The sequence below is a fragment of the Vibrio sp. D431a genome (assembly GCF_030248655.1).
In the GTDB taxonomy this organism is placed as follows: Bacteria; Pseudomonadota; Gammaproteobacteria; order Enterobacterales; family Vibrionaceae; genus Vibrio; species Vibrio alginolyticus.
In genome coordinates this window covers 1-57671 of record NZ_JAHGAP010000053.1, presented here as the reverse complement: position 1 = coordinate 57671, position 57671 = coordinate 1, and the positions used below count along the sequence as shown (strand labels likewise).

At 44.9% G+C, this 57671-nt stretch carries 59 protein-coding genes and 1 pseudogene (1 of these 60 running past the window's edge); 39 read left to right on the top strand and 21 right to left on the bottom strand.

What is annotated here, in order from left to right; all coding sequences use genetic code 11:
• The 20 genes from tsf to KJB35_RS26975 all read left to right on the top strand — a co-directional run.
• Positions 1-482: the 3' portion of a translation elongation factor Ts gene (tsf, locus tag KJB35_RS27070; protein ID WP_005380328.1), read on the top strand. The gene continues 364 nt to the left of window position 1, outside the view; 482 of the gene's 846 nt are visible here — the last part of the coding sequence; its start codon lies off the left edge, out of view; the stop codon is at positions 480-482.
• 147 nt (positions 483-629) lie between these two features.
• On the top strand, positions 630-1355 hold the full coding sequence (gene pyrH, locus KJB35_RS27065; RefSeq protein WP_005380329.1) for a UMP kinase: 726 nt from the start codon (positions 630-632) through the stop codon (positions 1353-1355).
• A 100-nt stretch (positions 1356-1455) separates the two neighbouring features.
• Positions 1456-2013 (top strand): ribosome recycling factor, encoded by a 558-nt coding sequence (frr, locus tag KJB35_RS27060; RefSeq protein WP_005380330.1) that lies wholly within the window; start codon positions 1456-1458, stop codon positions 2011-2013.
• 96 nt (positions 2014-2109) lie between these two features.
• Positions 2110-2865: an isoprenyl transferase gene (locus KJB35_RS27055; protein WP_005380331.1), complete on the top strand. Its 756-nt coding sequence runs from the start codon at positions 2110-2112 to the stop codon at positions 2863-2865.
• Positions 2866-2877: 12 nt separating this feature from the next.
• Complete coding sequence (locus tag KJB35_RS27050; protein WP_005385351.1) at positions 2878-3720, top strand: phosphatidate cytidylyltransferase; 843 nt, start codon at positions 2878-2880, stop codon at positions 3718-3720.
• A 50-nt stretch (positions 3721-3770) separates the two neighbouring features.
• Positions 3771-4976, top strand: coding sequence for a 1-deoxy-D-xylulose-5-phosphate reductoisomerase (ispC, locus tag KJB35_RS27045; protein WP_054577587.1), 1206 nt, complete (start codon positions 3771-3773; stop codon positions 4974-4976).
• Positions 4976-6334, top strand: coding sequence for a sigma E protease regulator RseP (rseP, locus tag KJB35_RS27040; RefSeq protein ID WP_213908251.1), 1359 nt, complete (start codon positions 4976-4978; stop codon positions 6332-6334). Before ispC ends, rseP begins: the two co-directional genes overlap by 1 nt.
• 44 nt (positions 6335-6378) lie before the next feature.
• Positions 6379-8793, top strand: a complete 2415-nt coding sequence (gene bamA / locus KJB35_RS27035) for an outer membrane protein assembly factor BamA (RefSeq protein ID WP_005380335.1) — start codon at positions 6379-6381, stop codon at positions 8791-8793.
• A 13-nt stretch (positions 8794-8806) separates the two neighbouring features.
• Entirely contained in the window at positions 8807-9316 is a 510-nt protein-coding gene (locus KJB35_RS27030) for an OmpH family outer membrane protein (RefSeq protein ID WP_005391804.1), read from the top strand.
• A gap of 6 nt (positions 9317-9322) precedes the next feature.
• Positions 9323-10354, top strand: coding sequence for a UDP-3-O-(3-hydroxymyristoyl)glucosamine N-acyltransferase (lpxD, locus tag KJB35_RS27025; protein ID WP_042521415.1), 1032 nt, complete (start codon positions 9323-9325; stop codon positions 10352-10354).
• A 232-nt stretch (positions 10355-10586) separates the two neighbouring features.
• Complete coding sequence (fabZ, locus tag KJB35_RS27020) at positions 10587-11039, top strand: 3-hydroxyacyl-ACP dehydratase FabZ (RefSeq protein ID WP_005380349.1); 453 nt, start codon at positions 10587-10589, stop codon at positions 11037-11039.
• 1 nt (position 11040) lies between these two features.
• Positions 11041-11829 (top strand): acyl-ACP--UDP-N-acetylglucosamine O-acyltransferase, encoded by a 789-nt coding sequence (gene lpxA / locus KJB35_RS27015; RefSeq protein ID WP_005380357.1) that lies wholly within the window; start codon positions 11041-11043, stop codon positions 11827-11829.
• 119 nt (positions 11830-11948) lie between these two features.
• Entirely contained in the window at positions 11949-13088 is a 1140-nt protein-coding gene (gene lpxB / locus KJB35_RS27010) for a lipid-A-disaccharide synthase (protein ID WP_017636041.1), read from the top strand.
• Between the two features lie 9 nt (positions 13089-13097).
• Positions 13098-13733 (top strand): ribonuclease HII, encoded by a 636-nt coding sequence (rnhB, locus tag KJB35_RS27005; protein ID WP_025768249.1) that lies wholly within the window; start codon positions 13098-13100, stop codon positions 13731-13733.
• 81 nt (positions 13734-13814) lie between these two features.
• Positions 13815-17294 carry a DNA polymerase III subunit alpha gene (gene dnaE / locus KJB35_RS27000; protein ID WP_285357258.1) on the top strand — a complete coding sequence of 1160 codons (3480 nt, stop codon included), beginning with the start codon at positions 13815-13817 and terminating at the stop codon, positions 17292-17294.
• Between the two features lie 46 nt (positions 17295-17340).
• A complete protein-coding gene (gene accA, locus KJB35_RS26995; RefSeq protein WP_005380365.1) occupies positions 17341-18300 on the top strand; it encodes an acetyl-CoA carboxylase carboxyl transferase subunit alpha in 960 nt (319 codons plus the stop codon).
• A 107-nt stretch (positions 18301-18407) separates the two neighbouring features.
• Entirely contained in the window at positions 18408-19718 is a 1311-nt protein-coding gene (gene tilS, locus KJB35_RS26990; protein WP_042521419.1) for a tRNA lysidine(34) synthetase TilS, read from the top strand.
• A gap of 70 nt (positions 19719-19788) precedes the next feature.
• Positions 19789-20103, top strand: coding sequence for a cytochrome c (locus KJB35_RS26985; RefSeq protein WP_017636043.1), 315 nt, complete (start codon positions 19789-19791; stop codon positions 20101-20103).
• 186 nt (positions 20104-20289) lie between these two features.
• A complete protein-coding gene (glnB, locus tag KJB35_RS26980; protein ID WP_005380372.1) occupies positions 20290-20628 on the top strand; it encodes a nitrogen regulatory protein P-II in 339 nt (112 codons plus the stop codon).
• A 140-nt stretch (positions 20629-20768) separates the two neighbouring features.
• Positions 20769-21614, top strand: a complete 846-nt coding sequence (locus KJB35_RS26975) for an endonuclease/exonuclease/phosphatase family protein (protein ID WP_213908253.1) — start codon at positions 20769-20771, stop codon at positions 21612-21614.
• 1 nt (position 21615) lies between these two features.
• Here KJB35_RS26975 and KJB35_RS26970 read toward each other — a convergent pair whose 3' ends face one another.
• From KJB35_RS26970 to gloB, 3 genes are all read right to left on the bottom strand, one after another.
• Complete coding sequence (locus KJB35_RS26970; protein ID WP_005380375.1) at positions 21616-22302, bottom strand: YIP1 family protein; 687 nt, start codon at positions 22300-22302, stop codon at positions 21616-21618.
• Positions 22299-23882, bottom strand: coding sequence for a LysM peptidoglycan-binding domain-containing protein (locus KJB35_RS26965; protein ID WP_017820746.1), 1584 nt, complete (start codon positions 23880-23882; stop codon positions 22299-22301). Before KJB35_RS26965 ends, KJB35_RS26970 begins: the two co-directional genes overlap by 4 nt.
• A gap of 254 nt (positions 23883-24136) precedes the next feature.
• Positions 24137-24895 (bottom strand): hydroxyacylglutathione hydrolase, encoded by a 759-nt coding sequence (gene gloB / locus KJB35_RS26960; RefSeq protein ID WP_005380380.1) that lies wholly within the window; start codon positions 24893-24895, stop codon positions 24137-24139.
• 37 nt (positions 24896-24932) lie between these two features.
• On the opposite strand from gloB, the gene KJB35_RS26955 reads away from it, so the two are divergent.
• On the top strand, positions 24933-25679 hold the full coding sequence (locus KJB35_RS26955; RefSeq protein ID WP_017636046.1) for a class I SAM-dependent methyltransferase: 747 nt from the start codon (positions 24933-24935) through the stop codon (positions 25677-25679).
• Here KJB35_RS26955 and rnhA read toward each other — a convergent pair.
• A complete protein-coding gene (rnhA, locus tag KJB35_RS26950; protein ID WP_005380384.1) occupies positions 25676-26140 on the bottom strand; it encodes a ribonuclease HI in 465 nt (154 codons plus the stop codon). The two genes, KJB35_RS26955 and rnhA, sit on opposite strands and share 4 nt — an antisense overlap.
• 58 nt (positions 26141-26198) lie before the next feature.
• Here rnhA and dnaQ point away from each other — a divergent pair, with 58 nt between their 5' ends.
• The 5 genes from dnaQ (at position 26199) to KJB35_RS26925 (ending at position 30012) form a co-directional block, all read left to right on the top strand.
• Entirely contained in the window at positions 26199-26921 is a 723-nt protein-coding gene (gene dnaQ / locus KJB35_RS26945) for a DNA polymerase III subunit epsilon (RefSeq protein WP_005380385.1), read from the top strand.
• A gap of 8 nt (positions 26922-26929) precedes the next feature.
• Positions 26930-28180, top strand: coding sequence for a TIGR03503 family protein (locus tag KJB35_RS26940; RefSeq protein WP_213908254.1), 1251 nt, complete (start codon positions 26930-26932; stop codon positions 28178-28180).
• Between the two features lie 222 nt (positions 28181-28402).
• The gene (locus tag KJB35_RS26935) at positions 28403-28933 is read left to right on the top strand and encodes a hypothetical protein (protein ID WP_285357260.1); all 531 of its coding nucleotides are present in this window, start codon (positions 28403-28405) and stop codon (positions 28931-28933) included.
• 191 nt (positions 28934-29124) lie between these two features.
• The gene (locus KJB35_RS26930) at positions 29125-29517 is read left to right on the top strand and encodes a DUF1353 domain-containing protein (protein ID WP_042521425.1); all 393 of its coding nucleotides are present in this window, start codon (positions 29125-29127) and stop codon (positions 29515-29517) included.
• An 84-nt stretch (positions 29518-29601) separates the two neighbouring features.
• Positions 29602-30012, top strand: coding sequence for a GNAT family N-acetyltransferase (locus tag KJB35_RS26925; protein ID WP_005391824.1), 411 nt, complete (start codon positions 29602-29604; stop codon positions 30010-30012).
• Positions 30013-30085: 73 nt separating this feature from the next.
• Here KJB35_RS26925 and KJB35_RS26920 read toward each other — a convergent pair whose 3' ends face one another.
• Positions 30086-31861 (bottom strand): SulP family inorganic anion transporter, encoded by a 1776-nt coding sequence (locus KJB35_RS26920; RefSeq protein ID WP_042521426.1) that lies wholly within the window; start codon positions 31859-31861, stop codon positions 30086-30088.
• A gap of 205 nt (positions 31862-32066) precedes the next feature.
• On the bottom strand, positions 32067-34511 hold the full coding sequence (gene fadE / locus KJB35_RS26915) for an acyl-CoA dehydrogenase FadE (protein ID WP_064368712.1): 2445 nt from the start codon (positions 34509-34511) through the stop codon (positions 32067-32069).
• Between the two features lie 376 nt (positions 34512-34887).
• Between fadE and lpcA the strand changes: the two genes are divergently transcribed.
• Positions 34888-35463, top strand: a complete 576-nt coding sequence (lpcA, locus tag KJB35_RS26910; RefSeq protein ID WP_005380392.1) for a D-sedoheptulose 7-phosphate isomerase — start codon at positions 34888-34890, stop codon at positions 35461-35463.
• Between the two features lie 50 nt (positions 35464-35513).
• Entirely contained in the window at positions 35514-36359 is an 846-nt protein-coding gene (locus tag KJB35_RS26905; RefSeq protein ID WP_053304068.1) for a class II glutamine amidotransferase, read from the top strand.
• A 389-nt stretch (positions 36360-36748) separates the two neighbouring features.
• Here the strand turns inward: KJB35_RS26905 and purN are convergent, their stop codons facing one another.
• A complete protein-coding gene (purN, locus tag KJB35_RS26900; RefSeq protein ID WP_025768256.1) occupies positions 36749-37405 on the bottom strand; it encodes a phosphoribosylglycinamide formyltransferase in 657 nt (218 codons plus the stop codon).
• A 151-nt stretch (positions 37406-37556) separates the two neighbouring features.
• Positions 37557-38597, bottom strand: coding sequence for a phosphoribosylformylglycinamidine cyclo-ligase (purM, locus tag KJB35_RS26895; protein ID WP_005389861.1), 1041 nt, complete (start codon positions 38595-38597; stop codon positions 37557-37559).
• A gap of 179 nt (positions 38598-38776) precedes the next feature.
• Here purM and upp point away from each other — a divergent pair, with 179 nt between their 5' ends.
• Positions 38777-39403: a uracil phosphoribosyltransferase gene (upp, locus tag KJB35_RS26890; RefSeq protein WP_005380401.1), complete on the top strand. Its 627-nt coding sequence runs from the start codon at positions 38777-38779 to the stop codon at positions 39401-39403.
• A 116-nt stretch (positions 39404-39519) separates the two neighbouring features.
• Here the strand turns inward: upp and KJB35_RS26885 are convergent, their stop codons facing one another.
• Positions 39520-40773 carry a uracil-xanthine permease family protein gene (locus KJB35_RS26885; RefSeq protein WP_005389855.1) on the bottom strand — a complete coding sequence of 418 codons (1254 nt, stop codon included), beginning with the start codon at positions 40771-40773 and terminating at the stop codon, positions 39520-39522.
• A gap of 365 nt (positions 40774-41138) precedes the next feature.
• On the opposite strand from KJB35_RS26885, the gene KJB35_RS26880 reads away from it, so the two are divergent.
• Complete coding sequence (locus KJB35_RS26880; protein ID WP_064354235.1) at positions 41139-42347, top strand: DUF2066 domain-containing protein; 1209 nt, start codon at positions 41139-41141, stop codon at positions 42345-42347.
• A gap of 140 nt (positions 42348-42487) precedes the next feature.
• Here the strand turns inward: KJB35_RS26880 and KJB35_RS26875 are convergent, their stop codons facing one another.
• From KJB35_RS26875 to KJB35_RS26860, 4 genes are read right to left on the bottom strand one after another with little or no spacing between them, the layout of a single operon-like run.
• Entirely contained in the window at positions 42488-42928 is a 441-nt protein-coding gene (locus tag KJB35_RS26875; RefSeq protein ID WP_005380407.1) for a DUF2069 domain-containing protein, read from the bottom strand.
• Positions 42929-42950: 22 nt separating this feature from the next.
• The gene (wrbA, locus tag KJB35_RS26870) at positions 42951-43520 is read right to left on the bottom strand and encodes an NAD(P)H:quinone oxidoreductase (RefSeq protein ID WP_005380409.1); all 570 of its coding nucleotides are present in this window, start codon (positions 43518-43520) and stop codon (positions 42951-42953) included.
• Positions 43521-43871, bottom strand: a complete 351-nt coding sequence (gene arsC, locus KJB35_RS26865; RefSeq protein WP_064368710.1) for an arsenate reductase (glutaredoxin) — start codon at positions 43869-43871, stop codon at positions 43521-43523.
• Between the two features lie 16 nt (positions 43872-43887).
• A complete protein-coding gene (locus KJB35_RS26860; RefSeq protein ID WP_005394337.1) occupies positions 43888-45339 on the bottom strand; it encodes a M48 family metallopeptidase in 1452 nt (483 codons plus the stop codon).
• Positions 45340-45596: 257 nt separating this feature from the next.
• Here KJB35_RS26860 and KJB35_RS26855 point away from each other — a divergent pair, with 257 nt between their 5' ends.
• Positions 45597-45833: a sulfurtransferase TusA family protein gene (locus KJB35_RS26855; RefSeq protein ID WP_005380414.1), complete on the top strand. Its 237-nt coding sequence runs from the start codon at positions 45597-45599 to the stop codon at positions 45831-45833.
• Position 45834: 1 nt separating this feature from the next.
• A complete protein-coding gene (locus tag KJB35_RS26850; protein ID WP_005389843.1) occupies positions 45835-46908 on the top strand; it encodes an AI-2E family transporter in 1074 nt (357 codons plus the stop codon).
• Between the two features lie 77 nt (positions 46909-46985).
• On the opposite strand, the gene bcp is transcribed toward KJB35_RS26850, so the two are convergent.
• Together bcp and KJB35_RS26840 are read right to left on the bottom strand one after the other, a co-directional pair.
• Positions 46986-47456 carry a thioredoxin-dependent thiol peroxidase gene (bcp, locus tag KJB35_RS26845; RefSeq protein ID WP_005380418.1) on the bottom strand — a complete coding sequence of 157 codons (471 nt, stop codon included), beginning with the start codon at positions 47454-47456 and terminating at the stop codon, positions 46986-46988.
• Positions 47457-47472: 16 nt separating this feature from the next.
• Positions 47473-48015 carry a glycine cleavage system protein R gene (locus KJB35_RS26840; RefSeq protein WP_005380420.1) on the bottom strand — a complete coding sequence of 181 codons (543 nt, stop codon included), beginning with the start codon at positions 48013-48015 and terminating at the stop codon, positions 47473-47475.
• Between the two features lie 476 nt (positions 48016-48491).
• Here KJB35_RS26840 and dapA point away from each other — a divergent pair, with 476 nt between their 5' ends.
• Both dapA and bamC read left to right on the top strand, forming a co-directional pair.
• Positions 48492-49370, top strand: coding sequence for a 4-hydroxy-tetrahydrodipicolinate synthase (gene dapA / locus KJB35_RS26835; protein WP_005380422.1), 879 nt, complete (start codon positions 48492-48494; stop codon positions 49368-49370).
• Between the two features lie 80 nt (positions 49371-49450).
• Complete coding sequence (gene bamC / locus KJB35_RS26830; protein ID WP_238843106.1) at positions 49451-50470, top strand: outer membrane protein assembly factor BamC; 1020 nt, start codon at positions 49451-49453, stop codon at positions 50468-50470.
• A 106-nt stretch (positions 50471-50576) separates the two neighbouring features.
• Here the strand turns inward: bamC and KJB35_RS26825 are convergent, their stop codons facing one another.
• Genes KJB35_RS26825 through KJB35_RS26810 form a run of 4 tightly spaced genes read right to left on the bottom strand, consistent with a single transcriptional unit; the run spans position 50577 to position 52995 of the window.
• The gene (locus tag KJB35_RS26825; RefSeq protein WP_005380425.1) at positions 50577-50780 is read right to left on the bottom strand and encodes a DUF2897 family protein; all 204 of its coding nucleotides are present in this window, start codon (positions 50778-50780) and stop codon (positions 50577-50579) included.
• Positions 50777-51475 carry a M15 family metallopeptidase gene (locus KJB35_RS26820; protein WP_042521432.1) on the bottom strand — a complete coding sequence of 233 codons (699 nt, stop codon included), beginning with the start codon at positions 51473-51475 and terminating at the stop codon, positions 50777-50779. Before KJB35_RS26820 ends, KJB35_RS26825 begins: the two co-directional genes overlap by 4 nt.
• Before the next feature lie 14 nt (positions 51476-51489).
• The gene (gene dapE, locus KJB35_RS26815; RefSeq protein WP_005380429.1) at positions 51490-52626 is read right to left on the bottom strand and encodes a succinyl-diaminopimelate desuccinylase; all 1137 of its coding nucleotides are present in this window, start codon (positions 52624-52626) and stop codon (positions 51490-51492) included.
• An 18-nt stretch (positions 52627-52644) separates the two neighbouring features.
• Positions 52645-52995, bottom strand: coding sequence for an ArsC family reductase (locus KJB35_RS26810; protein WP_085570095.1), 351 nt, complete (start codon positions 52993-52995; stop codon positions 52645-52647).
• Between the two features lie 291 nt (positions 52996-53286).
• Here KJB35_RS26810 and KJB35_RS26805 point away from each other — a divergent pair, with 291 nt between their 5' ends.
• A complete protein-coding gene (locus KJB35_RS26805; RefSeq protein WP_005380433.1) occupies positions 53287-53574 on the top strand; it encodes a helix-turn-helix domain-containing protein in 288 nt (95 codons plus the stop codon).
• Positions 53575-53608: 34 nt separating this feature from the next.
• Here KJB35_RS26805 and KJB35_RS26800 read toward each other — a convergent pair whose 3' ends face one another.
• Together KJB35_RS26800 and KJB35_RS26795 are read right to left on the bottom strand one after the other, a co-directional pair.
• Positions 53609-53941: a DUF4156 domain-containing protein gene (locus tag KJB35_RS26800; protein ID WP_005380435.1), complete on the bottom strand. Its 333-nt coding sequence runs from the start codon at positions 53939-53941 to the stop codon at positions 53609-53611.
• 3 nt (positions 53942-53944) lie between these two features.
• Positions 53945-54298, bottom strand: coding sequence for a DUF2956 domain-containing protein (locus KJB35_RS26795; protein ID WP_005380437.1), 354 nt, complete (start codon positions 54296-54298; stop codon positions 53945-53947).
• 144 nt (positions 54299-54442) lie between these two features.
• Between KJB35_RS26795 and KJB35_RS26790 the strand changes: the two genes are divergently transcribed.
• From KJB35_RS26790 to KJB35_RS26775, 4 genes and pseudogenes are all read left to right on the top strand, one after another.
• The gene (locus KJB35_RS26790) at positions 54443-54928 is read left to right on the top strand and encodes a DUF2919 domain-containing protein (RefSeq protein WP_025768263.1); all 486 of its coding nucleotides are present in this window, start codon (positions 54443-54445) and stop codon (positions 54926-54928) included.
• A gap of 46 nt (positions 54929-54974) precedes the next feature.
• On the top strand, positions 54975-55877 hold the full coding sequence (locus KJB35_RS26785; RefSeq protein ID WP_005387715.1) for a Dyp-type peroxidase: 903 nt from the start codon (positions 54975-54977) through the stop codon (positions 55875-55877).
• Positions 55878-56028: 151 nt separating this feature from the next.
• Positions 56029-57168: a flagellin gene (locus KJB35_RS26780; RefSeq protein WP_085570094.1), complete on the top strand. Its 1140-nt coding sequence runs from the start codon at positions 56029-56031 to the stop codon at positions 57166-57168.
• A 263-nt stretch (positions 57169-57431) separates the two neighbouring features.
• Positions 57432-57671: pseudogene (locus KJB35_RS26775) on the top strand (flagellin); the annotation flags it as partial.

Sequence of the window (57671 nt, the reverse complement as noted above, 5' to 3'; positions counted from 1 at the left end):
TAGCTAAAATCGGTGAAAACATCACTATCCGTCGCGTAGAATACGTTCAAGGCACTGCAATCGCTTCTTACCGTCACGGTGAGAAAATCGGTGTTGTTGTTGCTGGTGAAGGCGACGCAGAAACTCTTAAGCACGTTGCAATGCACGTTGCTGCTTCTAAGCCTGAGTTCGTTAACCCAGAAGACGTACCAGCTGACGTAGTAGAAAAAGAGAAAGCGGTTCAAGTTGAAATCGCAATGAACGAAGGCAAGCCTGCTGAAATCGCTGAGAAGATGGTTGTTGGCCGCATGAAGAAATTCACTGGCGAGATCTCTCTAACAGGTCAAGCTTTCATCATGGAGCCTAAGAAAACTGTAGGCGAAATGCTGAAAGAAAAAGGTGCTTCAGTTTCTACGTTCGTTCGCCTAGAAGTAGGTGAAGGTATCGAGAAGAAAGAAGAAATGAGCTTCGCTGAAGAAGTTGCAGCAGCTCAAAAAGGTTAATCCTTAGAGACTGTATAAAGATTAGACCGTAGCCAAGGCTGCGGTCTTTTTATGAGCAGTGAACGATTAGCCGTGATGAATAGCCATAACTGAAGTTGTGTCTATTCATGACTGTTAATCAACAACTCTCTTTGGAAGGTAAACTCCATGACTACGAACCCTAAACCAGCGTATCAACGTATTCTATTAAAACTGAGTGGTGAAGCTCTTCAAGGTGAAGACGGTTTTGGTATTGATCCTGCGGTCCTTGATCGTATGGCACAAGAAGTTAAAGAACTGGTTGAACTGGGTGTTCAGGTTGGTGTAGTTATCGGTGGCGGTAACTTGTTCCGTGGTGCAGGCCTAGCTGAAGCTGGTATGAACCGCGTAGTTGGTGACCACATGGGTATGCTTGCTACAGTAATGAATGGCCTAGCGATGCGCGATGCTCTTCACCGTGCATACGTGAATGCGCGCGTTATGTCTGCCATTCCTCTAAAAGGCGTATGTGACGACTATAATTGGGCTGATGCGATCCGTGAGCTTCGCCAAGGCCGTGTTGTCATCTTCTCTGCTGGTACGGGTAACCCGTTCTTTACAACGGATTCTGCTGCTTGCCTACGTGGTATCGAAATTGAAGCGGATGTCGTACTAAAAGCGACGAAAGTTGATGGTGTATTTACTGCTGACCCTGTAGCAAACCCAGACGCAGAGCTGTATGATAAGCTATCTTATGCAGAAGTTCTGGATAAAGAGCTGAAAGTTATGGACTTGGCGGCGTTTACGCTAGCTCGTGACCACAAAATGCCAATCCGCGTATTTAATATGAACAAGCCAGGCGCACTACGTCGCGTGGTTATGGGCGAAGCAGAAGGCACGCTCATCAACGAATAAGCTTGGCTTAAGGTGCCACTCCAAAGCGTTAGGGTGGTGCTTGCTTTGCTCAACCGTTTTAGGCTTTCTTCAGGAAAGATGACATTTTTAAGGTGAAACTGTGATTAACGAAATCAAAAAAGACGCGCAAGAGCGCATGGATAAAAGCGTTGAAGCGCTTAAGAACAACCTTTCTAAAATTCGTACAGGTCGTGCACACCCAAGCCTACTATCTGGTATTTCTGTAGAATACTACGGTGCAGCAACACCTCTAAACCAAGTAGCAAACGTTATTGCTGAAGATGCACGTACACTTGCAATCACGGTTTTTGATAAAGAGCTGACGCCGAAAGTAGAAAAAGCGATCATGACGTCTGACCTTGGTCTAAACCCTATGTCAGCTGGCACTATCATCCGCGTTCCACTTCCACCGCTAACGGAAGAACGTCGTAAAGACCTAGTTAAGATCGTCCGTGGTGAAGCTGAAGGTGGTCGTGTTGCTGTTCGTAACATCCGTCGTGACGCAAACAACGATCTTAAAGCGCTTCTAAAAGATAAAGAAATCTCTGAAGATGAAGACCGTAAAGCACAAGACGAAATTCAAAAGCTAACTGACGTTGCAGTTAAGAAGATCGATGAAGTTCTTGCTGCAAAAGAAAAAGAGTTGATGGAAGTTTAATACTCCCACACACATCACTGTTGGAAAACGCTGTGCTCACAGCTCAGCGTTTTTTTATGTTAGTCTATCCAACTGATGGAACTCAATTAACTCCCTATGCAAAATTCTCAAGCCTTCTCTGATTCCCTTCCTAAGCATATTGCCATCATTATGGACGGTAATGGCCGTTGGGCTAAGTCCAAAGGAAAACCTCGCGTATTTGGTCATAAAAAAGGCGTTAGTGCCGTTCGTAAGACCGTGGCTGCTGCTTCAAAACTAGGCATTAGAGCCATGACGCTGTTTGCTTTTAGTAGTGAAAACTGGCGTCGTCCGGAGGAAGAAGTGGGTCTTTTGATGGAACTGTTTATCACGGTCCTGTCTAGTGAAGTAAAAAAACTACACAAAAATAACTTACGGTTGCGCGTGATCGGTGATACCAGTCGATTTAGTGAGCGTCTACAAAAGAAAATTGTAGAAGCAGAAAACCTAACGGCAGATAACACGGGTATGGTGATCAACATTGCAGCCAACTATGGCGGTAAATGGGACATCACAGAAGCTGCTAAAACGTTAGCGCTAAAAGCACGTAACGGTGAAATTCGTGTAGAGGATATCAATGAGCAGCTAATCACTGAGCATTTGACCATGGCAGACCTACCGGAAGTGGATCTTTTAATTCGCACCAGTGGAGAGTGCCGCATCAGCAACTTTATGTTGTGGCAAATGGCTTATGCAGAAATGTACTTTACACCAGAGTACTGGCCAGAATTCGATGAAGACAGTTTGGTAGAAGCTGTAACTTGGTTTATCAACCGAGAACGTCGTTTTGGCTGTACAGGTGAACAAATAAAGGCATTGATGGCAGCTCAATAAGGACTAGTTAGTTTGAAACAGAGAATAATAACAGCACTAATTTTAGCTCCCCTGGTTATTTTAGGCATTTTTAAATTACCGCTAATGGGCTTTATTGCCGCTTTAACTGCAATAACGCTATTAGGTTTTTGGGAGTGGACTCAGTTTACAGGAAGCAACTCTCGCATTGCTGCCCTTGTGCCGGCAATCATTATTACCGGACTTAGTTTTCTATACATCTCGCCTGATGCATATAGCCTCAATCACTTAACGACACCTCATTATGTCGTCTTGGGTATTGGTTTTGTTTGGTGGATTATTGCTAGCTTAATGGCGATTACTTACCCCAAAACGACGAAATCTTGGCAAAGTAATTTTGTTTTACGTCATGTATTTGGTTTTCTGACATTAATCCCATTCCTTTGGAGTGTGATTATTCTCAGAGCGTATGACATCACTGTAGATCCATACCACGGCGCAAAGCTTGTGTTGTACGTTTGTTTCTTGGTATGGGCTGCAGATAGCGGCGCCTACTTTGCAGGCAAAAGCTTAGGCAAACGTAAGATGGCTCCTCATGTAAGCCCCAATAAAACCATTGAAGGGCTAATTGGTGGCATTATCACGGCATTAATCGTAGCGTGGGCATTTGCTGATTGGTTCGATATCCAGTTCACTAGCCCTGTCCATATGGTGCTGATTACGCTGGTTACTGTCGTTATTTCAGTGCTTGGTGATCTGGTTGAAAGTATGTTCAAACGTGTCTCAGGCATTAAAGACAGCAGTAACATTATCCCAGGGCACGGTGGTGTGCTAGATCGTATCGACAGCCTAACCGCAGCATTCCCAGTTTTTGCTCTTCTTTACTACGTATTCTAATTTATCAGGAGCGGCGTCGTCGCTCCTGAGCTTTCTAACGGTCTTACAACATGCAAAAGTTAACGATTCTTGGTGCTACTGGATCAATTGGTGCAAGCACGCTTAAAGTGGTCGAACAAAACCCAGATCTGTTTTCTGTCGTTGCCTTAGCGGCAAGCACTAACGTTGAAAAGATGATCGGTCTATGTCGTCAGTGGCAACCTAAATATGCGGTCATGGCAGATAAAGCTGCGGCGTCTAAACTTCAAGCTGAGCTACACTCGGTTTCGCCAGGTACCGAAGTGCTAGGTGGTACTGATGCGCTATGTCATATAGCTTCGCTGGACGAGGTCGACAGTGTAATGGCTGCTATTGTAGGAGCCGCTGGCTTATTGCCTACCATGGCTGCCGTGAAAGCAGGTAAGCGAGTCTTGTTGGCAAATAAAGAAGCACTTGTAATGTCAGGCCAGCTATTTATTGATGCTGTAGAAGAATTTGGCGCAGAGCTACTTCCCGTCGACAGTGAACACAACGCCATTTTCCAATGTTTACCACAGCAAGTACAAACCAATCTAGGTCGTTGCAATTTACAAGAACATGGCATTTCTCATATTTTGTTGACTGGATCTGGTGGTCCTTTCCGTTACACTGACATCGCAGAACTGGAGCAGGTGACACCCGCTCAGGCGATCGCTCATCCAAACTGGTCGATGGGGCCAAAAATTTCTGTTGATTCTGCCACGATGATGAATAAAGGCCTTGAGTATATAGAAGCTAAGTGGCTATTTAATGCTGCTCGCGAACAACTGAAGGTGGTTATTCATCCTCAATCTGTGATTCATTCTATGGTTCAGTATCGTGATGGTTCGGTCTTGGCACAAATGGGAGAAGCGGATATGGCGACGCCAATTGCGCTCACCATGTCATACCCGTCAAGAGTAGAAGCTGGGGTTAAGCCGCTAGACTTCACGAAAGTTGGTGAGCTGACGTTTTTGCAGCCTGACTTTGCTCGTTACCCATGTTTAAAACTCGCAATTGATGCTTGTTATGAAGGTCAACACGCAACAACGGCATTGAATGCAGCTAATGAAGTCGCTGTTGATGCATTTTTAAATAACAGACTAGGTTTTACCGATATTGCTCGCATCAATGAGTCTGTGTTGAATAAAATCAACGCAAGCTGCAAAGCTGAGAATGCGAATAGCTTGGAAAGCTTGCTCGAGCTAGATAGAATGGCACGAACTATTGCCCTAGAAACCATACGCGAGCGTAGCTGATGACTGGTATATTGTGGAATCTCATTTCTTTTATCGTCGCACTGGGCATTCTTGTTGCCGTGCACGAATTTGGGCATTTTTGGGTTGCTCGCCGTTGCGGCGTTAAAGTTGAAAAGTTTTCAATCGGTTTCGGCAAGTCTATTTGGAGTAAAGTAGGCAAAGACGGAACGGAGTACAGCATCTCAATGATCCCTCTCGGCGGCTATGTGAAAATGGTTGATAGCCGTGTCGATGAGGTGCCAGAACATGAGAAGCACCTAGCGTTTGATAAGAAGCCGTTATGGAAGCGAACCTCTATTGTTGCGGCTGGCCCCATCTTTAATTTTCTTTTCGCAATTTTTGCCTATTGGCTGGTATTTCTAATTGGTATCTCGGCTGTTAAGCCTGTAATTGGTGAAGTTACGCCCAATTCGATTGTTGCGGAAGCTGGAATTGAATCTGGAATGGAACTTAAATCGATATCTGGTATCAAAACTCCGGATTGGGAATCAGTAAATATGGGATTGATTTCTCATATTGGCGATGATTTGATGACGGTAACACTAACGTCAGCGAATGAAGTTGGTTCAGAAGTAACGAAAACGCTCGATTTACGTGAGTGGAAGTTCGACCCAGAAACTCAGTCAGCGATGCAGTCGTTAGGTTTTGCTCCGTATACACCGGAGGTGTATCGAGTTATCGAGCAGGTCTCGCAAGGTGGAGCGGCGGAAAAAGCCGGTGTGCTTCCAGGTGATGAGGTTGTCGCAATTGGTCAACAACGCGTAACCGAATGGAAGCAAGTGGTTGAAGCGGTTCGTTCTAATCCTGATACACCGCTTGAATTGACGGTGTTGCGTCAGGGTTATGAGCAAACATTGACGCTGACGCCCGGTAGCCGTGAGCTAGCTAACAAAGAAGTCGTTGGTTTTGCAGGTATTGCACCTAAAGTCGCAGAATGGCCAGAAAGTTATCGCTTCGATCTTCAGTTTGGTGTATTCGAGTCAATAGGTAAAGCAGTAGACAAAACTGGCCAAGTCATTGGTTTGACAATCAGCATGCTTAAGAAGCTGATTGTTGGAGACGTTGGTCTGAATAATCTGAGTGGACCAATATCAATAGCCAAAGGCGCAGGCGCGACAGCAGATTATGGTTTGGTCTACTTTTTAGGTTTTCTCGCTCTAATTAGTGTTAACCTAGGTATTATTAATCTCGTTCCTTTACCAATGTTGGATGGCGGTCATTTGTTGTTTTTTGCAATTGAAGCAGTCATTCGACGCCCTGTTCCTGAGAAAGTGCAGGAAATGGGCTTTAGAATTGGTGGTGCGATCATCTTCTCGCTCATGGCGTTAGCGCTATTTAATGATTTTACTCGTCTGTGATAGTTCAGAGACAAAAGCAGTAGCAAGGAATAATTAGAACAAGTATGGCGATTAAGCGAATTCTATTTGCAAGTTTACTGGCGACCAGTGTATCTGCAAATGGAGCAGAGAACTTCGTAGTTCAAGATATTGAAATCGATGGATTGCAGCGTGTAGCACTGGGTGCTGCATTGTTGAAAATGCCTGTACGTGTCGGTGATACCATTGGCCAAGGCGATGTTGCAGAAATTATCCGCGCCCTGTATGCATCTGGTAACTTTGAAGATGTGAAAGTGTTGCGTGACGGTGGTGTTCTGATGGTTCAAGTCAAAGAACGTCCTACCATTGCAAGCATCTCTTTTTCAGGTAACAAAGCAATCAAGGACGAGCAGCTACAAGAAAACCTGAACGCGTCTGGTGTTCGTGAAGGTGAAGCGCTTGACCGCACCACGCTAAGCAACATTGAAAAAGGCTTAGAAGACTTTTACTACAGCGTAGGTAAATACAACGCAACAGTAAAAGCGGTGGTTACTCCACTACCACGTAATCGTTCTGACCTTAAGTTTGTCTTTACTGAAGGTGTGTCGGCAAAAATTCAGCAAATCAACTTTATCGGTAATGAAGTGTTCAGTGATGAAGAGCTGCTTTCGCGCTTTAACTTAAATGTTGATGTGCCGTGGTGGAATTTCCTTTCTGATGAAAAGTATCAAAAGCAAGTCCTTGCAGGTGATATTGAAGCACTCAAATCATTCTACCTGGATCGTGGTTACTTAAAATTTAACGTTGATTCGACACAAGTTGCAATCTCTCCTGACAAGAAAGGGGTATACATTACTCTTGGTCTAGAAGAGGGCGAGGTTTACACCGTTAAGGACGTGAAGTTCCGTGGCGATTTGATTGGCGAGGAAGCGACGTTCGAAAGACTTGTGCCATTTGAAGACAATGAGACATACAACGGCTCGTTGGTTACTTCAATGGAAGAAGGAATTAAGCGTGTGCTTGGTGAGTCCGGCTATGCTTATCCTCAAGTGAATACCATTCCAGAGTTTGACGACGAGAATCAAGAAGTTTCTTTGGTCGTTAACGTAGACCCGGGTAACCGAATTTATGTTCGTGATATTCGCTTCACGGGTAATAACTCAACCAAAGATGAAGTCCTTCGTCGTGAAATGCGTCAGATGGAAGGCAGTTGGTTGAACTCGAAATCGATTGAAACGGGTAAAACTCGTCTAAATCGTTTGGGCTACTTTGAAAATGTTGAAGTACAGACGGTTCGAGTTCCTGGTAGTGATGATCAAGTTGACCTAGTTTACTCTGTCAAAGAAGCGAACTCTGGTAGCGTTAACTTCGGTGTTGGCTACGGTACAGAATCGGGTGTGAGCTTCCAGGTTGGCCTGCAACAAGATAACTTTATTGGTAGCGGTAACCGTGTTGGTATCAACGCGATGATGAATGACTACCAGAAAAACATCAGTCTTGATTACCGTGATCCGTACTGGAACTTAGACGGTGTAAGCTTAGGTGGTAAGGTTTTCTATAACGAATTTGAAGCTAAAGAAGCCAATATCGTTGACTATACCAACGAAAGCTATGGCGCGAGCTTAACGTGGGGCTTCCCATTCGACGAGTTGAACCGTTTTGAATTCGGTGTCGGTTATACGCACAACAAGATCGGTAACTTATCGCCTTACTTGCAGGTAGAGCAGTTCTTAGAAGCGCAAAAAGATAATATAGATTCAAGTGGGGCATTGAATACGAACGACTTCGACTTCAATATCTCTTGGACACGTAATAACTTAAACCGTGGCTATTTCCCTACGGCAGGTAACCATCAGCGTGCATTCTATAAAATGACCGTACCTGGCTCTGACGTTCAATACTTCAAAATGCAGTACGATGTTCGCCAGTATGTGCCATTGACTAAAAAGCACGAGTTTACCCTCTTGTTCCGTGGCCGCTTAGGTTACGGTAATGGTTACGGTCAAACGGATGGTAACGATAACTTGTTCCCATTCTACGAAAACTACTACGCCGGTGGCTTTACATCGCTTCGTGGCTTTGGCTCAAACTCTGTTGGCCCTAAAGCGGTTTACCGCGATACATCCGGCTCTAACAATGGTACAGATATTGCGACAGATGATTCAGTGGGTGGTAACGCAGTCGCATTAGCAAGTATTGAGTTGATCGTTCCAACGCCGTTCGCATCAGAGGAAGTACAAAACCAAATTCGTACCAGTATCTTCTTTGATATGGCAAGTGTTTGGGATACCGAGTTTGATTATCGAGAAAATAGCAACATTTCGGGTGCTAACTACTACTACGATTACTCAGATCCAACCAACTACCGCTCTTCTTACGGTGCGGCGTTGCAGTGGATGTCTCCAATGGGGCCACTAGTATTCTCACTAGCGAAACCAATTAAGAAATTTGATGGCGATGATGAAGAGTTCTTCACATTCACTATCGGTAGAACTTTCTAAAGAGGAAAATATTTTGAATAAAATGATCAAAGCGGCTGGGATTGGCCTTCTTGTACTGAGCTCTTCAATGTTTGCAAATGCGGCAGAAGCTGCACAAAAAATTGCTTATGTAAATACAGCTCAAGTTTTCCAAGCTCTTCCTCAACGTGAAGTTGTACTACAAAAAATGCAGAAAGACTTCAAAAGCAAAGCTGATGAACTGAAGTCAATCCAAGCACAAGCTAAAACAAAGATTGAGAAGCTACAACGTGACGGCGAGCTTTTGGGTCAAGACGAAGTTGAAAAGCTACGTATCGATATCGCGAAGCTAGACAGCGAGTACAAAGTGAAAGCACAAGCACTTGAAAAAGCAAGTGCGCGTCGTGAAGCTGAAGAAAAAGCGAAGCTTTTCAAAACGATTCAAGATGCAGTTAAGAAAGTCGCAGACAAAAATGGTTACGATCTTGTGATTGATATCTCTGCTTTGCAGTACGGCAAGCCAGAATACAATATCTCTGAAGACGTAATTAAAGCTCTAAAATAAGAAGTTATGAAGACATTAACATTAGCCGAATTGGCGACAATTACCGGGGGTGAACTGTTTGGTGACGAGTCTCTCGTTGTAAGCCGTGTTGCCCCAATGGATAAAGCACAAGAAGGTGATGTAACCTTCTTGTCTAACCCAAAATACGCAAAACACCTTTCTGAGTGCCAAGCTACCGTTGTTATGGTAAAGGCTGAGCATAAAGATCAATGCGTTGGAAATGCGTTAGTGGTTTCAGACCCTTATGTCGCATTTGCTCGTGTGGTTCAAGCGATGGATACCACACCAAAGCCGGCAAACGATATTGCACCAAGTGCTGTGATTGCCGCTGACGTTAAGATGGGTGAGAACGTTACAATCGGCGCTAACGCTGTGATTGAAACGGGCGTAGAACTCGGCGATAACGTAAGCGTTGGAGCTGGTTGTTTTATCGGTAAGAACGCCAAGCTAGGGAATAACACCAAGCTTTGGGCTAATGTCACTATCTATCATGAAGTGTCATTGGGTGATGACTGTCTCGTTCAATCGGGTACCGTCATTGGCTCTGATGGCTTCGGTTATGCGAATGACAAAGGCGAGTGGATCAAAATTCCTCAGCTTGGTTCAGTGCGTATCGGTAACCGCGTTGAGATTGGTGCTTGTACTACGATTGACCGCGGTGCACTCGAAGATACTATCATTGAAGACAATGTCATTCTGGATAACCAACTTCAAATCGCGCACAACGTGCAGATCGGATATGGTACCGTGATGCCTGGTGGTACTATTGTCGCGGGCAGTACAAAAATTGGTAAGTACTGCCAGATTGGCGGCGCGTCTGTTCTGAATGGCCATATCACTATCGCAGATGGTGTGGCTATTACAGGTATGGGCATGGTAATGCGCAGTATCGAAGAAAAAGGCCTTTACTCATCAGGTATCCCACTACAAACGAACAGAGAGTGGCGTAAGACCGCGACTCGAGTTCACCGTATTGATGAGATGAATAAGCGCCTAAAAGCGGTTGAAAAACAGCTGGAACAGAAAGAAGAAATTTAGAACAAGTTATCTTTCGCTCTGTATTTAACACGAAGGCTAACAAGCTCTAGTTCCATATTCTGTAAGAAGACTCGCGAAATGCGGGTCTTTTTCTTCTATAATGACGCGCTCTAAGTAGATTTAACTCCAAGATGGTGCGTATTTTGCTAGTATATTGCAAAGCGATTCGGCTTTACGACCTGTTGCCACGTTTGCCATCTTGGCGGCAAAAAATTGATATAGGAAGACGACTTTGACTACTGAAAAGAAAACGATGAACATCTCTGAAATTCAAGAGCTACTACCTCATCGCTACCCATTCTTATTGATCGACCGAGTGATAGACTTCCAAGAAGAGAAGTACCTTCACGCGATTAAAAACGTGTCGGTTAACGAACCTCAGTTCACAGGTCACTTTCCTCAACTACCAGTATTCCCAGGTGTTTTGATTTTAGAAGCAATGGCTCAGGCAACAGGCTTACTTGCATTTAAATCATTTGGTGCACCAACAGAAAATGAACTGTACTACTTTGCAAGCGTAGACGGCGCGAAATTCCGTAAACCAGTGGTTCCGGGCGACCAATTGGTTATTGAGGTAGAATTTCTGAAAGAACGTCGCGGCATTGCTGCATTTAGCGGTGTAGCAAAAGTTGACGGTGAAGTGGTATGTTCTGCAGAACTGAAGTGTGCTCGTCGAGAGTTTTAATATGATTCATGAAACCGCTAAAATCCACCCGGCAGCGGTGGTAGAAGAGGGCGCCAAAATTGGTGCTAACGTAACAGTAGGTCCTTTTACGTACATCACCTCTACGGTTGAAATTGGTGAAGGCACAGAAGTGATGTCTCACGTTGTGATCAAAGGTCACACAACTATTGGCAAAGATAACCGTATTTTCCCACATGCTGTCATTGGTGAAGAAAACCAAGACAAAAAATACGGTGGTGAAGACACAACTGTGGTTATCGGTGACCGTAACGTCATTCGTGAAGCGGTCCAAGTTCACCGCGGCACAGTGCAAGACAAAGCAACCACGATCATTGGTGATGACAACTTATTGTGTGTGAATGCACACGTTGCGCATGATGTTGTTATTGGTAACCACACTCATATCGGTAATAACTCGATTCTTGGTGGTCACGTTACTGTTGATGACTATGCCGGTGTGATGGCACTGTCTGCGATTCATCCGTTTTGTACAGTGGGCGCTTACGCATACATTGGCGGCTGTTCAGCTGTGGTGCAAGATGTCCCAGCTTATGTACTCGCGCAAGGTAACCACGCTACTCCATTCGGCTTGAACCTTGTTGGCTTGAAGCGTAATGGCTTTGAGAAACCAGAGATTCGTGCGCTACAAAAAGCGTATAAAGAAATCTACCGTTCAGGTAAGACGCTAGAAGAAGTGAAGCCTATTCTGGCTGAAATGGCTCAAGAGTGGCCGGCTGTGAAGCGTTTCTCAGATATTCTGGAAACGACGGAACGTGGCATTATTCGTTAATTGGCGAATGAACCAATAAATAAAAAGATCGTGACCAAATTTGAGGTTACGATCTTTTTGTGTTTTATGGATAAGGCAAACCGTTATCCATAGCGCACAGGAAAAATAGCGAAGTAGATATGGAAAGACCATTACGTATTGGCATCATTGCCGGAGAATTGTCTGGCGATACGCTAGGTGAAGGCTTTATCAAAGCAGTAAAGCAACAATATCCAGACGCAGAGTTCGTAGGCATTGGTGGTCCGAAAATGATAGCCCAAGGTTGCGAGTCTCTGTTTGATATGGAAGAGCTTGCGGTGATGGGATTAGTCGAGGTTTTAGGCCGCTTACCGAGACTTCTTAAAGTGAAAGCTGAGCTCGTTCAGTATTTTACTCAGAATCCGCCTGATGTTTTCATCGGGATCGATGCTCCTGACTTCAACTTACGCCTGGAGCTTGACCTCAAGCAAGCGGGCATTAAAACCGTTCATTACGTGAGTCCGTCTGTTTGGGCTTGGCGTCAGAAGCGCATCTTTAAAATAGAAGCGGCAACGAACTTGGTGCTAGCATTTCTTCCGTTTGAGAAAGCGTTCTACGACAAATTTAATGTACCTTGCGAGTTCATTGGTCATACCTTGGCTGATGCCATCCCACTAGAATCAGAACAAGCGCCTGCACGTGAGTTGCTTGGTTTAGAACAAGATAAAAAGTGGCTTGCTGTCCTGCCAGGCAGTCGTGGTAGCGAGTTAAAAATGCTCTCAGAGCCATTTATTGAAACCTGCAAGTTACTCCATAAAAAATTTCCAGAACTGGGGTTTGTTGTCGCGCTTGTTAATCAAAAACGCCGTGAGCAGTTTGAACAAGCATGGAAAGAGCTAGCGCCAGAGTTGGACTTCAAGTTAGTTGATGACACCGCACGCAACGTCATCACCGCATCCGATGCCGTGATGTTGGCCTCCGGTACCGTAGCGTTGGAGTGTATGCTTCTCAAGCGTCCAATGGTGGTGGGTTATCGTGTGAATGCATTTACTGCTTTCTTAGCTAAACGTCTATTGAAAACGAAGTATGTGTCATTGCCGAATATCTTGGCGGATGATGAGCTCGTCAAAGAATATCTACAAGATGAGTGCACACCAGACAATTTGTTTACTGAGGTTTCTCGCTTATTGGAAAGCGACAATAAACCGATGTTAGATAAATTTACGGAAATGCATCATTGGATTCGTAAAGATGCGGACCAACAAGCCGCAAACGCAGTTCTAAAACTGATTGAGAAATAGAGATTTATCATGGCTGTTAAACCAAAAGCGACCAAAACCAAAGTTGAACTCCCTCCGTTTGAATATCCGCAAGGTTATCAGCTTGTGGCCGGAGTCGACGAGGTCGGACGTGGCCCTTTGGTGGGAGACGTCGTCACCGCTGCGGTTATCCTTGATCCTCACAATCCTATTGAAGGGTTGAACGATTCGAAAAAATTGACCGAAAAGAAACGCATGGCGTTGCTTCCTGAAATCAAAGAAAAAGCATTGGCGTGGGCGGTCGGGCGTTGTTCTCCTGAAGAAATTGATCAACTGAATATTTTACAGGCGACTATGGTTGCGATGCAGCGTGCAGTGGCGGGGTTACAGGTTCAACCTGATTTGGTGTTGATTGATGGTAACCGTTGTCCGGAGCTGCCAATGGATGCTCAAGCTGTAGTAAAAGGCGATCTACGTGTTGCCGAAATCAGTGCGGCTTCCATTATTGCCAAAGTCGTGCGTGACCAAGAGATGGAAGAGTTGGATAAACTTCATCCACAATTTGGCTTCGCGAAGCACAAAGGTTACCCAACTAAAGCGCACTTTGAAGCGATTGAGCAACACGGAGTGATCAGTGAACACCGCAAGAGTTTCAAGCCAGTAAAAAAAGCGTTAAGCATAGAATAATCAAACGATCTAATTGGTGTTATAAACCCAACCTCTTTAGGTTAGAATCCCCAACAAAATAGAGTTACACGGTACCTGTTAATGTCAGATCCCAAATTCATCCACCTGCGTGTTCATAGTGACTTCTCGATGGTGGATGGCCTCAACAAAGTTCCGCCAATCGTAAAGAAAGTTGCTGAGCTCGGTATGCCCGCAATGGCGTTGACCGACTTTACCAACCTATGTGGTTTGGTGAAGTTTTACGGTACGGCGCATGGCAGTGGTGTTAAACCGATCATTGGTGCTGACTTTAAAATGCAGTCGGACGAGTTTGGTGAAGAGCTGACACAAGTGACTTTGCTTGCGGCGGATAATGTAGGTTATAAGAACCTGACGTTATTGATATCAAAAGCGTACTTACGTGGACATGTTCAACACCACCCAGTGATTGACAAAGCCTGGTTGGCTGAAATGTCTGAAGGCCTGATTGTATTATCCGGCGGTAAAAGCGGAGAAATTGGTCGCGGCCTTTTGAAAGGCAACCGTCAAATAGTGCAAGGGTGTGTTGATTTCTATAAACAGCATTTTCCAGATCGCTTTTATCTTGAGCTACTTCGTACCGGTCGTCCAGATGAAGAAACTTATCTTCACTTTGCGGTTGAATTGGCAGAGCAGCAAGACTTGCCAGTAGTGGCGACCAATGAAGTTGTATTCCTGAGTCCAGAGCTATTTGATGCTCATGAAATACGCGTAGCGATTCACGATGGTTACACATTAGAAGATCCGCGTAGGCCAAAAAACTACAGTCCGCAGCAATATCTTCGTACAGAAGAAGAAATGTGCGAGCTGTTTGCTGATATTCCTGAAGCGTTAGAAAACAGTGTCGAGATAGCGAAGCGTTGTAACGTGACTGTGCGCTTAGGGGAGTACTTCCTACCAGCTTTCCCAACCGAAGGGATGAAAGAGACTGAGTTCCTAGTCATGAAATCCCGAGAGGGGTTGGAAGAGCGTTTAGAGTTCCTATTTCCAGATGAAGAAGAGAGAAAACGTCGCCGCCCTGAATATGATGAACGTCTTCAGATAGAGCTAGATGTTATCAACCAAATGGGATTTCCTGGTTACTTCTTGATCGTAATGGAGTTCATCCAGTGGTCAAAAGATAATGGAATTCCTGTCGGTCCTGGACGTGGTTCCGGTGCTGGTTCTTTGGTGGCTTACGCACTAAAAATCACCGATCTGGATCCACTAGAATACGACTTGCTGTTCGAACGTTTCTTGAACCCAGAACGTGTTTCGATGCCCGATTTCGACGTCGATTTCTGTATGGATAAACGTGACCAGGTTATTGACCACGTTGCGGAAATGTACGGTCGTGACGCGGTGTCTCAGATCATCACGTTTGGTACCATGGCGGCAAAAGCGGTAATCCGTGACGTTGGCCGCGTATTGGGCCACCCATTTGGTTTTGTTGATCGTATTTCAAAGCTGATCCCGCCCGATCCAGGTATGACGCTAGATAAAGCGTTTAAAGCTGAACCTGCACTACCTGAATTGTATGAGGCCGATGAGGAAGTTAAAGAACTCATCGACATGTGTCATATTTTGGAAGGCTGTACGCGAAACGCCGGTAAACACGCTGGTGGTGTTGTAATATCACCTACAACAATTACCGATTTTGCGCCAATTTATGCAGACGCTGAAGGTCACTTTCCGGTTACTCAATTTGATAAAAACGATGTTGAGACCGCTGGCCTAGTTAAGTTTGACTTCTTGGGTTTACGTACCTTAACCATTATTGACTGGGCGTTAGGACTGATTAACCCACGCCTAGAGCGAGAAGGGAAAGAACCGGTTCAAATTGAATCCATACCGTTAGAAGACCCTGCCTCTTTCCGTTTGTTGCAAAACTCTGAAACGACAGCAGTATTCCAGCTTGAATCTCGAGGCATGAAAGAGCTGATTAAACGACTTCAGCCAGACTGTTTCGAAGACATCATCGCATTGGTAGCACTCTTCCGTCCGGGTCCTTTGCAATCGGGCATGGTAGATAACTTTATCGACCGTAAACATGGTCGAGAAGCGATCTCTTATCCAGATGAAAAGTGGCAACACGAGTCGCTAAAAGAGACGCTTGATCCAACCTACGGCATCATCCTGTATCAAGAGCAGGTAATGCAGATTGCGCAGATCTTAGCAGGTTACACGCTAGGTGGTGCGGACATGCTTCGTCGTGCAATGGGTAAGAAAAAGCCAGAAGAGATGGCAAAACAACGTGCTATCTTTGAAGAAGGTGCGATAAAGAACGGTATCGATGGCGAGTTGGCGATGAAAATCTTCGACTTGGTAGAGAAGTTCGCCGGTTATGGTTTTAACAAATCGCACTCTGCTGCTTATGCATTGGTTTCTTATCAAACTCTTTGGCTGAAAACACATTATCCTGCCGAATTTATGGCTGCGGTAATGACAGCCGATATGGATAACACGGAAAAAGTCGTTGGCTTGGTCGATGAGTGTTTCCGTATGAAGCTTACCGTGCTGCCACCAGACATCAACTCTGGCCTATATCGCTTTAATGTTGATGAAAATGGCGCAATTGTTTACGGTATTGGTGCGATAAAAGGGGTTGGTGAGGGCCCTATCGATGCGATTCTTGAGGCGAGAAATAAAGGTGGTCACTTTAAAGACCTATTTGATTTCTGTGCTCGAGTTGATCTAAAACGCGTCAATAAACGAGTGATAGAGAAGCTGATTTACGCGGGCGCGTTGGATCGACTAGGCCCACACCGTGCGGCGATGATGGCGTCACTCAATGATGCGGTAAAAGCAGCAAGTCAACATCACCAAGCTGAGGCGTTTGGTCAAACGGATATGTTTGGTGTGCTAACGGATGCACCTGAAGAAGTAGAGCATAAGTATACGCAGGTTCCGCCTTGGCCAGAAAAAGTGTGGTTAGAGGGCGAGCGTGATACCCTAGGTCTATATTTGACAGGGCACCCAATTAACGCCTACGTAAAGGAACTAAACAAATACACCAGTTGTCGACTAAAAGACGCAACGCCCACTCGCCGCGACCAATCTGTCACGGTGGCAGGTCTGGTTATTGCAGCTCGTGTAATGACGACTAAGCGTGGTACACGAATTGGCATTATGACACTGGATGACCGAAGTGGTCGCATGGAAGTGATGTTGTTCTCAGATGCACTGGATCGATACGCTGAACTTCTCGAAAAAGACAGAATTTTGGTCGTTTCTGGACAGGTCAGCTTTGATGACTTCAACGGTGGCCTTAAAATGTCGGCGCGTGAAGTTATGGATCTCGGCAGTGCGCGCGAGAAATACGCTCGTGGTTTGTCGGTATCGATAGATGCAACTCAGATCAACGATCAGTTTTTTGAGCAGTTCAGCCGTATTTTAGAACCGCACAAAGCCGGAACCGTACCCGTCAATGTATACTACCAGCGTGCCGACGCCAGAGCGCGGTTAACATTGGGCACCGAGTGGCGAGTAACGCCAAGTGATACATTACTCGACGATTTAAAACAGTTACTTGGCAAAAGCCAGGTAGAACTCGAATTTAACTAAAAATTCAGCGCAATATGTTAGACGCTGAGTAAACAAGGATTCATAGATGAGCCTAAACTTTCTTGAATTTGAAAAGCCAATTGCAGAACTAGAAGCGAAAATTGAAGCACTACGTGATGTCTCTCGTCACGGTGGTGATTCTGCGATTGACCTGGATAAAGAAATCGAACAGCTTGAGAAGAAAAGCTTAGAGCTGAAGAAAAAAACCTTCAGTGACCTAGGTGCATGGGAAACAGCTCAACTGGCTCGTCACCCACTACGTCCTTACACGCTGGATTACATCCAACACGCTTTTGAGGAGTTTGATGAATTAGCGGGTGACCGCGCGTTTGCAGACGACAAAGCGATTGTGGGTGGCATGGCTCGCCTTGAAGGCCGCCCTGTGATGATCATTGGTCACCAAAAAGGTCGTGAGACCAAAGAAAAGGTGAAACGTAACTTTGGTATGCCGAAACCAGAAGGCTACCGTAAGGCTCTACGCTTGATGGAAATGGCAGAGCGTTTCAACATGCCGATCATCACATTTATTGACACGGCTGGCGCGTATCCAGGTGTGGGCGCAGAAGAGCGTGGTCAATCTGAAGCTATCGCGAAAAACCTAAAAGTGATGTCTGGTCTTAAAGTGCCAGTAATCTGTAACGTTGTTGGTGAAGGCGGTTCTGGTGGTGCACTAGCAATCGGTGTAGGCGACTACGTGAACATGCTTCAGTACTCTACGTACTCAGTAATTTCTCCTGAGGGTTGTGCTTCAATCTTATGGCGTGATTCAGACAAAGCGCCACAAGCGGCAGAGGCAATGGGTCTAACTGCTCCGCGTCTTAAAGAGCTTGAACTGATCGACGAAATCATTGAAGAGCCACTAGGCGGCGCTCATCGCGATCATGTTCAAATGGCAGCGAATATGAAAGCGACACTACTTCGTCAGCTAGAAGATCTAGAACAATTGGATGAAGAGACGCTACGTGAGCGTCGTTACCAGCGTCTAATGAGCTACGGTTACTGTTAATTTCGGTGATTGCTATTAAGCGTTAGCTGATATCTCAAGTGATAACAGTTAAAATAGAAAGGGTTGGATGAGAGTCCAGCCCTTTTTTTGTACCTATCGGATCGCTTATGGAATCGCTTTACCCGCATTTTGCTCAAGTTCTCGGCCGCTACTATCAATTAGGCACTAAGGTTGTCTTGGCGTTTAGCGGAGGAGTGGATTCACGTCTTTTACTCGAATTACTCAGTCGCTACCAACAAGCGCATTCGATAGAGTGTCACGCTGTGTATGTGCACCATGGTTTAAGCTCGAATGCCGATAATTGGGCCGATAAATGCTTACTTTGGGCACAACAAGTGGGGATATCGTGCTCGATCGAGCGAGTGAGCTTAGACATCAGCAATGGTGAAAGTATTGAACTTCTTGCTCGTAAAGCTCGCTACCAAGCCTTAACTAAGTACATTCAAGAAGGTGATATACTGTTGACTGGTCAACATGCCGACGATCAAATAGAGACTTTTCTCCTTGCGCTTAAGCGCGGCAGCGGGCCTAAAGGGTTATCTTCGATGGCGGAGAGTATGCCGTTTTCTTGCGGATCTCTAGTTCGACCATTGCTTACTATCAAGCGGAAGACCATCGAAGAAGCCGCTACTAAATTAGGCTTGGAGTGGGTGGAAGACGAAAGCAATCAAGATACCCGTTATGATCGTAACTTTCTTCGTCATTGTGTTATTCCTGAATTGTCTGGTCGCTGGCCGAGTATCCATCAAGCGGTTCAGCGCAGTGCAAGTTTATGTGCTCAACAAGAAGCGCTATTGGATGAACTATTGAGCGCGGTGTTTGAACGCGCTTTACAAACGGATCTAAGTTTGAGTATTGAAGAACTGGCTAAGCACAGTGGATTAGCGCGTGCGCGCTTGATTCGTATGTGGCTGGCTAAGCTTAATACTAGTATGCCGACTCAGGTACAACTCAATCTTATCTGGAATGAAGTGGCATTAGCTCAGCAAGATGCCAACCCCAAACTACAACTTAAACAAGGTGAAGTGCGCCGTTTTCGAAATCGTCTCTATTGGGTAACGGAAACGGCTGATGTCACTAAGTGGCAAAGTACGATTCAAGTTGATGCGACTTTGTCGCTGCCTGAGGGACTCGGGGAGCTGACCTTAACGACGAGTTCTAGTAACGCAACGATTGCGCTACCGAGTCAGCCAGAATTGCTTCGCGTGACCTTCAATCCGGAAGGCTTATCAGCGCATCCAACCACGCGTAATCACAGTCGAAAACTGAAGAAGTTATTCCAAGAATACAATGTGCCAAGCTGGCTGCGTCGTCAAATTCCGATTTTAATGTACCAAGACCGAGTCGTTGCTGTGGCAGATCTGTTCGTTGATCAGGCGTTTAATGGTCAAGATTGTGAACTTATTTGGCGCAGGTAATGAAAATTCATGCCACAATGTCGATTATAAAATATAAAAATCCTTAAATAATAATTGATTAGGTGAAGCAATGAAGAAAACAATCATGGGGGCAATGGTGGCGTTAACCATGTTCAGTGGGCAGGCTCTAGCTGCGGGAGATGCTGCAGCAGGTCAAGCAAAGTCGGGAGTATGCGCGGCGTGTCATGGCGCTGATGGTATTGCTGTCATTCCGGGTTACCCAAATCTGAAAGGGCAAAATGAGCAATATATTATCAGTTCAATTAAAGCTTATAAAAATAAAGAGCGAACAGGTGGGCTTGCTGCTGTGATGCAAGCTCAAGCTTCATTGTTGTCTGATGAAGATATCGCTAACCTAGCGGCTTACTACGCAAGTTTGAAGTAAACGCGAGTCTGAAAAAGCTTGGACGATTGGGCATTGAGCAGTCCTCATTGGGTTTTATCAACTCACGATATTCGCTATGTTAATTTGCTCAGCCTGGATTTTCGCTGGTGGATCAGAGACAAACATTGAATGTTGCGAAACGCTAAACGATAATAAGCGCAATCGATTGAAGCTTAAGGGATGAACATGAAAAAAATTGAAGCGATTATCAAGCCATTTAAACTGGATGATGTTCGAGAAGCGCTAGCTGAAGTTGGCATTACAGGGATGACCGTCTCTGAAGTGAAAGGCTTTGGTCGCCAAAAAGGTCACACCGAGCTTTACCGTGGTGCAGAGTACATGGTGGACTTTCTACCTAAAGTGAAGCTCGAAATCGTTGTAACGGAAGATGTGGCTGATAAATGCGTAGAGACAATCATTGAAACCGCGCAAACTGGTAAGATTGGTGATGGTAAAATATTTGTCACTGATATTGAGCGTGTGGTTCGTATTCGTACTGGTGAAGAAGACGAAGACGCGATCTAAGGTTTCTTGTCACTTGTTTCGTATTTATTATGCTAAAAGGGAGCCAAGTGGCTCCTTTTTTGTTGTTTGCTTATTAGTGAAATCATTTAACCCGAGATTGGTTGTTCTAGATTTCGGGTGCCTACATTCAGGTTTGTCGTATGTTTAAGCGTTTTTTTCTGGCGTTAGCTTTTCTCGTAATGGCGGTATTGGTTGGCTTCCAGGTTATTTTCACCGTACCAGATCAGCCGCAAATTATTACTCAAACAGGCTCAGAGTTGACGCAGGATATTAGGTGTATCGAATTTAGCGGCTCAAAAGCTTTGGATCAGGGCGGTGAAATCAATGTACTTGTCTGGAATATCTACAAACAGAACCGAACGAATTGGCAAAGTGCACTCAATGAATTCTCTGCTGATAAGCAGCTGCTGTTATTGCAAGAAGCCAGCATGACACCATCATTTAAACAGTGGTTGGTGGATGGTCGCTGGGTTAGTAATCAAGTGAGTGCTTTTAAGGCGCTGGGTAGCGGTGCCGGTGTAATTAGTATTGCTCAAGGGCAACCAGAAAAAGCCTGCGCTTACACCTCTAAAGAGCCGTGGCTTCGCTTACCTAAGTCTGCATTATATAGCCAGTATCACTTGAGTAATGGCGAGAAACTCGCAGTGGTGAATGTACATGCGATTAACTTCACCGTGGGTACAAAAGAGTATGTATCTCAGTTAACGGCGCTTGACATGCTTTTAAAGCATCATGTGGGGCCAATTCTATTTGCTGGAGACTTCAATAGCTGGAGTGAATCTCGCGTTAATGCGATGAGGCAGGCCTTAAAGGCTGCGGACTTACAAGAGGTGACGTTCTTGCCGGATCATCGAGTCCAATTTATAACAGGGTTACCACTGGACCATGTGTTTTACCGAGGTCTGACGCTTAAGTACGCAAAAGCGCCGCAGAGCGACGCTTCCGATCATAACCCATTGTTATTGTCATTTACGTTAAATAACTAGCTTAGGTTACCACAATATAAAGTGCCCAAATAACGTAGAAGAATACCCATGGCAGGCTTGCTATCACCAAAGCTTGGCCACGTTCAAACTCCGTCCACGTCAGTACAACGCCGTAGCCGAGCACAATGTACCAAGGCAGAAGCAAAGGTAACGAGCTAGCGAAATGAGACCATTCGTTAGTAAGAGGCAGCTTTAATAGACCATTGAGGCTATTTAAATCGGCAGCGTAAGTCATTACCTGACCATGCTTGAGTAGCAAGCTCGCGTAGCTTGCTACATCGCCCAATACTGCTGGGAATAAGATAGCACACGATGCGGCAAACCATTTCCAGTAACCGTATTGTTGTTTGCTTGCCTTTGTTGCAAGAAAGAACCAAAGCGCGAGCAATAGTAAGGTGGCAAAGCGGTTGAATACATCATTGATGATCGCGCTTGCCATTAGCGTGTTTGGTTCTAATAGCTCAATCTGCTTCGGGTCGATTTGCTGAAATTGCGCAGCAAGTTGGTCACTGAGCCACGTGAAATCGACATTCGAAAAGTAAGCACCCCAGAATAAAAACGGACTAAGCATCAGGAAGATGAACGGTTGCCATCCCCATCCACCGCGTTGATAAAGCGCAAGAAAACAAGATGTTGGAGAACGAAAAATGTCCAACAGCATCACAAGTGGATTGCTTGATGGGTTCATACACTTACCTTCGTTACGTCAACGTACAACTTAAGCTTTTGACCTGGTTGTAAGTATTTTTTCTTGTGTAGCGAGTTCCATTTCACGATGTCGTTCGTTTTTACTTTGAACTTGCTTGCAATGCCGCTAATGGTGTCGCCAGAGCGAACGTTGTAGAAAACGGTACGGATCACAGAACCTTTGTCTGAGTCTTTCCAAATCACTAGCTTTTGACCCACACGCAATGGATCTTTAGGGCCCATACCATTCCATTTAGCTAACGATTTATACGACACTTTATTGTTACGTGCGATTGACCACAAACTTTCTCCAGACTGAACGACATGGGTGAGCTTGAGTTGACCACGAGCACGAGATTGAGTCTTGTTTAATCGGTTTTGTGCCGTTAATGCATATTTTGCATCGTCTTTTGTTGATGTCGGAATCAATAGGTATTGACCAATACGAATGTTGTTATTCGATAGGCCGTTGGCACGTCGAATGACTTTCGTGGTTGTGCCGTATTTATTAGCTAGCACGCTTAAAGAGTCACCAGATTTCACCTTGTAGCGAGCGACCTTCATCCCTTTACCGCGATTTTTCTCCACCTTGGTGAGAAAAGTCTCTTTTTTCTCTACGGGAATCAAAAGTTGGTGCGGCCCCTCAGGCGCTGTCGACCACTGGTTGTATGCTGGGTTGTAACTCTGCAACTCTTTTACGCTAATGCCGGCATAATCTGCGGCAATAGCCAGATCTAACTGCTCTTCTGGATCAACAAGCGTTAGAACAGGCTTGTTTGGAATTGCAGGAATATTAAGTCCGTACTTGTCTTGGTTTGCGATTACGTCAGCCAAGGCCAATAGCTTAGGAACGTAACTGCTGGTCTCTTTTGGTAAGTCTAATGAGAAGAAATCGATAGGTTTACCGAGCTTTTTATTCTTACGAATTGCGCTAGAAACACGGCCACCACCGCTGTTATAAGCGGCGATTGCATGTTCCCAGTTACCATCAAAACGCTCGTTTAGTTGTACTAGATAGTCCAGCGCTGCATCCGTTGCTGCTGCCACATCTCTGCGACCGTCATACCAGTAGTTTTGCTCTAATCCCATCATTTTTCCGGTGCCTGGGACAAATTGCCACAACCCAGCCGCGCTACCATGTGAGTAGGCAAAGGCATCGAATGAACTTTCCACTACAGGAAGTAAAGCAAGCTCCATTGGAAGTCCGCGCTCTTCGATACGTTTTGTGATCATGTATAGAAAAGGAGTCGCACGCTTAGATACCGTGTAAAGGTGATTTGGGTGCTTTAAATACCACGTACGGTAGTAGTCCACTTTCTTGTGGTTTGGGATATCCATGTCCAGCTGCATGGCGATACGTTGCCACACATCTTCTTGTTCTTGGGGGGAGAGAACTTTAGGCGCGTCGTTAGCGGATTTTTTTGCTAGTGACGATTTATTGCCCGGTTGAGCTTTTACTGCATTTTGCTTTGCAGTCTGCTCAGATTTATTGGTTTCTGGTGTAGAAGACGTTGAATCTGACTGAGTCAATTGACAGCCAGATAATAACAACGCCAACGCCCAAGTATACTTCAAACGCATGGATTCAGCCTATTTAGGGCCTGTTTATCTTCACCTGCCTGTCGCGCAACGTAATGTGCGTGGCAGTCGCAAGATAATAGACATCTTTTAAACACTAACTAATTTATAGAGGCAAAGAGCTTCTAATTATGCAATGGGGAGAAATTCAAATAGATTTATATCAACCCCAAACGTAAGAGAAGCGCCAGTGGCGCTTCTCGAAAAATCAGTCCCTGATAATACTGGGGTCTTGCAAACTTACAAGCAGAAAATGGTTAAAATTCGTTCTTCCACTCGCGTAAAGCAGTAAAAACCGAGCATGGATCGCTATTTTTAATGCGACTAGCAACAGATTGAACCACGTCAGGGTTAGAGGTTCGCAAGAACGGATTAATCCACTTTTCTTTGCGTATTGTTGTTGGAAGTGTCGGAATGTTGAGTGCTCGCAGTCGGTTTACATCGTCGCGATATTGGCGAAGTTGCTCATTGTCAGGTTCAACCGCTAGAGCAAACGCCACGTTACTCGCCGTGTATTCATGTGCGCAGAAGACTTGAGTTTCTTCTGGTAGAGACGTTAGTTTGCTCAGTGATTCAAACATTTGCTCAGGCGTACCTTCAAAAATACGACCGCAGCCAGCAGAAAAGAGCACGTCACCGCAAAACAGTTTTCCGTCCCCAACGTAACCGATATGGCCCAAAGTATGACCGGGTAACCCAAGTACTAAGAAAATCTCACCAAACAACTCTAGCTTGTCGCCTTCTTCCATTGGTGTCGTTAGGGTTGGAATTGGCTCTGATTTTGGGCCCACAACGGCGACGTTAGGAAATGCACGCACTAAGTCTGGAACACCACCAATGTGATCGTTGTGGTGGTGCGTAATTAAAATCGCTTCTAAAGTTAATTCGTTAGCCTGCAGAAATTCTAATACTGGCTTCGCATCGCCCGGATCAACGACTGCGCAGCGCTTATCGCTATTTTGTATCAGCCAGATGTAATTATCATTAAATGCGGGTATGCTTTTGATCTCTAACACGATTCGTTCTCCGTCACCCATTTTAGTCAGGTGGTTAATGAAACCAGCACTCAGCAACAAAACTATACCACACCCGTCGACTTGGTCAGCAATGAACAACGGTCCGTGGGTGCTTGAGTCAATCCAGACCCGACTTGATGAATGGTGCCCGAAACTCTTCGGCTACCATATGCTCAAACTGGGCGGGTTGAGCTGTGAGCTAACCAGCTGTAATTGTAACATTCAACACCAAGTCAACGTAGATATCCAGAACCCGTTACATAATGTGATTGCAGATGGTTACGAATTACCCTTTTTGGAAAAAAGCTTTGATGTTGTGATACTCGCTCATCAGCTCGACTATGCAAGCGATCCACACCGTTTGTTGCGTGAAGTCGATAGAGTGATGATGGATGATGGCTATGTAATTATTACTGGATTCAACCCATTAAGCTTGACTGGATTAGCGAGTTTGCTTCCATGGCGTAAACATAATTTGCCTTGGAGTGGACGAATGTTTACGTCGAACCGCATCAAAGATTGGTTAGGGTTACTTAATTATCAAGTGATTCATTGTGATCGTTATGCGCTGTTTCCGATGAAACGTTACCGTACGATGTGGACATGGTTGGAAAATAGTCTTGGTGATTGGGCATCACCCGCTGGGAGTTTGTATTACATCGTCGCGCGGAAACGGACATACCCTCTCAAGCCTATCAAACCGCATTGGCGCTTGAAGAAAAAGCTCACACCACTTGGGGTGATGAATCGAGAGGGTAACACTATGAGGAAAGAATCTCGCTAAGAGGGTTGGTAACCTGTATCTTCCTCAGTTGGGTTTTCTGCAGCAGTACGGGCTAGCTCATCACACATTTCGTTCTCACGATGGCCTGCGTGGCCTTTTACCCAATGCCATTCAACTTGATGGCGTGCGGTTTCTTTGTCTAGAGCTTGCCATAAATCGGCATTCTTCACGGGTTTTTTATCCGCTGTTTTCCAACCACGCTTCTTCCAGTTATGGATCCACTGAGTAATACCTTGGCGCACATATTGGCTGTCAGTCGTTAAAGTGACTTTGCAAGGTTGTTTTAACGTCTGCAGCGCGACGACAGCCGCCAACATTTCCATGCGGTTGTTGGTAGTTAACGTATAGCCTTTGGAAAGTGTCTTTTCTACGTCTTTGTAACGCAATACTATGCCGTAACCACCTGGTCCTGGGTTACCTAAACAAGAACCGTCAGTGAAAATCTCAACGTGTTTGGTCATATTTTTGGTACTATTAGCCGAAACATTTAATAAAGCATAGTCTGACATACATAACCTTATGAATACCAGCAGCAATTCTGAATATAACCGCATTGTCGTTCTCGATACCGAAACCACAGGTATGAACCGCGAGGGTGGTCCTCACTACATGGGACACCGCATTATTGAAATCGGTGCCGTGGAGATCATCAACCGTAAGCTGACTGGTCGTCACTTCCACGTTTATTTAAAACCCGATCGTGAAATCCAACCAGAAGCGGTTGAAGTTCACGGTATTACGGATGAATTCTTGGTTGATAAACCGGAATACGCGAGCGTGCACCAAGAGTTTCTTGAGTTTATTAAAGGCGCAGAACTTGTTGCCCACAACGCGCCCTTCGATACCGGCTTTATGGATTACGAGTTTGGCATGCTCGATCCTAACATCGGCAAAACGGACGACTACTGCAAGGTGACCGACACCCTTGCTATGGCGAAGAAAATCTTCCCTGGTAAGCGAAACAACCTTGATATCTTATGTGAACGTTACGGTATTGATAACTCGCACCGTACTCTCCACGGAGCTTTGCTCGATGCGGAGATTCTAGCCGACGTTTACCTCTTTATGACGGGTGGTCAAACGAGTCTAGAATTTAACGCGAATAAACAAGAGGGTGGAGTAGAAACCATTCGTCGTATTGAAGGAAGAAAAGCGCTAAAGGTTTTGCGCGCAAGTGCCGATGAACTAGAAGCTCACCAAAAAAGATTAGAGTTGGTGAACGACTGTATTTGGCATCAATAGGAGAAGCTATGTTGAGGGCTTTGTTGGTCGCGTTTTTAGCGATATGGAGTAGTCTCTCGAGTGCTGCGAGTGAATCTACAATGTCTTTGTTAGACAATCGCTTTCGAGTTGATCCAACCATCGAGCAGATCACGTTTTTGGTTTATCGTGAGCAAAGTTCTCAGCCAGTTGTTTTAGTCCGTCCTGACGGTAAAAAATACTATGCTTGGGGCTCTTACGACAATGTACGTTGGTATCAAGAAGCCTCACTCGATATTATTTCCGTTGATAACCCTATGCCAGGTCCATGGCAGGCTGTGGGGAAAGTTACGCCTAAAAATAACATCCGCTTAATTTCTCACCTAAAGCTCAGTACGGATCTGTTCCCAAACCGATTATATAATGGGGAAGCGCTTAAGTTTACAGCTCGCCTGACCTCCGACGGCAAACCTCTTGTATTGCGCGACTTCCTTGATCGCGTGAATCTGCGCGTGACATTTACCAAGTTTGTCGAAAATGAAGATGAGCTGATCAAAGAAGCTCGTCCAGTGCCGATGGTTGTGGGTGAGTTTTCTGATGACGGCCGCGGCTTGGATGAAAAAGCAGGGGATGGTGTGTTTACGGTTCAGCTCCCGATAGACGTTGAGCCTGGTAAGTACCGCGCGCGCATCACGTCTGGCAATGGCGTATTCTTACGAGCGCAAGAACAAGTCATCTTGGTTTATCCGAACCCAATCTCTCGTACTTTTATTCAGGCTCGTAATTCCGATAAGCCACACCAATTAGTGGTGAGTGGCGAGCAAGGTATGATTGCACCAGGCTCTATAGCAGTCACAGTGAAAAAGGACGCACCCGATGGTTTCATTAGTTACAGCCAAGGACAGGTCTCTAAAGATGGAATGAGAGTTACGTTGAACCTCAATAACGATGCTGAGCTTGGTAAGTACGCATGGCGCGGCGAGATCTTTGCCACTGATTTTGCAACTCAGCGTCCGTTGGTGTTTCCTATTCCAGAGCAAACTTTCAGTGTTGTTGATGAAGTTGATCTAGAAGCTGCTCGAATTGCAAAAGAAGCTGAATTAGCCGAGCAGCGCCGTATTGAAATGGAAAAGCAAATTATCGCTGAGCGGGAGGCTGAGCGTAAGCGCAGCATGATTATTATCGCGGTAGGTAACTTGATAATGCTGCTGATTGTGATCATTGCATGGATAGTCTGGCGCAAAATTAAAGCGAAGCGCGATGCCATGCCAGAGATGCAATTAGAAGTACCAAAGAAATAGTAGTAACACATAAAGCGAGAAACGGAGCCAATCGGCTCCGTTTTTTTATCAAGTTACCAAGTTGGAAGAAGAAAAATGGATAAATTATGAATATTTAAGTTTACTGTACTCAAATATATGTTTGGGATTTTATATAAATAATATATCATTTTTACTTTCTAAATTGGTTGCATTTTTAATGTGACTAACTTTCAAAACAATCAATTAAAGATAAAAGAAATAATGAATAAAATTTTAGCTTTTTTTTGTGCAGTGATAATTGTAGGTTGTTCTTCTATTGATAATGGTGTTAATAATCCAGATTCGGGAAGTAATAATGTAAAATCACTTGATACCTTCACTTTCGATCCCTTAAGTAAAATCCAAAAAGTAGAAATACCAACTTATTATGATGGCTTGTTTGATACAGCAAGACCCTATTTAGATGAAAAGTACTCTTACACCTATGTCAGTAAACCTCAAGCATACATAATTGATGACGAGATTATTTCTTTTGCTCCTTGGTTTCCTGTCGAAGGAAGGTTTACGGTTTTTCCAACCGCTCACTATATAGTTATAACTCAAGAAACCGAGAGTGGCTTAGTCTCCGCACGATTTAATCATGAACAAGTAATTAAGCTGTTAAGTGAAGAGTATAAAATTACTGAGCATACAAGTCCGTTTTTTCATTATGTTCTAGAGGTTTCTCCAAGTGAACAAGCCAATTTTGTAGAAGATATCCATAAAAAATTGAGTAGACTTCCTTCAGAATAAGGATTGTTGGTTAAATTTTGGTCAATAAAGTCAGGGGTTCTGGCTTTATTGATTGCATGGAGTTCTATTTATATTGATTTGGGCTTTGTAATAGGTAGTACGCCATAATAACAAGAGCCGATCTTGTAGGGTTTCTGGATAAATATTCAGCTGTGCGTGATAAATAAGAATAAGTAAACGCGAGGTCTCTGATGAAATACAAAAAGCGTCAGAAGTATAAATACACTCTCCATTCTGAAGAAAAGATTGAGACGCACATTTCAGTGAGTCAGGCGTATGACAGCCCTTTTCTTAGTTTGTCCAAACAAGGCGTGTTAACGATTAAAAAGGGCTATGCATGGGATGGAGCGAGTGGGCCAGCGTTAGACACAAAAAACATTATGAAAGCTTCTTTAGTGCATGATGCTCTTTACCAACTCATGAGGGAAGAGGTGTTGCCTCAAAGTGCTCGAAAGCATGCGGATGCGTTGTTGAGAGAAACGTGTTTAGAAAAAGGAATGTCTAGCTTCAGAGCAGCTTATATCTATTATGGCGTCAGAGTTGTCGGCGGCTTCTTTTCTAGACCCGATACTTTGTGTGCTTAATGGGAACATCTTTCCAACGTTTAACTGTTTATTTATACAGTTTAGTTATGTAAGCTCCAAGGTGATACAAAGGAGTAGTACATAATGACAATAAGATATGAAGAGCATGTGCCAAGCCCGAAAGAATACTGTGATATGCGTATCAAAGCCGGGCTATCACCCAAATCGTTGAAAGCTGCTGAAATTGGCCTACCCAATTCGTTATATGGCGTATCTGTTCGGGATGAAGGAAAGCTCATTGCAATGGGTCGGGTTGTTGGTGACGGGGCGTGTAACTTCGAAATTGTCGACGTTGCCGTTGATTCTGATTATCAAGGTAACGGTTTAGGTAGAAAAGTCATGGAATACATCGACGGTTATCTTTCTTCTGTTGCACTTGAAGGCTCTTACGTTTCTATGATTGCTGATGAACCGGTCTTTTACGAAAAGCTTGGTTATAGGCTGGTGGCTCCTAAAAGCCAAGGGATGACAAAAAAGTTTAAGCCAAAGGCGTAACACGTATTCAGCTGTGAAGATAAGCACTAGAAAACAGGAGTTTAATTTCCTGTTTTCTATATTAAATTTGTATTTAAGCCACTTCTGGAATTGGTTTGGGTAGCTGCTCTAAATCAGGCTCTTTTTGAACAGTAGGAATTTGTCCCTCACCCACAGCACTGATGTAACAGCCACTAAGTTTAATGGCAAGGTACATATCAGCTCGCAGTAAGATGCCTCCTTCACTGGTGCTGATACCAGTAAGCTCACACCATTGACGAAGACGTCGTTTCCTTCCTGCGAGGATTAAGCGTACACCTCTCTTTTTCAAAGTATTGTGAATATCTGCCAGTGTTGCCATCACACTGAGATCCAAGTGAGTAAAGCTCGATACGGCGTCGATGACAACGCAACTTGCGTCTTTGTGATGCTCTGCCTGCTCTAACACTCTACGTTTAAAGTAAGGAGCATTGAAGTAAGTTAGCGGTGAGTTAAAGCGGTAAATCACCATTCCAGGAATAGGCGAAGCTTTTCCTGAGTCGTCGATGGTCCGAATGGTACCTTTTTCATCCAAGCCAAGTAGCTGATCACTCGGCCGCATGACAATACGTAAAAATTGAAACAGCCCTAGCAATACCGCCAAAGTGATCCCCGGTATTACACCCACGATCAACACAGAAATAAAAGTAATGATGGCCAGATAAAATGCATCTTTGTCACGAGATTTTAATTTCCAAATTGCTTTAAGATCGAGCAGCGATAGGGACGCAATGATCAATACAACACCAAGTGAAGCGATAGGGATGAACTGCAAAGGCTCGTAAATAAATACCGCAATAATGGCGATGGTGATTGCGGCGACAATCGAAACTAATTGAGATTTACCGCCATTTGCATCATTGACGGCTGTGCGTGAGTCAGCGCCGCTTATCGCGAAACCTTGTGAAAACGCTGAGGCAATGTTGGCAAAACCCAACGCCTGAAACTCTTTATTTGCATCAATATCATAACCGTTTTTAGCCGCGAAACTGCGGGCGGTGAGCATCATGCTAACAAAACTGACAATCGCAAGGTTGAGCGCTGGGACTACTAGTTCACGAACTTCACCTAGCTCAAATTCTGGTGTTTGAAACTGAGGGAAGCCACCTTGAGTGAGTCCGACAACCGATACGCCCATTTCTTGTAAATGGAAAAACCAAACTGACGCAGTAGTTACGAGGATCGCCAGCATGGCAGCAGGCCAAGTTGGTCGGTAGCGTTTGGTGAGCAAATAAACGACAACCGTCACGATACTCAGAGTTACAGTAGGCCAATGAAGATCGGTTAATCGTTGTGGAGCTTCCCATAAACGTTCCAGTAAATAACGTTGCTCGTATTTCAAACCGACTACTTTCGCAAACTGACCAACGATAATTGTGAGAGCAACACCGTTGAGTAGACCCAAAAGAATCGGACGAGAAAGGAAATCTGCAAACACTCCTAGCTTGAAACGACTTGCCAGTACACACCAAATCCCCGTCATCGCTGTCATGGTCATAACCAACTGCCAATGTTTTGTGGGGTCACCTGCGGCAAGTGGTGTCACAACAGCAGCGATCACTGCACAGGTTGCTGCATCGGGTCCGACAATGAGTTGTCGAGATGTGCCCATCATGGCGTAAACCAACATTGGCAGTACACACGAATACAGACCGACAATTGCGGATACACCAGTTAACTGTGCATAAGCTATGGCAACTGGCAGTGCAACCGCGACAACAGAAAAGGCGGCTCTAAAGTCGTTAACAAACCATTCTTTTTGATAATGCTTAAGCTGAACAAGCCCTGGGAACCACTGTGCGAGTAATATTTTAGCCAACGGATTTACCATATATGTGAGTGAGTTACTTAAAGTATACACCGCTTAGTTGGAACGTCTGTGAGTTAGTTATCACTGGAAATCGGGGGAAAGATTGGAGTGCGTGGCTTTTATTGCGATTGCGCAGGGGCTTCGTGGTGTGAGGTGTTATGAATGCGATTCTGGAAGCAATAAAAACGGGAGCTGATACTCCCGTTTGTGGTCTCAGATACTAGAGTTACGCGACACTATCCATCTGAGGGTATAGCGGCTTTGCGGCAAGCAGTTCCGGCTCAAAATCGTCAACGTTGATTGTATCTAGACGATGCTGTTCCGCTTCTCTGAGTAGATCGGCTTCTTCTTGCGTGATAAAGCCTTGCTCTAGCCCTTCCTGAGCAATCATATCCAAACGTAAGAATGGGCGACGCTTACCCTGCGCTTTACATACTTTGTCAAACACAGGCTCAGCTTGAAGAATGACTGATAGTGCAAGTTCAATCTTACCTGCTGCGTTGTGCTCGGTTGGTTCAAGGTATTGACCGCGACCAATGCGTGAGCGCGTTGCACTTGGCGTTTGTAGAATGCGCGCCACTTTACTGTCTAGTTTATCGCTTGGCGCTTTGCGTACACGACCGAATGGCATGATTAACACGCGCAGTGCACGACCAATCACTTTGTTCGGGAAGTTTGCTAAGAATTCGTCTACCGCCACTTCCGCTTGTTTCAAACTGTCTTGTAGACCCCAGTGTACTAATGGTAAATCTTCGACTGGGCGGCCATCTTGCTCAAAACGTTTCAACGTCGCAGAGCTCAAATATAGCTGGCTTAGAATGTCACCAAGACGCGCTGATAGACGCTCTTTACGCTTCAAAGAGCCACCTAGCACTGCCATCGAGATATCCGATAGTAAGGCAAGGTTTGCACTGTAGCGGTTCAATTGTTGGTAGTAACGCTTGGTTGCATCTTTGGTTGGCGATGAAGAGCCCAGACCGTCGCTCAAACCAAACCAGATACTGCGCACTAGGTTACTCATTGTAAAGCTCACGTGACCAGCAAGCGCTTTATCAAATTTCTCGACAGCATTACTTGCTTCAGAATATGCCGCGTTCATTTCTTCAAGAACGTACGGATGGCAACGGATTGCGCCTTGGCCAAAGATGATCATTGAGCGTGTTAGAATGTTAGCACCCTCAACCGTTACTGCGATTGGCGCACCTTGGTAACCACGAGCTAGGAAGTTAGAAGGTCCCATACAGATACCTTTACCGCCTACGATGTCCATTGCATCGATGATGCTTTGCTGGCCGCGGTGCGTACAGTGATACTTCACGATAGCTGAGATAACTGAAGGTTTTTCACCTAAGTCGATACCCGCAACGGTTAAGTTGCTTGCTGCATCCATCACGTAAGCATTACCACCCAAGCGTGCTAATGGTTCTTCAACTCCTTCCATATGGCCGATTGGCTGTTTGAACTGACGGCGAATACGTGAGTAAGCACCGGTTGCCATTGCCGCAGTTTTGATGCCACCTGTTGAATTTGAAGGTAGCGTGATACCACGTCCAACCGACAGACACTCAACCAGCATACGCCAACCTTGGCCCGCCATTTTTTCACCACCGATAATGAAATCGATAGGAACAAAGATGTCTTTACCGCGCGTTGGACCATTTTGGAATGGTACATTGAGCGGGAAGTGTCGGTTACCAATCTCAACACCTTTGACATCAGTTGGGATAAGCGCACAAGTGATGCCAAGATCTTCTTTGTCGCCTAGCAAACCTTCAGGATCGCGAAGTTTAAATGCTAAGCCTAGTACCGTTGCGACTGGCGCTAGGGTGATGTAGCGCTTGTTCCAAGTCAGGCGCATACCCAGTACTTCTTTTCCTTCCCATTCGCCTTTACAGACCACACCGTAATCTGGAATAGATCCAGCGTCAGAACCCGCTTCTGGACTTGTTAGGGCGAAACAAGGGATTTCCTTACCTTCAGCTAGACGCGGTAAGTAATGATTTTTTTGATCTTCAGTACCGTAGTGTTGCAGTAGCTCACCTGGGCCCAAAGAGTTAGGAACACCAACGGTAGACGATAGAACGCCAGAAACACCCGTTAGTTTTTGTAGTACTAGTGATTGCGCGTATGCTGAGAACTCAAGACCACCGTACTTTTTCTTAATGATCATGGCGAAGAACTTATGATCTTTCAGGTATTGCCAAACTTCTGGCGGTAAGTCCGCGAGTTCATGGGTCACTTGGAAATCACTCACCATGGCGCACACTTCATTCACAGGGCCGTCTAAAAAGGCTTGTTCTTCCGCACTTAACTTAGGTGCTTGAATTGCGTGTAGCTTTTGCCACTCTGGTTTGCCTTTAAATAGTTCGGCTTCCCACCAGACGGTACCTGCGTCTAACGCTTCTTTTTCGGTTTGAGACATAGCTGGCAGCACTTTCTTGAAAAGCACTAACGCTTTGCGGCTAATTAAAGACTGACGTACGCCAGGAACCGCGAGCACAGCTGCGGCGAGAACGTAAATAGCCCAACCAATAACGCCGACAGTACCAGCTGCTGTAAGAGCCAGCATGGCTGCGGTGAGTAAGCTAATAGATTTCACGAGAGACATGCGGTGGTAGAGCGTAATGCCTAGCACGATCGCCATCGTGATGATTGAGAGCAAGATGTCCATATATATTTTCCTTTTCAGACTTTATAAGTTTTGTACGTCTGTATGTTAGGTAAGAGGTCTAACCAGTTGGTTTAAGTGTAATCAAAATATTAAGGAAATGTAAAACACAAGATTGGATAAAAAGTGATCTAAGTAGAGTTAAAATTCTAAAGTTGAGATTTGAGTGATGGTTTCATGAGCAAGTTGACAAGTTTATTACCATCACTAATCTAAATCTGTTGGTTCACTATCGACACTAATTCTCGTTTGTGGGTAAACTCAGAGTAATCAAACCCGAGTTCAGGTTTATGAAATGTCCGATACCAAATTGGTATCAGAACAATTTGCTCAGTGAGTCAAGAGCTGACTGAAGCCGAAATAATAAAGAGAACGTCTTATGTACCATGATCTGATTAGAAGTGAATTAAACGAAGCTGCTGAAGTGCTCAACAAATTTTTAAGCGATGACCATAACATTGCGCAAATCGAAGCAGCGGCGAAAATGATTGCTGACTCATTCAAACAAGATGGTAAAGTATTGTCATGTGGTAACGGTGGTTCTCACTGTGATTCAATGCACTTTGCCGAAGAGCTAACAGGCCGTTACCGAGAAAATCGTCCTGGCTATGCTGGTATTGCTATTTCAGATCCAAGCCACCTTTCTTGTGTGAGTAATGACTTTGGTTATGACTTCGTGTTTTCACGTTATGTAGAAGCGGTTGGTCGAAAAGGTGACGTACTGTTTGGTCTGTCGACTTCAGGTAACTCAGGTAACATCCTGAAAGCGATTGAAGCAGCACAAGCGAAAGGCATGAAGACGATTGCGCTAACAGGTAAAGATGGCGGCAAAATGGCAGGCCTTGCAGATATTGAAATCCGCGTGCCACACTTTGGTTATGCAGACCGCATTCAGGAAATTCATATTAAGATTATTCATATCATCATTCAGTTGATCGAAAAAGAGATGGAATAATCGTTTACGGCCACCGTTTCGAGCTGTGTTGTTAGGGAGTTTTTTAAACCATGTGTGAATTGCTCGGTATGAGCGCTAATGTTCCAACGGATATTTGTTTCAGTTTTACTGGGCTCATGCAGCGTGGAGGTCGAACCGGCCCACACCGTGACGGATGGGGGATCACCTTCTACGAAGGGAAGGGCTTTCGAACCTTCAAAGATCCCAAGCCAAGTTGTGAGTCTAAAATAGCAGAGTTGGTACAAAATTATCCCATCAAAAGTCGTGCGGTCGTTAGTCATATCCGACAGGCGAATCGTGGTGGTGTTAATTTAGAAAATACTCATCCCTTTACACGTGAGCTGTGGGGTAGGTATTGGACGTTTGCGCATAACGGTCAGCTCTCTGGCTATCAAGACTTACATACAGGCCGACATCGACCTGTCGGTGAAACAGATAGTGAACTGGCATTTTGCTGGTTGTTGAAGCAAATGGAAGATCGATATCCTGAGCCGCCAAAGGATATGGAGTCGGTATTCTTATATGTTGCTAAATGTTGTGATGAGCTAAGAGAGAAGGGTGTATTTAACATGCTTCTGAGTGATGGTGAGTATGTAATGACGTATTGCACCAATCATTTGTATTGGATCACAAGACGCGCACCGTTTGGAAAAGCTGCTTTGCTTGATGAAGATGTGGAAATTAACTTCCAAGAAGAAACCACGCCACATGACATCGTTTCTGTGATCGCAACTCAACCTTTGACGGGCAACGAAGCTTGGCAGCGTATGAAACCTGGCGAATACGGCTTGTTTCACCTAGGTGAACTAGTCAAAAATAATGCCTCTGAACTGGTAAATGTGCCGTTTTCGGCGGCTAAGCCGGGCAATCAAGCGCCAACCGAACCGTTAGAGTGATGGTCTCTTACTCTGAATATAAAAATAAAGCTCGCTTAATCGCGAGCTTTATTTTTATGCGTTTTAAGCCGAGGGCGGATACGGATGAGCATTCTTACTTTCTAGAGTGCTGGTAGTAGAGTCCTAGTCTCGCTAAGGCTTGCTGTAAAGACGTAACTGATAGAAATTTCTCATAAAACACCTCGTCAGTCTGAACGGTGAAGAACGAACCAGATTCAGAATCTACTTTCCGAGTGTTATGTTACTCAAGTGGTTATGGGATTTTTTAGAATGTTGGGTTTTAGGTTTCTAGTCTCACCATGGTTTTCTTGAATCAAGTTTATAAGTATTAAAACAACCAAGAGCAGCCCTCAGGCTGCTCTTTTGTGCTTGGAGTTTATTATTCAGGGCTACTCATCTGAGGCGTACCCATGTACGCCAAGCTCTGCGCCATCTAAATAGGCTTTACCATCCTTCATGATCAACCGCTCGTCTACCAGCCACTTAGCCACCATAGGGTAGATTCGGTGCTCCTGCGCCTGAACACGTGCTGCAAGTACACTAGCATCATCGTCTTCGAACACAGGAACTTTTGCTTGCAGTATGACAGGGCCACCATCAAGCTCTTCCGTTACAAAGTGCACACTCGTACCATGTTCTTTATCGCCAGCATCAATTGCTCTCTGGTGTGTGTGTAGCCCAGGATATTTTGGTAGAAGAGAAGGGTGGATATTGATCATCTTACCCATGTAATGAGAAACAAATGCGCTGCTCAGAATGCGCATGTAACCAGCAAGAATAATCACGTCTGGTTGGTATTCATCTATTTGACTCATTAGCTCTGCATCAAAGCTTTCACGCGAGCTGAATGCTTTAGGGTCGACAAAGTGACCGTCTACATCAAACTTTTTTGCACGTTCTAAACCAAAAGCATCTGCTTTGTTAGAGAACACGGCTGCCACTCGTGCGTTTGGCATGCTGTCTTCGCAAGCTTCCAAGATAGCTTGCAGGTTACTTCCGTTACCCGAGATGAGGACCACAAAGTTTTTTAGGGTATGGTTTTTCATGATGTCGAGAGCGCCTTGGTATTGTAGGTTGGAGTTATGTAGCTTCTAAACTACCTACTAATAGAATGGTTTTTAGTGTTCTAGATAGCAAAATGAGGACCTAGTCATCTAGTGTCCTCATTCTTCTTATCTTTTGAGCTCGATTTGCAAATTATTGGATTTCAACTTGCTCTTCGTTCGCGTCTGCTTGTGCGATTTGACCAATCACCCACGCGTTTTCGCCTTCTTCTTTAAGAAGAGCAACTGCTGCGTCTGCCTGGTCTTTCGGTAGTGCGACGATTAGACCTACACCACAGTTGAATGTGCGGTACATTTCGTGTGTGTCGACGTTGCCTTTCTCTTGTAGCCACTTGAAGATAACTGGCCATTCCCAACTGTTACCATCGATAACTGCTTTCGTGCCTTCAGGCAGTACGCGTGGGATGTTTTCCCAGAAACCACCACCAGTGATATGAGAAATCGCATGGATGTCGTGTTTCTCAATCATCTTAAGTGCTGACTTGATGTAAATTTTTGTTGGTTCTAGTAGGTGCTCACCAATAGTGCGGCCTGCTAGCTCTTCGCTCTTATCTGCACCAGATACTTCTAGGATCTTACGGATAAGGGAGTAACCGTTTGAGTGTGGGCCGCTTGAGCCAACAGCGATAAGTGCATCACCAGCAGCGACTTTCGTGCCGTCAATCACGTCTTCTTTTTCTACTACGCCAACACAGAAACCAGCTACGTCGTAGTCTTCGCCTTCATACATGCCCGGCATCTCCGCAGTTTCGCCACCAATTAGGGCACAACCTGCTTGAACACACCCTTCTGCGATACCTGAAACAACATCCGCTGCGGTATCAACGTCTAGTTTGCCTGTTGCGTAGTAATCTAGGAAAAACAGTGGCTCTGCGCCTTGCACGATAAGATCATTTACACACATTGCCACTAGGTCGATGCCAATCGTGTCGTGCTTGTTCATATCCAGTGCTAGGCGAAGTTTTGTGCCAACGCCATCAGTACCAGAAACCAGTACAGGTTGTTTGTATTTAGTTGGCAATTCGCATAGCGCGCCAAAACCACCGATACCACCCATAACTTCAGGGCGACGAGTGCGTTTTACCGCACCCTTAATACGATCCACAAGCGCGTTGCCTGCATCAATATCTACACCAGCGTCTTTATAGCTAAGAGAAGAGTTGTTACCACTCACAGGGAAGTCCTCGGTATTAAGTTGGATATGAAAACGGCGCTATTCTAACAGTGCTTAAACATAGATAGCAAACGTTTGCGTCTGTTTTTTTCTTTAGTGATTTATCCTGATATCCCTGTGAAAATCATGTATAATCTGAAGGTTTGTTTAAATATTGCCAACTATAGCCGGAGATGGACATGAAAGTTGTTGAAGTAAAGCACCCTCTAGTAAAACATAAAATTGGTCTAATGAGAGAAGGTGACATCAGCACAAAACGTTTTCGTGAGTTAGCGACTGAGGTCGGTAGCCTACTTACTTACGAAGCAACGTCAGACTTTGAAACAGAAAAAGTGACCATTGATGGTTGGAACGGTCCGGTAGAAGTAGACCAGATTAAAGGTAAAAAAGTAACCGTAGTGCCAATCCTACGTGCAGGTCTAGGCATGATGGATGGAGTTCTTGAGCACATGCCAAGCGCACGTATCAGTGTTGTGGGTATTTACCGTGATGAAGAAACGCTTGAGCCAGTTCCTTACTTCAACAAGCTTGCTTCAAACATCGAGGAGCGTATTGCGCTTGTTGTTGACCCAATGCTTGCAACAGGTGGTTCTATGATTGCTACGATCGATCTCCTAAAAGAGAAAGGTTGTAACCAAATCAAAGTGCTAGTACTTGTTGCTGCACCAGAAGGTATTGAAGCGCTAGAAAAAGCACACCCAGATGTTGAGCTATACACTGCGGCAATCGATGAGAAGCTTAATGACAAAGGCTACATCGTTCCGGGTCTAGGCGATGCAGGTGATAAGATCTTCGGTACTAAGTAATTCTTTGATGTATTACTATGACTGAACAGAAAAAGGCTTGGTGAAAACCAAGCCTTTTTTGTATCTACAAGAGGAGAAGAGTAAGACACGCCAACTAATAAAGCGGCGCAAACGAACTATTTCGCGCTTTCTTCTTCCATTTGTGCGTTATCCACAACGTGGTTTTCACCTAAATCGTTTGGTAGCACAAGGTTAAGAATAATTGCCACGATACCGCATAGGCTCACACCTTGTAGACTGAACTCACCAATACCGAAAGCCATACCACCAATGCCAAACACAAGTGTTACGGCAACAATCACTAGGTTACGAGACTTATGTAAATCAACGTTATTCTTGATCAGTGTGTTGAGGCCTACCGTTGCGATGGAGCCGAACAGCAGAATCATGATGCCGCCCATAACAGGAACTGGAATCGTTTGAAGAACCGCACCTAGCTTACCTACCAATGCAAGTACGATTGCGGTGATTGCTGCCCAAGTCATGATCACAGGGTTAAATGCTTTGGTTAGCATTACCGCTCCTGTTACTTCACTGTAAGTGGTGTTTGGTGGAGCACCCACCATCGAAGCTGCGATAGTTGCCACCCCGTCACCTGCGATTGTGCGGTGAAGGCCTGGTTTTTTCAGGTAGTTTTTACCTGTAACGTTTGAGATAGCAAGCATGTCACCTACGTGCTCAACCGCAGGTGCGATAGCGACAGGAATCATGAACAAAATTGCGTTGATATTGAACTCTGGCGCGGTGAAGTTTGGCATGGCTAGCCAAGCCGCTTGCTCTACGGGAGTGAAATCAACCACCCCGTAGAATAGAGAAACAGAGTAACCAGCAAGAATACCACCAACAATAGGAACGAGCTTCAAAAAGCCTTTTGCAAAAACGCTGAGTACAATGGTTGTGAGCAGTGAGACCGCCGAGATAATGATCGCAGCATCACCATTAACTAGCTGTGCAGCTCCATCACCAGTTTTACCTACCGCCATGTTCACTGCTGTTGGGGCAAGGCCAAGGCCGATAACCATGATCACAGGGCCAACGACAACGGGCGGGAGAATTTTATGGATAAATCCAACACCGCGCACTTTGATCATAGCCCCTAGAGCCACATAAACTAAGCCCGCTGCCATCAAGCCGCCCATCGTTGCACCGATACCCCAAGTTTGGATACCGAACATAATAGGAGCAATAAACGCAAAAGAAGAGGCAAGGAAGATGGGAACAGAACGTTTAGTCATTAACTGGAAGAGGAGAGTACCGACACCGGCACCAAAGAGGGCTACGTTTGGATCAAGGCCAGTTAGGAGCGGCACAAGCACCAAAGCACCAAAAGCGACAAAGAGCATTTGAGCGCCTTGTAACGCGTTTTTCATAATAATTCCCTATTTTCAAGATACGCAGACAAATCCGGCGAATACTATCATCCTGCAATCGTTTGCAATGTTGCATAGATCAAACTTTCGATTGAATTTTTCCCATAAATAGCACTTTTGAGAGTTGCTTGCTTGCAAATTGTCCTCTTTTACGTGTCTTGCGTGAAGATGAAAAATGGACAGCCTAACTTGTTGAGATAGCTTAATAAGCAATGAGTTTATTATAAAAAATAGCACTGAAGCGCTGGTTGAGGCCCGAGTTAACAAAGCTGGTCATAATACAGACAATTTACTCAGTACTTACCTTGCTCAAGATTTGATAGTTGCTTATTATTCGGGTTCTTGTTCAGAGGATTATAAAAACTATGCGCTATTTAGCTCTCTTACTGATAGGTTGGTTGTCCCTACCAGTATATGCATTAACTCAGGTGGATATCTATCGTGCCGAAGTGGTTATCGACAGTGAGCAGAACGACGGTGAGTCTTTGGCTCGTCAACAAGGTATGCAGGATGTGATTGTTCGAGCGACCGGTTCTCAATCCTCTTTAAGCAATCCAGTGATTAAAAAGGCACTTAGCTCAAGTGCGCGTTACATTTCTCAACTGAGCTATGGGCAGGTTGATGGAAAAGCGAGCTTAAAAATGTTGTTTAACAACGACCAAATCAGCTCTCTTTTAACACAAGCACAATTGCCATCTTGGTCGCCAAATCGTGCCAATATTTTAGTTTGGATGGTTGAAGAACAGGGTTACGATCGTAACATTGCGTGGGAACATTCTGAATCTTCAAATGTTGCAGCACTTCGTAGCGCAGCGAAACTAAGAGGCCTACCAATCACTATCCCGGTTGGGGATTTTGATGATGTAACCGGTGTTAATGTCTCTGATCTTTGGGGCGGCTTTATTGAGCCAATTGGTCAAGCTAGCCAGCGCTACCCAGCTGACGCCGTTTTGGTTGTACGAGCTCAAGGTGAACAAATTCGTTGGACACTCTACGACCAGTCGCCAACGAGAATTGTAGAGGCGCAACGTTCTCCGCGTAGCGGGTCTGTATCAGGTGCTAATGCTATTGCAGAAATGGTGGATGGCATCGCAGACTACTATGCAAGTAAGAGTGCAGTTGTGGTTTCAGGAAAGTCTTCAAAAGCGCTAGCAGTGAAAGTCCTTAATGTAACCTCTGCCACGGACTTCTTCCGTTTAGAGAATGCGCTAAAACAACTTAATTCGGTTGCGGGTACAGAGATTAAGCGTGTTCAAGGGGACGAGTTAACGCTCAACATCCACCTTTTGGCATCACAACAAGCTTTTGAGAAAGAAGCTTCTTCTATTTCTCAATTAATGGTTTTTGAAGATCCTTTAGGTGAAGTTGATGCCCCAGCTTCAACTCAAGAAGAAGAACCATTGGTTCAGAGTAATGAAGCAAAAGACGCCGCGACGCCAAAAGAAGCGCAGCCTGAAGTACCAGTAAATGTTGTGGCAGAAGCAAGTGACGAAACACAACCAACTCAGCCGATGATTGTGGAGCCTGTCCGAGAACAGTATGACTTGATCTACGAGTGGCGCTCGGCATCGTAATCTCCTTGGTAGCGTTCCAGGCGTGAAACGCAAGAATCAAACACCAATGTGGTAAGCATAAAAAAGAGTCGCAATAGCGACTCTTTTTGTTTTCTAAATTCGTATTCGAACCAATGATCAGTGATTGACTGCGATTGGCGTTATTTATTGAATTTCGCTTTTTCTTCTTTTTCTACTTGAGAGAGGCGTTTCAACTTAAGGCCTAGCTCTTTGCCTCTCGCTCTAGCAAACAAAATATTGCCAGCGAAACCGAGTGAAGTCAGTATCAGTTCCACTGCCGCAAGCCAGCGTTCACCCCCATCCACATAGAGGATGGTCAGCGCATGCAAGAAATACAGCATAAGAACAAAGTTAGCCCAAGCATGAGTGTAAGGCTTACCAGCTAAAATACCAGGCAACGGAAGTAGTAGCGGAATACACCAAGCAATAGCAAGTGTTGTGCTGCTGAGGTGAGGGTGAGGGGATAACGCAAGCTGCCAAATAGCGACCCAGGCTAATAAGGCTAAGTTGCCAAATAAAGCCAGGTAACGATAGGTTTTAGCCTGTGTACCGAGTGGTGTTTGGTCTAAAGAGTCAGACATCGATTAACTATCCTTGATTTTACTAACAGACTTTTAGTTTTAACGCTGCAGTTGCCAGCCTTTTGCCTAATTGTTGTGCCAGGCGAATCTCTTCACTGCTTAGGGTTGCCTCATGGCCTACACTGCTGGCGCCATACGGAGTGCCTCCGGACTGCGTAGTGTGTAACTCTGGCTCGGAATAAGGAATGCCCAAAACCATCATCCCATGATGTAATAAAGGGGTCATCATGCTTTGTAACGTTGTTTCTTGACCACCATGCATTGAGGACGAAGAGGTAAAGACACAAGCAGGCTTATCGATTAAGTCACCACTGACCCATAAAGATGTAGTCTGATCCCAGAAGTGCTTTAAAGGCGCAGCCATGTTGCCAAACCAGACGGGACTGCCAAACGCTAGACCGTCGCACGTTTTCAGTTCCTCTAGAGTAACAATTGGATCAGAAGGGGAGTGTGAGTGAGGTGACAATTCTTCAACTGTACGCAAAATTGCTTGGCATTGAGGAGTCGATTCGACTCCTCTTGCTATTTGTCTTGCCAGTTGTTTTGTCGAGCCATGACGGCTGAAATACAAAATAAGGATCTGGCAATCCATTTATAAAATATCCAACACTTGCTCTGGTGGGCGACCAATTTTTGCTTTGCCGTTGGCAACGACTACCGGACGCTCAAACAACTTTGGATTTTTCGCCATTGCTTCGAATAATTGCTCATCGCTGACGGAGTCTTCGCCTAAGCCAAGCTCTTTATATTCAGTTTCTTTAGTGCGCATCATTTCACGTACAGATGAAAAGCCAAGCTGGGCGTACAGCGCTTTTAGTTCATCCACGTTAAGTGGTGTGTCTAGGTATTTGACGACTTCCGGTGTAACACCATTTTGCTCAAGCAGTTCAAGTGTTTGACGGCTCTTTGAGCAACGAGGGTTGTGATAAATCACGACTGACATGGTTTTCTCCATTTCGTTATTGTAATGCCATGAATCGATCTCTTTGGATCATGAGTTGGTCGATACGGGCATCGTATCGCGCTTGCTCTAAGCTGCCCAACTTGGCCATTTTACTTGCTTCACTATAATATTGAATCGCTTTATTCCAATTTGCTCGCAATGCCAAAATTTCCGCTCGAGCAGCCAATTCTTCATCGCTACGCCCTAGCGCGTGGTAGCTCTTCGATATTAGGTGCCAGCCATTTGTATCTTCAGGATAGTCATGAGTGTATCTTTGAAGAACTCGCGTGGCTTGATCGTTTTTATTGTCCTCAAGTAGCGCATTGGCGTAGTTAATGGTTAATACTTTATTTTGAGGGTTACGAGATAACGCTTTACGGAGCATCTCGGTCGCTTTTTCTGGCTGCTTCTTCTCGATATATAAATCCGTCATAGCGTCCAAGTAAAACGGGTTACTTGGGTCTTGTTCCAGTAACTTTTTCAAAATTGGTTCCGCTTGAGATAGGCGTTTATTGTCTAAATGCACGAGTGCTCGACCATAATCAAAAGCAGGTGTAATGTCCGCAGAGGCTTTCTTTTGAGTTCGCTCAAACCAGCTCAGGGCGGCTTGTCCATCAATGCCAGCGTAACGAGCCACAATGCGCGCGCGAGCTAGATGATAGTCTATTGAAGGCACAACACGCATTGGAGGATAGGTTCTTGCTCGCGCACGGCTATCGGTAATTCGATCTTCAGGCAGAGGGTGAGTCAGGAGCATTGGTGGCGGTTTACTCGCATAACGATACTCATCAGCAAGACGGCCAAAAAACCTTGGCATTGCTTGAACATCAAAACCGGCTTTTGCTAGTGTCGAAATACCAAAGCGATCCGCTTCTTTTTCGTTTGCACGAGTGTAGTTGATTTGACTTTGCATGTTGCCCGCGGTTGCTGCTGTAATTGCAGCCATCCCCGCTTCGGGTGAGGCAATTGAAAGCAGTAGTGCCCCCGCAAGTGCGGCTAATGTGGCCGGAGAGCGGCGTGCTTGTTCTTCCATACTCCGAGCAAGATGACGTTGTGTGACGTGCGCTATCTCGTGAGCGACAACAGAGGCCAGCTCACTTTCTGAACGAGCATGAAGAAACAACCCAGAATGCAGCGCTACATAGCCACCAAAAAATGCGAACGCGTTGATATTACGGTCGCGAATCATAAAGAAGTGGAACGGCGTTTTTACATCATTCGCATTGGCCACTAATTTGTGCCCAAGAGAGTCAATATATTCATTGATGACAGGGTCATTAACGATAGGTTTACTGGCTCTGAGCATACGCATATAGGCGTCGCCATAAATCAACTCTTGGTCTATTGAAAGCGTGCCACCAGCAGCTGTGCCAATGTCTGGCAAGTCAATGCTATTGGCATAAGTTGTCGGCGAACTGATGGCAGCAGCAAGACATAAGCAAACTAGCGAGCGAGTGCGTTTTAACATACGTTTAAAAGGTTCTCCAAAATACATAAGCATGTGGTTACAGGTCGAGAGCCTATTAACAGCGCCACATACGTTTTGGTTATCCGTGAGGATATAAGCTAACAGTAAGACCGGAAATAAATGAATTGGTTTCGTAAATTATTTTACATCCGAGCTATTTCAGCATGTGGTTAAATCATGTCAGAAGTGCTAGCACCAGCTCAAAAAGCCGTTACAATACAACCCTATCATAAGTGCAGAGCAATACAATGGAATCCATGTTACTTGATTTGCGTGAGCAACGTTGTCCTATGGCACTGTTACTTGCAAAGCGTCATGCTGCTGAGGTCTTTCAAGGAGAAGCAAAGCAGTATCATCAACTTGTCATTCAAGTAGTGGACAACAGCTCTAAACGAGACATTGTGAACTATCTTAGTGCCCAAGGGTACTCGGTTGATTGCCAATCTACATCAGAGCACTACACATTGACTGTCTTCAATAAGGAATCCGCATAAGATGTTTGAAATGGTTAGTCGTTGGTATAAACGACGTTTCTCTGACCCTCACGCAGTAAGTCTCGTCGCGATCTTGCTGTTTGGCTTTATCACCATTTACTTCTTTGGACACTTGATTGCGCCATTACTTGTCGCGATCGTTTTGGCTTATCTACTTGAATGGCCAGTTGTCAAAATGTGTCGTATGGGCGTGCCGCGCACTTTGTCGGTTATTATCGTGATCTTGGTCTTTGTCGGGTTAATGTTAATTGCGTTGTTTGGCTTGGTTCCGACGATTTGGACTCAGGTCGGTAATCTAATTAACGATATTCCGAACATGTACAACGGGCTACAAAAGTTTATTGTCACATTGCCAGAGCGCCATCCTGAACTAGCCAATTTAGAAATAGTAGAAACCGTGGTGACGAACGCCAAAAACCAAGCACTGGGGCTGGGTGAAAGTGTCGTCAAAGGGTCGCTTGCTTCATTAGTTAGCATTGCAACGCTAGCGGTATATTTGATCTTAGTGCCACTCCTTATCTTCTTTTTGCTTAAAGACAAAGAAGAAATGCTGCGAATCGCAAGCGGTATTCTGCCGAAAAACCGTAAATTGGCGAATAAAGTTTGGCATGAAATGAACGAGCAGATATCAAATTACATTCGCGGTAAAGTGTTAGAGATTTTAATCGTGGGCGGTGTGAGCTACGTGACTTTTGCCCTTCTAGACCTTCGTTACTCGGCGTTGCTTGCCGTAGCCGTTGGTCTGTCGGTTTTGATTCCTTATATCGGTGCGGCGGCTGTTACTGTACCTGTTGCTATCGTTGGTTTGTTCCAATGGGGTTTAACGCCTCCGTTTTATTGGTTGTTGCTTGCTTACGGTATTATCCAGGCGCTTGATGGTAACGTCTTGGTTCCTGTTCTGTTTTCCGAGGCAGTAAACTTACACCCAGTTGCTATCATTGTGGCTGTATTAGTCTTTGGTGGGCTGTGGGGTTTTTGGGGGGTGTTCTTCGCCATTCCTTTAGCGACATTAGTCAAAGCCGTATGGCATGCATTACCAAGCACGGAAGAAAACGAACCTGTCGAACAAGAGTAGTTGTTACCAAAGGTACGATGGTTAAAAGAAAGCCCAGCAGTTTGCTGGGCTTTTTGTTTGTAGAAAAACAATAGCGTTTAAGCGTTTTCGTTTAAGTAGTTTAATACGACTTCGTGGTGATCTTTGGTTTTGAACTTGTTGAACACATGTTCGATCACGCCTTCTTCATTGATCAGAAAGCTAATGCGGTGAAGACCGTCGTATACTTTGCCCATGAATTTCTTTTCGCCCCAAACGCCGAACTGGTCAGCAACGGCATGGTCTTCATCAGAAAGCAGAGTGAAGTTTAAATCATCGCGCTCGATGAACTTGCCTAGACGCTTTACAGGGTCGATGCTTACGCCGAGTACCACCACGTTATGTGCATCGAGTTCGGCTTTGATGTCACGAAGGCCTTTTGCTTGCGTAGTACAACCCGGCGTCATCGCCTTAGGGTAAAAGTAGAAAAGTACTTTCTTGCCTTTAAAGTCTTCAAGAGAAACGGTATTTCCGTCTTGGTCGAGCAAAGAGAAGGCTGGCGCTGGCGAGCCTGCTGTCAGCGTATTCATTTTGATTTCCTTTACTTTATAGTGTGTTTTTAATGAAATTCAGAGAACCTTGTACGTTGAGCGACTTACAAAGTTCATCGAAGTCTTCTTGTAATTGCATCAAATTAAAATCCGCGCTTACAGATGCAGTAATCGCAATGTGAAACTGGTCAGAATCGAGTTGAATTTTCGACTTGCTGATGGTTTGCGCGCTAAGAGAGTCTAAACCAATCTGCTGATCAGCGAAGAACTTAGTAAATTTTTCAGTTAACCCAGGGCGGTCTTCAGACTCAATAAACACTTCCATGGTGTAGCTGTTATCGAGCAGTTCGTGCGCCGCTGTGCGTTTCATGATCGTAATAAGGTCATGTTCTTGGCCAAGCAGGGGCAATTGTGTTTCAACTCGAGTCACGCTGCTGGCGTTCCCAGTCAGGAGCATGATCAGCGTAAATTCGCTGCCAAAGATAGCGATACGGCTATCGACTATGTTACAACCAGCTTGAGTAACGAGCTGTACGACTTGGTTACAAATGCCTGGACGGTCCGTTCCAACTGCTGTAAGTACCAGATGTTGCTTCATAAATGAGCTTCTTGTCCTTTCTTCAATAGAGAGATGTTAGCACAGATATTGCGAAGAAATATCGAGCCAGTTCTTTTTTAGTCCATAAAAAAGCAGTCGGAGCTTGAGGGGAGTGGTGGGAAATAAACAGTAAATGCAGGCTATAGGATAAACAAAACGTTTGCATGATGTGCTTGCCTATTGTCTGGCCGTTTTATTCACTTAGATCTGACTTGGCTAACAAGACCAAAGAGTATATTTTCCTTGCTTGTGCTCTTCAGTATTTTCCAAATCACTGATAGATTCTAAAGTCACTCGAAAGCCCAACACGATTATCAATATTGCCGTTAATCAAACCAAATAGAGCAATTAAGTTGCTAGACCTCTAACAACTGATAATTATTCATTCATTTGTACTTTGTAAGCGAGTTTACGCTCTTGTGTTTTTCAATCGCATTACAGTACCATGCAGAAAGAGTTAAATGAGGGAGATAAACATGTTTTCAGGAAGTATCGTAGCGCTGATTACGCCATTCAAAGCAGATGGCGAAGTAGACTTTGACGGTCTGCAAAAGCTAGTAGAGTACCACGTTGAAGCGGGTACAGACGGTATTGTGGCAGTAGGCACAACAGGTGAGTCAGCGACACTGACCATTGAAGAGCATGTGAAGGTCGTTAATAAAACTGTTGAGTTTGCCGACGGTCGCATCCCTGTGATTGCTGGCACGGGTGCAAATGCAACCCATGAGGCAGTAACATTTAGCAAATTACTGGCTGATTCTGGTATTGCTGGCTTCCTGAGTGTGACACCGTATTACAACAAACCAACTCAAGAGGGTTTGTTTTTACATTACAAGGCAATTGCCGAAGCGAGTGACGTGCCTCTAATTTTGTACAACGTACCAGGCCGTACTGCTGTTGATATGCAGCCAGAAACAGTGGCACGCTTGTCAAAGCTTGATAATATCGTGGCTCTAAAAGATGCAACGGGCGATTTGGAACGAATTGCAATTCATCGTGAACTTTGTGGCGAAGATTTTATCTTACTAAGTGGCGATGATGCGACAGGGCTGGATTTTGTGAAACTTGGCGGCAATGGTGTTATCTCGGTAACGAACAATATTGCAGCTAAAGACATGGCAGACATGTTCCATTTGGCAAGTGAAGGTAAGTACGAAGAAGCAGAAGCGATTAACCAACGCTTGATGACTCTACACAAAAACCTTTTCATCGAAGCAAGCCCTATCCCAGTAAAATGGGCAGCGCAAAAGCTTGGTTTGATTGAAGAAGGTGGTTTGCGTCTTCCTTTAACTACGCTTTCTGAAAAATCGCAGCCGATCGTCGAGCAGGCGCTAACAGACGCCCATATTTATTAAGATTGAGCTATTAAGATTGAGTTACTAGGATTGAAGTTCATACTGGGGGCCAAAGCGCCCTCGGTGTTTTAGGAGTATAGATGAAGCTTTCAAGCCAGTTAGTGTTAAGTTCATTAGCTGTATTCGTATTGACTGCCTGTTCAGGTGGTGCCAATCAACGTCGTCAAGCAAAAGATGACTTCGAGTATTTGAACTCCCCAAATTTGGGTGAGTGGAATGTCCCACAGGGTGCACAGCCTCAGTTTTACCCTAACTACGAGATCCCTCAGGGTAACTACGCTGGTGGTGTCGGTAAAGATGTCGACATTCGTCCACCTCAACAAGTCCTAGAGCTTATTCCCGGTGCACGTCTAGACCGCAGTAGTGATGGTGAAGTGACACTTTGGCTACTTCGTAAAGATGAACTAGATAAAGTTTGGCAAACGGTGCAAAACATGGTCGCGGCTAACGAGATTCCAGTTGAAAGCCAAACAGACTCTCGCATCGAGACAGGATGGGTGACTTGGGATTCGCCAGATGAAGAGCTAGAAATTGGCAGCCGATATGAAATCGTACGCGCTGAAGCAAATGGTCGACACGGCTTTAAGGTGAGCCTTATTGACTGGCGTGAAGGCAATCAAGAGAAAGAAGTAACGGCGACCAACCGTGAGCGCTACAATGTGTTCATGACGAACTTGGTCACCGCTCGCTACGACCAAGAAGTGCGTGAAGAAGCACAGCGTAAAGCGCAAGAGTTGGTTAAACAGATCCCAATCACAATGGGTAAAGACCGCAGCGGACTTCCAGTGATTATCGCGCGTGCGCAATACAACATGCTTTGGCAACGTCTGCCTAATATTCTACCTAAGATGGGCTTTAAGATTGAAGAGCGTAGCCAGTCTCAGGGCACAATCACTGCGAAATATGCATCTCCGGATGATGAATTCTGGAACGATATCGGCGTTAAACCAGTGGAGTTAGCCGCTGGTAAGTACACATTCTTACTTGGTGATTTAGGCAACCGTACGTCTATCAATATCACCGACTCCTCTGGCAAGCCAGTAGAAGAAGAGTTTTTGAAATCACTAGCGCCTGTATTGGCTGCAACAGTGAAGCAGTAAACAAAGCGAGCTTAACGCGGCGTGTTTACTTAATGATAGAAAAGGGACCTAGTGGTCCCTTTTTTGATGTTTAGATTAAATGTGTCGAGATGAAGCTGGTGAGTAACTAACGAGGCTCGTTTTTGTTTTTATCTTCTTCAGCGTAGCGCTGTTTATCCAATGTGTTCAGCTTATCTAAATCGTTCTTACGGCTTTTATCCATCTGACCAAACTTCATTTTTGCGGTATATTTGAGTGCGGCAATATTACCAATGACCACGCTCAACACTACAATAATAATGACCCAAGGATTGGTTAGTATTTCTATCATAGAGCCTCCGGCGGCGTGATATTGTGAATAAATTTGGCAACGACGTTATCCAAATTATTCAGTATGACGTCAATCCCTGCAATGTTGTCGGTCTGATTTTGTTTAATCAACTGGCTTCTGAGTACATCAAGCGTCAACTGCTCGAGGCATTGCTGCCCGACAGCGCGGTGACTAATGTGCCAAGGCTCAATCGAAACGCCACCTAAATCATGCTGATAAGGAAAGAAGAAACCGAACCGACCAAGGTTGGCTTTTAACCATTGGTAGAACGCCTGCTGGTGGCCTTCAAGATACTCCCAAGGTTCCAACTTGAGTTTTGTGTCAGCAGGCAATAAATTGCGCGCATAGACATCAAAATCACAACCCCAATGATGACGACTTCCTCCGGGCAATGCCGACCAGCGCAAAATGGCCATCAATTTCTCTTTGTCATTTAACTCTGTTTTATTCAAAGGGCGGGAGTTGATGTCGAGAATTGGCAACTCACCAGAAAACTTCCCGTTCCAGATGGCTTTTTGGCGATTAAAGTCACGAAAACCACTGGCGATTTCCATTTTGAAACCTGCTTCTGTTGCCGCTTCAATCATCTTTAGCAGATCGTCAGCCACTTCAGGGTGGAGTAGAAACGCTTTTTGATCCACTAAAGTGGATTGAAGATGGGAATCAGTGATTCCGGTGAGTTGCTCTGGTGTCATTGTGTTCTCGCTGATTACTTCGCCAATAGGTGCTTCAACGTGTTTTCGTACATGTCCGTCAACTTTTCAAGATCGTCGACTTTCACACACTCGTTCACTTTATGAATCGTAGCGTTAACAGGGCCTAACTCTACGACTTGACCTCCCATTCGAGCAATAAAACGACCATCAGAAGTACCGCCAGTTGTAAGTAGCGCTGGCTTCGTATCATTGACTTCGGCCACAGCAGCTACAACTGCGTCTAGCAGTGCGCCCGTATCGGTCAGGAATGGGTCACCGTTGAATGTCCATTTTAGGTCGTAGTCCAGCTCATGCTTGTCCAATGTTTCGGTAACACGCTGAACAATTGCGTCATTGTTAAGCTCAGTACTAAAACGTAGGTTGAACTGAACATGGAACTCGCCAGGAATAACATTAGACGCACCAGTGCCAGCCGATACATTCGGGATCTGAAAACTAGTCGGTGGGAAGTAATCATTCCCTTTGTCCCATTCTGTCGTCGCGAGTTCATGAATCGCGAGTAGAGACTCGTGCACTGGATTGCTGGCTAGGTGAGGGTAGGCCACGTGACCTTGTGTTCCTTTTACCGTTAAATCACCAGTGATGGATCCACGGCGTCCATTTTTCACTACATCGCCAACCACGTCGGTGCTGGATGGTTCACCAACAATACACATATCGATGTTCTCACCACGTTCCATCAACGTTTCTACAACGCGAACGGTACCATTGATAAATGGCCCTTCTTCATCTGACGTAATCAAAAAGCCAATTGAGCCTTTGTGGTCTGGGTTTTCTTCAATGAAGCGTTCGACAGCAACGACCATAGCAGCTAGCGACCCTTTCATGTCAGCTGCGCCGCGGCCATGCAAGTAACCATCAATAATGGTCGGTTCAAACGGATGTGTATTCCAGTGTTCCAATTTGCCAGCTGGTACCACATCGGTGTGGCCAGCAAACGCAAATAGCGGCGCTTCTGAACCACGTCGAGCCCAGAAGTTCGTGGTGTCTTCAAATACCATCACTTCAATTTCAAACCCGAGTGCTTTTAAGCGCTCGATCATCAAATCCTGACAACCTGCGTCTTCCGGCGTTACGGACTGTCTACTGATCAGATCTTTAGCAAGTGCCAATACTGGACTGTCTGTCATCCTTGAGTATTCCTTTATTTAAGAGTTGAAAATGCTAGCGTATTGATCAGCTTTAAAACCGATATGAAGTTGATCATTCACTTTTAAAATTGGGCGTTTAATCATCGCAGGGTTTTCTACCAAAAGAGCGATGGCGTTTTCCTCGTTAAGTGTGTCTTTCTGCTCTTGCGCTAATTGGCGGTAGGTTGTGCCACGTTTATTGAGCACCTGTTCCCAACCTAAAGCGCGACAAAATTCACTTACCACTTCGGCGTCAATGCCTTGCTTACGGTAGTCATGGAAGTCGTAAGCAATATCCTCGGCTTCTAACCATTTCTTGGCTTTTTTGATCGTATCGCAGTTGGGAATACCAAACATGGTAATCGACATAGTGTTTCCTTTTTCTTTGTTCTATTTTTCACTGGCGCGGTTAAGACGCACTTAAGTGATTTGGGCTGTTAAAGCATCCTATCAAGAAGCAATCAAACTGACAAAATGCGGTGGAAAATATTTTCAGATAGATTGAGATAACTAATGTCACATAACTTATTTACGATGAATGCGCTATAAATCGAATAAAAATTCGTCTAAATCAAATGGAAAAGTCGAGTTATTGATCAAACGCAACACCTCGCTGAGCAAAAACGAAATAATGAATCAGCACAATTTTAGGAGGTGTCAATGGAATTGAGTCCTGTTTTTGCAAGGCGGCTATATTTGGCCTTGTTGGTGGAAAACCTAGAAAGGCCGAATGTGCCAAAGTTGATCGAAAAAACGGGGTGGCCTCGTCGTACTATTCAAGATGTACTCAAGGCGTTACCTGGGATCGGCATTGAACTCATATTCGTTCAAGATGGCCGACGTCATAATGACGGCTATTATCAACTTTCAGATTGGGGGCCTTTTGATAGCCAATGGGTTCTAGAGCGGGAGAGAGATATCGCTAGCAGTCTTGGATTTCGTGCATAAGCCAGCAATTGCTGGCTTTTTTCATATTCAGGCCTCATCCATTGCAGCGGTAGGCGGAACCCAGCACGCTAAATGAAGTGATAAAATCTTGTGGGGAAACCATAAAAACGGTGTCCGCATCGATAGCCGCTGCATTGTTTTTTAAATCATTCATCGCGCCTTGCATCATCGCGTCATTAGTCATGAAAATGTAGTTATACCAATGGCCTTCACTTCCGGTGACTTCGCCTTTGTATTCGCATCGCTCAGGGTCGAATTGCGCGTCAATGCGAATATGAACATCTTGACTTTGAGCATGAGTAAGGTGAGAAGGCATCGTGCAACCCGTTAGAAGCACGACAAAAAGTCCAAGTAACAGGCGTTTCATTAGCTATTTCCCCAATACTATGTAAGCAGCAAAGCCAATCCAGCTCAGAACAAGTAGTGTCCAAGGCAGTTTGCTTGATGAATGGTTTGGTGCATCGTCGGTGATATTGTCTTGTTCGATAATCTCTTCATGCTGACGTTGTTTTTCACGTTGCTGTTTTTTCTTCGCTTTATCGGCTTGGCGGTTGCGCTCTTTTTGTTGTTTCTTATATTGCGCGATGCCTTTTTCGATACCTTGAGCGATGAGCTTGGTTTGCTCTTTGGTTTGCCCCGGTTTCTGCGTGGATTTGGCAATTCTCATCGCTTCGGCTTGAGTTTCTTGAGAAGGCACAGGGGTGGCAGGAGTTCTTTTTTTCATGTTTCTCATCAACGTCGCTGTAAATCTTTGTTTAGTTTACCTGTGTAAGGTGCTGAAATGAACTTCAGTTCTCATCTTTGTTGGCTTGCAACTCTGAAACGATAGGTTAAAGTGACGTTTTTATCACATAAAGAAGAAGATGTTGTGCGCTATTCGTTTGACCAATATGACGCCCATGGATTTTTAAAGGCGCCGATCATTTTATGGGTGGGATGGATGTTTCTTGTGCGTTCATGGGTGGTGTTTGCCATGGCTGGTGTAAGTCGTGATAGTGGCAGTAAGCTACTCGCTATTGTTTACCCAGATTCAAGTACGTTGTATTTAGGTTTGGCGATGGGCATTCCAAGTTTGCTTCTTATGTGGTTAATGGGGCTTCGTCATCCCGACAGAGGATGGGTAAACAGAATTACTCGCTATGGTCGCGAGATCACTTTGATCTTGTGCGGTATTCAACTTGCTCAGACCATGTATCATGTGTACCTAGAACATGGAGTGTTTAATTGGGCAAACGCCCTTACCATTACCTTATTAGCTTGGTTTATGATCTATCTTCTAAATGGAAGATGGGTAAAAGACTGTTTTCATGTGCCACAATTAGCGCACGATGAACAGCAGCATTCAAAGAATTAAAAACAATAACTTCCCACTCTGGGGCAAAGTAATAGAGGAAACCTCAATGTCACAAGCTCAAACGGCGATCGTGCCAGAAGCCGGGCCATTTGCACTGTACACTCAACTCAAAGTGAACCAAAACCGTGAAAACGTATTAGAAAAACTGAAAGCACTGCCAAAGTTGGTGGAAGAGTTAAACATTACCCAGCCGGGTGCAGCGCTGACGCTTTCTATCGCATTCACAAAATCGTTTTGGGAACACCTTAATGTAGACGCGCCAGAAGAGCTTATTGATTTTACTCAACTTGGCGAAGGTGACATCGTTGCTCCAGCAACAGACGTAGATGTACTGATTCACTGTCACTCGACTCGTCACGACTTGCATTTTTACGTGTTGCGTAAGTTCCTAGAAGAGACGGCACAAGATGTCACCATTGTGGACGAAACATATGGGTACCGTTACCTTGATGCTCGTGATATGACAGACTTCATTGATGGCACAGAAAACCCGAAAGGGGAGGCTCGCGCTGATGTGGCTCTAGTAAAAGAGGGCCCATTTGCTGGAGGCAGTTATGTTATGGCTCAGCGCTTTGAACATAACCTTGCCGCTTGGAATCGATTGAATGTCAAAGCGCAAGAAAAAGTGATTGGTCGTACCAAGCCAGACTCTATCGAGCTAGAAGACGTTCCTGCTGCATCACACGTTGGTCGCGTTGATATCAAAGAAGAAGGTAAAGGTTTGAAGATTGTTCGCCACAGCTTACCATACGGGACGGTGACAGGGCCTCATGGCCTGCTGTTTATTTCTTACTGCAATACACTTCATAACATTAAAGTGATGCTAGAAAGTATGTACGGCGTGACAGATGGTAAAACAGACCAAATGCTTCGTTTCACAACAGCGGTAACTGGTGCGTACTTCTTCGCTCCTTCGCAAGAAATGCTCGCGGAGCTAGCCATCAAGTAAGTTCTCAGACTTCATTTCTTAAGCCCTCCAATGGAGGGCTTTTGTTTTCTATTTCTATTCCTATTCCAATCTCTTTTCAAAAAACACTAAACTTTTCTGTTACTTGGTCGATAAGTACTCAAAGCCTTAATTTATTTGGAGTCTGTGTCTCGTGGCGATCACCGTTAATACCAATGTGGCAGCACTCGTCGCACAGCGTCATTTGACCAGTGCAACGGATATGCTGAATCAATCCATGGAGCGTTTGTCTTCAGGGAAGCGTATTAATAGCGCAAAGGATGACGCTGCGGGTCTGCAAATATCCAACCGCTTGCAATCACAAATGCGTGGTTTAGATGTTGCGGTTCGCAACGCGAATGACGGCATTTCCATCATGCAAACTGCGGAAGGTGCGATGAATGAGGTGACCAATATCATGCAACGTATGCGTGATTTGTCGCTACAGTCAGCCAATGGTTCAAACAGCAAAGCGGAGCGCACTGCACTGCAAGAAGAAGTCTCTGCTTTAAATGATGAGTTAAGTCGTATTGCAGAAACCACATCTTTTGGTGGACGTAAATTGCTGAACGGCACATTCGGTACATCGTCTTTTCAAATCGGTGCAACGGCTGGTGAAGCGGTACAAATTGGCCTGCGGACCATGCAGCCGGAATCTTTAGGTAGCTTTTCAATGAGCTCATATCAAAGAGTCAGTTCAGATTGGACGGTTCAAAACGGAAATAATGAAATTGTTATCAGCTACCGTGATAACAATTTTGAAGAGCAGGAGATCCGTATTGAAGCTAAAGCTGGCGACGATATAGAAGAACTCGCGACTTACATTAACGGGCAGACCGATAAAGTGAAAGCGTCTGTTAATGAAGAGGGGCAACTGCAGTTACTCATGTCCCACAAGGACGCCATAAAATACCCTGGACCAACCTTCAGTGGTGGCCTGACTGATGAGTTAGAACTTGGCAAGTATGTCACCGTAAATAGAACGGTAGATAGTATTGATATTAGCACGGTCGGTGGCGCTCAGATGGCGGTCGGCATTTTAGATGATGCTTTGAAAACGGTAGATGGCAGTCGTGCGGAGTTAGGCGCGTATCAAAACCGCTTTAATCACGCGATCAATAATCTCGATAACATCCACGAAAACTTAGCCGCTTCCAACAGTCGTATCCAAGACACTGACTATGCCAAAGAAACTACGCAAATGGTGAAGCAACAGATTTTACAACAGGTCAGTACTTCTATTCTGGCACAAGCAAAACAAGCGCCAAACCTAGCATTGACCTTGCTTGGCTGATGAACGGCCTTGCCCGAATTTAACGCAAAACCTGCCTGTATCGACAATTCGAAAAGAAGCTTTAGCGAAAAATGAAAGTTTTTTTGCTTTTTTATCCGCTTTGTCACGATTACCCCTCCAAACGAATTATTTTCAAAAAAATCTAAAATTTTCTCTAAAGAAAACAGGGCATGCGCCGTTAATAAAAGTAACTTTGAGAGAACTACTTGGTTTTCCGAGACGTCGGAAACCGCTACACCGGAAAATCAATTGGAGAAATCACCATGGCAGTGAATGTAAACACTAACGTATCAGCGATGACCGCTCAGCGTTACCTAAACAACGCAAACTCAGCTCAACAAACTTCTATGGAGCGTTTGTCTTCAGGTTGTAGAATCAACAGCGCAAAAGATGACGCTGCGGGTCTACAAATCTCGAACCGTTTGAACGTACAAAGCCGTGGTTTAGATGTAGCGGTTCGCAACGCGAACGACGGTATCTCGATTGCACAAACTGCTGAAGGT

Excerpts from the sequence above, each read along its gene's own strand:
- glnB (WP_005380372.1), top strand. The coding sequence starts at position 20,290 with ATGAAAAAAATTGAAGCGATTATCAAGCCATTTAAACTGGATGATGTT.
- lpxB (WP_017636041.1), top strand. The coding sequence starts at position 11,949 with ATGGAAAGACCATTACGTATTGGCATCATTGCCGGAGAATTGTCTGGC.
- KJB35_RS26985 (WP_017636043.1), top strand. The coding sequence starts at position 19,789 with ATGAAGAAAACAATCATGGGGGCAATGGTGGCGTTAACCATGTTCAGT.
- dapA (WP_005380422.1), top strand. The coding sequence starts at position 48,492 with ATGTTTTCAGGAAGTATCGTAGCGCTGATTACGCCATTCAAAGCAGAT.
- KJB35_RS26855 (WP_005380414.1), top strand. The coding sequence starts at position 45,597 with ATGTTACTTGATTTGCGTGAGCAACGTTGTCCTATGGCACTGTTACTT.
- tilS (WP_042521419.1), top strand. The coding sequence starts at position 18,408 with ATGGAATCGCTTTACCCGCATTTTGCTCAAGTTCTCGGCCGCTACTAT.
- KJB35_RS26805 (WP_005380433.1), top strand. The coding sequence starts at position 53,287 with ATGGAATTGAGTCCTGTTTTTGCAAGGCGGCTATATTTGGCCTTGTTG.
- lpxD (WP_042521415.1), top strand. The coding sequence starts at position 9,323 with ATGAAGACATTAACATTAGCCGAATTGGCGACAATTACCGGGGGTGAA.
- wrbA (WP_005380409.1), bottom strand. The coding sequence starts at position 43,520 with ATGGATTGCCAGATCCTTATTTTGTATTTCAGCCGTCATGGCTCGACA.
- KJB35_RS26935 (WP_285357260.1), top strand. The coding sequence starts at position 28,403 with ATGAATAAAATTTTAGCTTTTTTTTGTGCAGTGATAATTGTAGGTTGT.
- KJB35_RS26880 (WP_064354235.1), top strand. The coding sequence starts at position 41,139 with ATGCGCTATTTAGCTCTCTTACTGATAGGTTGGTTGTCCCTACCAGTA.
- KJB35_RS26885 (WP_005389855.1), bottom strand. The coding sequence starts at position 40,773 with ATGAAAAACGCGTTACAAGGCGCTCAAATGCTCTTTGTCGCTTTTGGT.
- KJB35_RS26930 (WP_042521425.1), top strand. The coding sequence starts at position 29,125 with ATGAAATACAAAAAGCGTCAGAAGTATAAATACACTCTCCATTCTGAA.
- KJB35_RS26905 (WP_053304068.1), top strand. The coding sequence starts at position 35,514 with ATGTGTGAATTGCTCGGTATGAGCGCTAATGTTCCAACGGATATTTGT.
- arsC (WP_064368710.1), bottom strand. The coding sequence starts at position 43,871 with ATGTCAGTCGTGATTTATCACAACCCTCGTTGCTCAAAGAGCCGTCAA.
- rnhA (WP_005380384.1), bottom strand. The coding sequence starts at position 26,140 with ATGACCAAACACGTTGAGATTTTCACTGACGGTTCTTGTTTAGGTAAC.
- KJB35_RS26920 (WP_042521426.1), bottom strand. The coding sequence starts at position 31,861 with ATGGTAAATCCGTTGGCTAAAATATTACTCGCACAGTGGTTCCCAGGG.
- KJB35_RS26860 (WP_005394337.1), bottom strand. The coding sequence starts at position 45,339 with ATGTTAAAACGCACTCGCTCGCTAGTTTGCTTATGTCTTGCTGCTGCC.
- KJB35_RS26925 (WP_005391824.1), top strand. The coding sequence starts at position 29,602 with ATGACAATAAGATATGAAGAGCATGTGCCAAGCCCGAAAGAATACTGT.
- KJB35_RS26800 (WP_005380435.1), bottom strand. The coding sequence starts at position 53,941 with ATGAAACGCCTGTTACTTGGACTTTTTGTCGTGCTTCTAACGGGTTGC.
- KJB35_RS26965 (WP_017820746.1), bottom strand. The coding sequence starts at position 23,882 with ATGCGTTTGAAGTATACTTGGGCGTTGGCGTTGTTATTATCTGGCTGT.
- KJB35_RS26940 (WP_213908254.1), top strand. The coding sequence starts at position 26,930 with ATGTTGAGGGCTTTGTTGGTCGCGTTTTTAGCGATATGGAGTAGTCTC.
- KJB35_RS26875 (WP_005380407.1), bottom strand. The coding sequence starts at position 42,928 with ATGTCTGACTCTTTAGACCAAACACCACTCGGTACACAGGCTAAAACC.
- dnaQ (WP_005380385.1), top strand. The coding sequence starts at position 26,199 with ATGAATACCAGCAGCAATTCTGAATATAACCGCATTGTCGTTCTCGAT.
- rseP (WP_213908251.1), top strand. The coding sequence starts at position 4,976 with ATGACTGGTATATTGTGGAATCTCATTTCTTTTATCGTCGCACTGGGC.
- KJB35_RS26850 (WP_005389843.1), top strand. The coding sequence starts at position 45,835 with ATGTTTGAAATGGTTAGTCGTTGGTATAAACGACGTTTCTCTGACCCT.
- KJB35_RS26840 (WP_005380420.1), bottom strand. The coding sequence starts at position 48,015 with ATGAAGCAACATCTGGTACTTACAGCAGTTGGAACGGACCGTCCAGGC.
- KJB35_RS26810 (WP_085570095.1), bottom strand. The coding sequence starts at position 52,995 with ATGTCGATTACCATGTTTGGTATTCCCAACTGCGATACGATCAAAAAA.
- KJB35_RS26825 (WP_005380425.1), bottom strand. The coding sequence starts at position 50,780 with ATGATAGAAATACTAACCAATCCTTGGGTCATTATTATTGTAGTGTTG.
- pyrH (WP_005380329.1), top strand. The coding sequence starts at position 630 with ATGACTACGAACCCTAAACCAGCGTATCAACGTATTCTATTAAAACTG.
- KJB35_RS26955 (WP_017636046.1), top strand. The coding sequence starts at position 24,933 with ATGAAACCAGCACTCAGCAACAAAACTATACCACACCCGTCGACTTGG.
- accA (WP_005380365.1), top strand. The coding sequence starts at position 17,341 with ATGAGCCTAAACTTTCTTGAATTTGAAAAGCCAATTGCAGAACTAGAA.
- fadE (WP_064368712.1), bottom strand. The coding sequence starts at position 34,511 with ATGGACATCTTGCTCTCAATCATCACGATGGCGATCGTGCTAGGCATT.
- dapE (WP_005380429.1), bottom strand. The coding sequence starts at position 52,626 with ATGACAGACAGTCCAGTATTGGCACTTGCTAAAGATCTGATCAGTAGA.
- ispC (WP_054577587.1), top strand. The coding sequence starts at position 3,771 with ATGCAAAAGTTAACGATTCTTGGTGCTACTGGATCAATTGGTGCAAGC.
- lpcA (WP_005380392.1), top strand. The coding sequence starts at position 34,888 with ATGTACCATGATCTGATTAGAAGTGAATTAAACGAAGCTGCTGAAGTG.
- KJB35_RS26975 (WP_213908253.1), top strand. The coding sequence starts at position 20,769 with ATGTTTAAGCGTTTTTTTCTGGCGTTAGCTTTTCTCGTAATGGCGGTA.
- KJB35_RS26785 (WP_005387715.1), top strand. The coding sequence starts at position 54,975 with ATGTCACAAGCTCAAACGGCGATCGTGCCAGAAGCCGGGCCATTTGCA.
- KJB35_RS26970 (WP_005380375.1), bottom strand. The coding sequence starts at position 22,302 with ATGAACCCATCAAGCAATCCACTTGTGATGCTGTTGGACATTTTTCGT.
- bcp (WP_005380418.1), bottom strand. The coding sequence starts at position 47,456 with ATGAATACGCTGACAGCAGGCTCGCCAGCGCCAGCCTTCTCTTTGCTC.
- KJB35_RS27055 (WP_005380331.1), top strand. The coding sequence starts at position 2,110 with ATGCAAAATTCTCAAGCCTTCTCTGATTCCCTTCCTAAGCATATTGCC.
- rnhB (WP_025768249.1), top strand. The coding sequence starts at position 13,098 with ATGGCTGTTAAACCAAAAGCGACCAAAACCAAAGTTGAACTCCCTCCG.
- lpxA (WP_005380357.1), top strand. The coding sequence starts at position 11,041 with ATGATTCATGAAACCGCTAAAATCCACCCGGCAGCGGTGGTAGAAGAG.
- KJB35_RS26820 (WP_042521432.1), bottom strand. The coding sequence starts at position 51,475 with ATGACACCAGAGCAACTCACCGGAATCACTGATTCCCATCTTCAATCC.
- upp (WP_005380401.1), top strand. The coding sequence starts at position 38,777 with ATGAAAGTTGTTGAAGTAAAGCACCCTCTAGTAAAACATAAAATTGGT.
- KJB35_RS26795 (WP_005380437.1), bottom strand. The coding sequence starts at position 54,298 with ATGAAAAAAAGAACTCCTGCCACCCCTGTGCCTTCTCAAGAAACTCAA.
- purN (WP_025768256.1), bottom strand. The coding sequence starts at position 37,405 with ATGAAAAACCATACCCTAAAAAACTTTGTGGTCCTCATCTCGGGTAAC.
- bamC (WP_238843106.1), top strand. The coding sequence starts at position 49,451 with ATGAAGCTTTCAAGCCAGTTAGTGTTAAGTTCATTAGCTGTATTCGTA.
- dnaE (WP_285357258.1), top strand. The coding sequence starts at position 13,815 with ATGTCAGATCCCAAATTCATCCACCTGCGTGTTCATAGTGACTTCTCG.
- bamA (WP_005380335.1), top strand. The coding sequence starts at position 6,379 with ATGGCGATTAAGCGAATTCTATTTGCAAGTTTACTGGCGACCAGTGTA.